Origin of the sequence: Flavobacterium gelatinilyticum (assembly GCF_027111295.1) — a bacterium.
In the GTDB taxonomy this organism is placed as follows: Bacteria; Bacteroidota; Bacteroidia; order Flavobacteriales; family Flavobacteriaceae; genus Flavobacterium; species Flavobacterium gelatinilyticum.
Window position 1 is genome coordinate 3,287,274 of the sequence record NZ_CP114287.1, and the last position, 57,671, is coordinate 3,344,944.

General features: G+C 36.2%; 48 protein-coding genes and 1 tRNA gene (2 of these 49 cut by a window edge). 15 read left to right on the top strand and 34 right to left on the bottom strand.

Annotated elements, in window-relative coordinates; genetic code table 11:
• Both OZP11_RS13935 and OZP11_RS13940 read left to right on the top strand, forming a co-directional pair.
• A protein-coding gene (locus OZP11_RS13935; RefSeq protein WP_281231160.1) for an AraC family transcriptional regulator crosses the window boundary here: on the top strand, positions 1–593 show its 3' portion. 205 nt of this gene lie to the left of the window's left edge; only the last 593 of its 798 coding nucleotides appear in the window; its start codon lies off the left edge, out of view; its stop codon occupies positions 591–593.
• Between the two features lie 74 nt (positions 594–667).
• Complete coding sequence (locus OZP11_RS13940) at positions 668–1,525, top strand: CPBP family intramembrane glutamic endopeptidase (RefSeq protein ID WP_281231161.1); 858 nt, start codon at positions 668–670, stop codon at positions 1,523–1,525.
• 98 nt (positions 1,526–1,623) lie between these two features.
• On the opposite strand, the gene OZP11_RS13945 is transcribed toward OZP11_RS13940, so the two are convergent.
• From OZP11_RS13945 to OZP11_RS14005, 13 genes are all read right to left on the bottom strand, one after another.
• Positions 1,624–2,817, bottom strand: coding sequence for a BamA/TamA family outer membrane protein (locus OZP11_RS13945; RefSeq protein WP_281231162.1), 1,194 nt, complete (start codon positions 2,815–2,817; stop codon positions 1,624–1,626).
• 55 nt (positions 2,818–2,872) lie between these two features.
• On the bottom strand, positions 2,873–3,832 hold the full coding sequence (locus OZP11_RS13950; protein ID WP_281231163.1) for a SphA family protein: 960 nt from the start codon (positions 3,830–3,832) through the stop codon (positions 2,873–2,875).
• Between the two features lie 61 nt (positions 3,833–3,893).
• The gene (locus OZP11_RS13955; protein WP_281231164.1) at positions 3,894–5,045 is read right to left on the bottom strand and encodes a helix-turn-helix domain-containing protein; all 1,152 of its coding nucleotides are present in this window, start codon (positions 5,043–5,045) and stop codon (positions 3,894–3,896) included.
• 127 nt (positions 5,046–5,172) lie between these two features.
• Entirely contained in the window at positions 5,173–5,751 is a 579-nt protein-coding gene (locus OZP11_RS13960; RefSeq protein ID WP_281231165.1) for a DUF4136 domain-containing protein, read from the bottom strand.
• A gap of 279 nt (positions 5,752–6,030) precedes the next feature.
• Complete coding sequence (locus OZP11_RS13965) at positions 6,031–7,431, bottom strand: DUF2252 domain-containing protein (RefSeq protein WP_281231166.1); 1,401 nt, start codon at positions 7,429–7,431, stop codon at positions 6,031–6,033.
• 23 nt (positions 7,432–7,454) lie between these two features.
• Positions 7,455–8,276, bottom strand: coding sequence for a hypothetical protein (locus OZP11_RS13970; protein WP_281231167.1), 822 nt, complete (start codon positions 8,274–8,276; stop codon positions 7,455–7,457).
• Positions 8,277–8,346: 70 nt separating this feature from the next.
• Positions 8,347–9,363, bottom strand: coding sequence for an HAD family hydrolase (locus OZP11_RS13975; protein WP_281231168.1), 1,017 nt, complete (start codon positions 9,361–9,363; stop codon positions 8,347–8,349).
• Positions 9,364–9,424: 61 nt separating this feature from the next.
• Positions 9,425–11,104 carry an arylsulfatase gene (locus OZP11_RS13980; protein WP_281231169.1) on the bottom strand — a complete coding sequence of 560 codons (1,680 nt, stop codon included), beginning with the start codon at positions 11,102–11,104 and terminating at the stop codon, positions 9,425–9,427.
• A 506-nt stretch (positions 11,105–11,610) separates the two neighbouring features.
• Positions 11,611–13,044, bottom strand: coding sequence for a pyruvate kinase (gene pyk, locus OZP11_RS13985; RefSeq protein ID WP_281231170.1), 1,434 nt, complete (start codon positions 13,042–13,044; stop codon positions 11,611–11,613).
• Between the two features lie 5 nt (positions 13,045–13,049).
• Positions 13,050–13,538, bottom strand: coding sequence for an IPExxxVDY family protein (locus tag OZP11_RS13990; protein WP_281231171.1), 489 nt, complete (start codon positions 13,536–13,538; stop codon positions 13,050–13,052).
• A gap of 124 nt (positions 13,539–13,662) precedes the next feature.
• Complete coding sequence (rnc, locus tag OZP11_RS13995; protein ID WP_281231172.1) at positions 13,663–14,403, bottom strand: ribonuclease III; 741 nt, start codon at positions 14,401–14,403, stop codon at positions 13,663–13,665.
• A gap of 9 nt (positions 14,404–14,412) precedes the next feature.
• Entirely contained in the window at positions 14,413–15,666 is a 1,254-nt protein-coding gene (gene fabF / locus OZP11_RS14000; RefSeq protein WP_281231173.1) for a beta-ketoacyl-ACP synthase II, read from the bottom strand.
• A gap of 242 nt (positions 15,667–15,908) precedes the next feature.
• Positions 15,909–16,145 carry an acyl carrier protein gene (locus OZP11_RS14005; protein ID WP_007137004.1) on the bottom strand — a complete coding sequence of 79 codons (237 nt, stop codon included), beginning with the start codon at positions 16,143–16,145 and terminating at the stop codon, positions 15,909–15,911.
• Positions 16,146–16,320: 175 nt separating this feature from the next.
• Between OZP11_RS14005 and purN the strand changes: the two genes are divergently transcribed.
• Complete coding sequence (gene purN / locus OZP11_RS14010; RefSeq protein WP_281231174.1) at positions 16,321–16,896, top strand: phosphoribosylglycinamide formyltransferase; 576 nt, start codon at positions 16,321–16,323, stop codon at positions 16,894–16,896.
• A 70-nt stretch (positions 16,897–16,966) separates the two neighbouring features.
• A complete protein-coding gene (gene rnhA, locus OZP11_RS14015) occupies positions 16,967–17,446 on the top strand; it encodes a ribonuclease HI (RefSeq protein WP_281231175.1) in 480 nt (159 codons plus the stop codon).
• A 58-nt stretch (positions 17,447–17,504) separates the two neighbouring features.
• Here rnhA and OZP11_RS14020 read toward each other — a convergent pair whose 3' ends face one another.
• The gene (locus tag OZP11_RS14020) at positions 17,505–17,855 is read right to left on the bottom strand and encodes a DUF6249 domain-containing protein (protein WP_281231176.1); all 351 of its coding nucleotides are present in this window, start codon (positions 17,853–17,855) and stop codon (positions 17,505–17,507) included.
• Positions 17,856–18,093: 238 nt separating this feature from the next.
• Between OZP11_RS14020 and OZP11_RS14025 the strand changes: the two genes are divergently transcribed.
• From OZP11_RS14025 to OZP11_RS14040, 4 genes are all read left to right on the top strand, one after another.
• Positions 18,094–18,681, top strand: a complete 588-nt coding sequence (locus OZP11_RS14025; protein WP_281231177.1) for an RNA polymerase sigma factor — start codon at positions 18,094–18,096, stop codon at positions 18,679–18,681.
• Positions 18,665–19,060: a hypothetical protein gene (locus OZP11_RS14030; protein ID WP_281231178.1), complete on the top strand. Its 396-nt coding sequence runs from the start codon at positions 18,665–18,667 to the stop codon at positions 19,058–19,060. Before OZP11_RS14025 ends, OZP11_RS14030 begins: the two co-directional genes overlap by 17 nt.
• 421 nt (positions 19,061–19,481) lie before the next feature.
• The gene (locus OZP11_RS14035) at positions 19,482–20,405 is read left to right on the top strand and encodes a PfkB family carbohydrate kinase (protein ID WP_281231180.1); all 924 of its coding nucleotides are present in this window, start codon (positions 19,482–19,484) and stop codon (positions 20,403–20,405) included.
• 82 nt (positions 20,406–20,487) lie between these two features.
• Positions 20,488–22,386 carry an amidophosphoribosyltransferase gene (locus OZP11_RS14040; RefSeq protein WP_281231181.1) on the top strand — a complete coding sequence of 633 codons (1,899 nt, stop codon included), beginning with the start codon at positions 20,488–20,490 and terminating at the stop codon, positions 22,384–22,386.
• A 463-nt stretch (positions 22,387–22,849) separates the two neighbouring features.
• On the opposite strand, the gene OZP11_RS14045 is transcribed toward OZP11_RS14040, so the two are convergent.
• The 4 genes from OZP11_RS14045 to OZP11_RS14060 all read right to left on the bottom strand — a co-directional run bounded on the left by OZP11_RS14045 (position 22,850) and on the right by OZP11_RS14060 (position 26,300).
• Positions 22,850–23,461, bottom strand: a complete 612-nt coding sequence (locus OZP11_RS14045) for a superoxide dismutase (protein ID WP_281231182.1) — start codon at positions 23,459–23,461, stop codon at positions 22,850–22,852.
• 139 nt (positions 23,462–23,600) lie between these two features.
• Complete coding sequence (pth, locus tag OZP11_RS14050) at positions 23,601–24,275, bottom strand: aminoacyl-tRNA hydrolase (protein ID WP_281231183.1); 675 nt, start codon at positions 24,273–24,275, stop codon at positions 23,601–23,603.
• 348 nt (positions 24,276–24,623) lie between these two features.
• On the bottom strand, positions 24,624–25,235 hold the full coding sequence (locus tag OZP11_RS14055; RefSeq protein WP_281231184.1) for a 50S ribosomal protein L25/general stress protein Ctc: 612 nt from the start codon (positions 25,233–25,235) through the stop codon (positions 24,624–24,626).
• Positions 25,236–25,358: 123 nt separating this feature from the next.
• On the bottom strand, positions 25,359–26,300 hold the full coding sequence (locus OZP11_RS14060; protein WP_281231185.1) for a ribose-phosphate pyrophosphokinase: 942 nt from the start codon (positions 26,298–26,300) through the stop codon (positions 25,359–25,361).
• Between the two features lie 284 nt (positions 26,301–26,584).
• Here OZP11_RS14060 and OZP11_RS14065 point away from each other — a divergent pair.
• A tRNA-Leu gene (locus tag OZP11_RS14065) sits at positions 26,585–26,664 on the top strand.
• Between the two features lie 116 nt (positions 26,665–26,780).
• On the opposite strand, the gene OZP11_RS14070 is transcribed toward OZP11_RS14065, so the two are convergent.
• The 15 genes from OZP11_RS14070 to OZP11_RS14140 form a co-directional block, all read right to left on the bottom strand.
• A complete protein-coding gene (locus tag OZP11_RS14070; RefSeq protein WP_281231186.1) occupies positions 26,781–27,251 on the bottom strand; it encodes an OsmC family protein in 471 nt (156 codons plus the stop codon).
• 19 nt (positions 27,252–27,270) lie between these two features.
• Entirely contained in the window at positions 27,271–28,149 is an 879-nt protein-coding gene (locus OZP11_RS14075; RefSeq protein ID WP_281231187.1) for a leucine-rich repeat domain-containing protein, read from the bottom strand.
• 132 nt (positions 28,150–28,281) lie between these two features.
• Positions 28,282–29,466 (bottom strand): aldose epimerase family protein, encoded by a 1,185-nt coding sequence (locus tag OZP11_RS14080; RefSeq protein ID WP_281231188.1) that lies wholly within the window; start codon positions 29,464–29,466, stop codon positions 28,282–28,284.
• Positions 29,467–29,575: 109 nt separating this feature from the next.
• Complete coding sequence (gene araA / locus OZP11_RS14085; RefSeq protein WP_281231189.1) at positions 29,576–31,084, bottom strand: L-arabinose isomerase; 1,509 nt, start codon at positions 31,082–31,084, stop codon at positions 29,576–29,578.
• A 163-nt stretch (positions 31,085–31,247) separates the two neighbouring features.
• A complete protein-coding gene (locus OZP11_RS14090; RefSeq protein ID WP_184158607.1) occupies positions 31,248–31,949 on the bottom strand; it encodes an L-ribulose-5-phosphate 4-epimerase in 702 nt (233 codons plus the stop codon).
• Positions 31,933–33,624: a ribulokinase gene (locus OZP11_RS14095; protein ID WP_281231190.1), complete on the bottom strand. Its 1,692-nt coding sequence runs from the start codon at positions 33,622–33,624 to the stop codon at positions 31,933–31,935. Before OZP11_RS14095 ends, OZP11_RS14090 begins: the two co-directional genes overlap by 17 nt.
• 167 nt (positions 33,625–33,791) lie before the next feature.
• Entirely contained in the window at positions 33,792–35,777 is a 1,986-nt protein-coding gene (locus OZP11_RS14100) for an alpha-L-arabinofuranosidase C-terminal domain-containing protein (RefSeq protein WP_281231191.1), read from the bottom strand.
• 346 nt (positions 35,778–36,123) lie between these two features.
• Positions 36,124–38,106 (bottom strand): glycoside hydrolase family 127 protein, encoded by a 1,983-nt coding sequence (locus OZP11_RS14105; RefSeq protein ID WP_281231192.1) that lies wholly within the window; start codon positions 38,104–38,106, stop codon positions 36,124–36,126.
• A gap of 15 nt (positions 38,107–38,121) precedes the next feature.
• A complete protein-coding gene (locus OZP11_RS14110) occupies positions 38,122–39,102 on the bottom strand; it encodes an arabinan endo-1,5-alpha-L-arabinosidase (RefSeq protein WP_281231193.1) in 981 nt (326 codons plus the stop codon).
• A gap of 94 nt (positions 39,103–39,196) precedes the next feature.
• The gene (locus OZP11_RS14115) at positions 39,197–40,138 is read right to left on the bottom strand and encodes a glycoside hydrolase family 43 protein (RefSeq protein WP_281231194.1); all 942 of its coding nucleotides are present in this window, start codon (positions 40,136–40,138) and stop codon (positions 39,197–39,199) included.
• 198 nt (positions 40,139–40,336) lie between these two features.
• Positions 40,337–41,959, bottom strand: coding sequence for an arabinan endo-1,5-alpha-L-arabinosidase (locus tag OZP11_RS14120; protein ID WP_281231195.1), 1,623 nt, complete (start codon positions 41,957–41,959; stop codon positions 40,337–40,339).
• Positions 41,960–41,967: 8 nt separating this feature from the next.
• The gene (locus tag OZP11_RS14125) at positions 41,968–43,506 is read right to left on the bottom strand and encodes an alpha-N-arabinofuranosidase (protein WP_281231196.1); all 1,539 of its coding nucleotides are present in this window, start codon (positions 43,504–43,506) and stop codon (positions 41,968–41,970) included.
• 54 nt (positions 43,507–43,560) lie between these two features.
• Positions 43,561–44,565 (bottom strand): arabinan endo-1,5-alpha-L-arabinosidase, encoded by a 1,005-nt coding sequence (locus tag OZP11_RS14130; RefSeq protein WP_281231197.1) that lies wholly within the window; start codon positions 44,563–44,565, stop codon positions 43,561–43,563.
• 127 nt (positions 44,566–44,692) lie between these two features.
• The gene (locus OZP11_RS14135) at positions 44,693–46,252 is read right to left on the bottom strand and encodes a RagB/SusD family nutrient uptake outer membrane protein (RefSeq protein ID WP_281231198.1); all 1,560 of its coding nucleotides are present in this window, start codon (positions 46,250–46,252) and stop codon (positions 44,693–44,695) included.
• A 31-nt stretch (positions 46,253–46,283) separates the two neighbouring features.
• Complete coding sequence (locus OZP11_RS14140; protein ID WP_281231199.1) at positions 46,284–49,337, bottom strand: SusC/RagA family TonB-linked outer membrane protein; 3,054 nt, start codon at positions 49,335–49,337, stop codon at positions 46,284–46,286.
• 575 nt (positions 49,338–49,912) lie between these two features.
• On the opposite strand from OZP11_RS14140, the gene OZP11_RS14145 reads away from it, so the two are divergent.
• On the top strand, positions 49,913–50,602 hold the full coding sequence (locus OZP11_RS14145; RefSeq protein ID WP_281231201.1) for an NUDIX hydrolase: 690 nt from the start codon (positions 49,913–49,915) through the stop codon (positions 50,600–50,602).
• 298 nt (positions 50,603–50,900) lie between these two features.
• On the opposite strand, the gene OZP11_RS14150 is transcribed toward OZP11_RS14145, so the two are convergent.
• Positions 50,901–51,899: a GntR family transcriptional regulator gene (locus OZP11_RS14150; RefSeq protein WP_281231202.1), complete on the bottom strand. Its 999-nt coding sequence runs from the start codon at positions 51,897–51,899 to the stop codon at positions 50,901–50,903.
• A gap of 102 nt (positions 51,900–52,001) precedes the next feature.
• On the opposite strand from OZP11_RS14150, the gene OZP11_RS14155 reads away from it, so the two are divergent.
• The 5 genes from OZP11_RS14155 to OZP11_RS14175 form a co-directional block, all read left to right on the top strand.
• Positions 52,002–53,057 carry an aldose epimerase family protein gene (locus OZP11_RS14155; protein ID WP_281231203.1) on the top strand — a complete coding sequence of 352 codons (1,056 nt, stop codon included), beginning with the start codon at positions 52,002–52,004 and terminating at the stop codon, positions 53,055–53,057.
• 31 nt (positions 53,058–53,088) lie between these two features.
• Positions 53,089–54,249: a galactokinase gene (galK, locus tag OZP11_RS14160; protein WP_281231204.1), complete on the top strand. Its 1,161-nt coding sequence runs from the start codon at positions 53,089–53,091 to the stop codon at positions 54,247–54,249.
• 14 nt (positions 54,250–54,263) lie between these two features.
• The gene (locus tag OZP11_RS14165) at positions 54,264–55,325 is read left to right on the top strand and encodes a UDP-glucose--hexose-1-phosphate uridylyltransferase (protein ID WP_281231205.1); all 1,062 of its coding nucleotides are present in this window, start codon (positions 54,264–54,266) and stop codon (positions 55,323–55,325) included.
• 248 nt (positions 55,326–55,573) lie between these two features.
• Positions 55,574–57,259: a sodium/sugar symporter gene (locus OZP11_RS14170; RefSeq protein WP_281231206.1), complete on the top strand. Its 1,686-nt coding sequence runs from the start codon at positions 55,574–55,576 to the stop codon at positions 57,257–57,259.
• A gap of 207 nt (positions 57,260–57,466) precedes the next feature.
• A protein-coding gene (locus OZP11_RS14175; RefSeq protein WP_281231207.1) for a hypothetical protein crosses the window boundary here: on the top strand, positions 57,467–57,671 show its 5' portion. The gene runs 1,418 nt beyond the window's last position; the window shows 205 of its 1,623 coding nt (coding positions 1–205); it begins with the start codon at positions 57,467–57,469; the stop codon falls past the right edge of the window.

Genomic DNA, 57,671 nt, shown 5'->3' on the forward strand with positions numbered 1-57,671 from the left:
CTTTACTGTTTTATCACAGCGATGAACTGCACCTAAACCAGAACACACTTTTTCCATCCCGAAATATCAATATTGAAATTGAAGACAATCTTTTAAAAGAACTAAGGATTGATGAAGCTGCAATCGAAAAATCAGTTCAAAACAGTGCGCTTGCCAAGTTTTTGATTTTGAAAATATTTAAGGAAACACAGAGAGCCGATACTTTTTCTAACGATACAATTAAAATGCTGTTTTTGCAATTGTCAAACCCGGCTTCGCATTTGGAACGATTTGACAAGAGTCCGTTTTGGGTAAAAAGCATCAATGAGTTATTAAACGACTGTTGGAATGAAAACCCGAATTTAAAAGATTTAGCGCAGGTTTTAAACCTGAATCCGGTGACGATTTCTAAACATTTTCCGAAGTATTTTGGCTGTACGCTGGGCGAATATATGCGTCGTATCAAGATTAATCGTTCGCTTTCGATGATTCAGTCCACAGAATGCAATTTAACCGAAATTGGCCTCGAATGCGGTTTTGCGGATCAGAGTCATTTTACGAGAACTTTTAAAGATCAGACGGGATTTTTACCTAAACAGTTTCAGAAATTATAAAGAAGGCAAATTTCATTCTATTTTTTTATTTGGGGGCGCTGTAGATTTGCTTCAAATTAAAACCAAATTTAAAAATGGAAACACTTACCACAAAACAAAAAATATTCAATTCGCCTGTTACCACCATTATCCTTGCCCTGCTTGTTTTTATGGCAGTTGTAATTGCCGGACAGCAGATTACATCAAAATTACTGGCTTTAACGCCTTTAGACAAAGATTACAGGAGTCTTTTAAAAGGACTTTTAGTTTCGGCCATGTGTGTGTACAGTTATATTCTTTTCTTTAAAAAATATGAAAAGAGAGAAGTTACCGAATTTGCTTCGAAAGAATTTATCAAGAATATCCTCTTAGGAATTTTTGTTGGTTTCACACTTCAGGCTCTTACTATCCTGGTAATTTATCTTAACGGAAGTTATAGCGTTATAGCCGTAAATCCGGTTTCGTTTATCCTGATTCCGCTTGCGCTTATGTTTACGGTTGCCATTATTGAGGAAATTCTGGTGCGTGGTATTTTATTTAGAATTGTCGAAGAAAAACTGGGCAGTTATATTTCTCTTCTTATTTCGGGCGTAACGTTCTGGATACTGCATCTTATCAATCCGCACAGCACTTTTCTTTCGGGATTATGTATTACGGCTGCAGGTTTTTTATTCGGCGCAGCTTATATGTACAAGCGTAATTTGTGGTTTCCTATTGCAATTCATTTTGCATGGAATTTTACTCAATCAGGAATTTTTGGGGCTATTACTTCCGGAAACGAAAAAACAAATAGTCTGCTGGAGGCCAAAATACAGGGCTCTGAATTTATTACAGGAGGCGCATTTGGACCGGAAGGTTCTATTCAGGCTGTTGTTTTTTGTTTTGTGGGCACCTTTATTTTATTGGCTTTGTGCCATAGAGAAAATAAAATTGTGAAGCCTTATTGGAGATAAATCTTTGATGCTGCGAATGGACACGAAATATAACTTAAATCCCGAAACTATCGTTTCGGGATTTTTTTTTATAAAGGGAAAAAATTGTCAAAATGCATTTATCGCAGCCAGTTACTTCCAAAAACAATGTAATATGCCCAGTCTTCGGGGCCCCGGGCTACATCGACACCCATGCGGAGTTTGAATTTTCGGGCAATTAAATAGCGAAATCCGGTTCCGTAACTGTATACAACAGGTTTTGCAAAAGCCTGATCCCAGTCGTTAAAAGCGCTAGCCAGACCGCCGTAACCCATTACGCTCCAGCGTTTGTAAACGTCCCATCGTAATTCGGCTTCTGTTACGATACTGGTTTTACCCTGATATCTTGCTGCAGGAATTCCTCTCAGGTTAATTCCCGGCAGTAAATAAAAAGGCGGACTCCCAAACGCCTGCTCCCCTTCTAACCTGAGCCCGCCAATTAATTTTTTTGATAACGGATAAAATCCTATTGCCGAAAAATTTACGCGCCAGGCATCATAATCGCTTCCTATCGCATCATCTGACCAGAAAAAGTCGGACTGAAGACGTATTCCTTTATCTGGCGTAAATATATTATCGCGTCCGTCAAACTGAACGGCGAGTCCCACCTGACTTATTGTACTTTTAATATCTTTTGGATCTACAAAAGGAGGCGGTAAATTTAAATCAGGCAGGTTTATTTTTGAGTTTAAAAATAAATACTGCGGCCCTGCACTCCATTTTGGATTATTAAACTGTTTTAACCATTGTGTATAAAAAATAGTAGACCGGAAGTTAAGTTTAAATTCCTGATCGCTTAAATTAGGCAGATTGTTGGCATAAAACGATAAGTTCATATCGCCGTACCCTGCCATCGCGCGATATAAAATTCGGGATTTTATAAGTGTTCCAGACCGGAATGCGCCTGCCATCCAGCTTTTATTTCCGGTATACATACCAATTCCTCCCGTAATATCCGGATTTATAAATCTTTTTTTGCCGTTTTCATCTACAACCGGTGCATGTTTTTTCAGAAAAACAGGCACAATGGCGCCTCCAATTCCGCCCAAAGCCGGTTCTGTAATTATCGTCGGCACTACAATAAAACCGTGTGCATAAATAATATAATCGCTTAAATCGAAAGCACCGTCAAGGGAATCTTTTGTACTTATATGAGGATGTTGTTTCTGCGCAATTGCAGTCTGAAATGAAAAAAGGCAGATAACAAATGTGAAAACTGTTTTTTGAAAAAGCTTTCTGTTTTTTATAGAACAATCTGAATAAGTATTTCTCATTTAAATCAATTTAAAATTTTCGCATTCAATTAAAAAACATCTGCTTTAAGCTGTTTTATCCTTTTTTTTCTTCTGCCAGACTAAATACGTGCGCCAGCGTTAAGAAAAAGGTATTTCCCTGAAAACGGCTCTGGGCACCCAGCTCAGAAACCCAGCGAAGTCCCGCCGAAGTTTTACTGCCAATATGAAAGTAATTTACTTCGGCACCCAAAGCCCCTATACGATCTTTGTCTGGTTCAAGGATTATATTTCCTACCGGAATTTTATCGTTTGAGACTTTGTACTGCAGATAATAAATAAGTCCCGCATTCAGGATTCCTTTTGGTGCAGTTTTTTCGGCATTGAGCATATAAAAGGTTTTTCCCAAACCGCCTTCGATGCTTAAAATATCTCCGGTTTTTATATCGGTATCTTTCTTTTTTCCGTTGATTTCATAAGAAACCAGAGCCGAAAAATGAAAGGTCTTTTTATCGTTAAAAAACAAAGTTGTTCCAGCCGAAATTTCATTCATAAACATTCCGAGTCCGGCATTATCCGAGGCTCCTGCATTGAATTTTCCGGTTGGAATATACATTTGATAACTAAAAACAAAATCGGCTCTTTTATTATGCCAGCCCAATTGTAAAGGCTGAATGTACATATCTGTAAAAGCCAGTGAATTTCTGGTATCGATAAAATTTCCCTGAATGGTATTCGAAGCAAAAGCTACTAAAATAGTGGCGCCGTAATTGGCTCCCAGAATTTTAAAATCGCTTACATATGCTGCTCCGACTCCTGTTAAAAACATGGTAAGGTCAGGATTGGCAACCTTGTCTCCGTCAGCGTTTCGAAGCGTTCCGGCATCATACAGATAAGCGGGTACATATACACTCAGAGTATTCGCAGGCGTTTGCGTTCCGGACTGCAGTCCCATTGCACCCAGTATATGACCGCCTTTCAGCTGTGCCTGAGTTACGGCACTTACAGCAAAAAACAAAACAGAAAATAGTAATTGCAGTATTGATTTTGATTTCATGGTTTCTTTGTATTAATTAGTCATCATGATTTTGTAATCATCGAAAAAGTCTGCCGTAATGCTACGGATTTACTCTGATTACTCTGAAATATTCTGAAGGAGATTTTCCTGTATGCTTTATAAAAGCCCTGAAACAGGTTGTTCTGGACTTAAAACCGGATGCCCACGCCATACCTTCGAGCGATAGTCCTTTCCAGTCTGAATCGTTTATTTTTTCTTTAAAATATTCAATTCGTTTGAGGTTTATATAATCCTGAAAATGCAGATTGAATTCGGAATTTATTAAATTGGAGAGATTATTTACCGTTATTCCGGTTTCTTCGGCAATATCACGAATTACCAGATCTTTTTTCAGAAACAGTTTTTTTGAGGCAAAAGTGCTTTCAAGCAGTGCCAGATAAATTTGTTTTTTCTCGGGCGTTAATTCTTTTACGACCGGCATTACCGCCTGGGCTTCTTTGATGATGATTACATTATCATTTCCAAAATCAATTACTTCAATTTGACCTTCTTCGGTTTCGTCGTAAAATATATGCGGCTTAAAATACAGCCATCCTACTGTAAAAACCAATACGGCCGAAATCAGTATATAACACGATAAATTATCGGCTTTATTAATCAAAAAGAAGTGTACAAAAAGTGTCGAAAACAAGAACAAGGTCATAAGATTGTACACTCTGATCCATCCTAATATTTTCATTTTCTGAAGCTGATTTTCTTTGAACTTTTTCAGATCATAATTTAAAATCATCATCGTCTGGCAGAAAGCATAAACAAGCCAGATGCTAAGGCTGAGCATAGAAAACGGACTGTTTATTTTTACCGAAAGATAATTGATAAAGTAGATTTGAGTAAAATTCCCGATCCATACCCCAATAGTCAATAAAAAATACACGATAAACGGAAAAAAATGCAGCCAGTCGTATTTTTTAAAGGAGGAATCTGAAAACAACACACTTCGCACATACAAAAAAGCGCATGGAGCTACCAGAAATATGAATGATTTTGTAATCATAAACAAATCCGGAAACTTCTTGAAAACATTTGCCGATAAATAGAAATTATAAATGCTTACAACGGCCAGACTGAACAAAAACAGTCCCAGAAAAAAACTTCTTGAGTAGTTTTTCTTTGAAAAAAGAACCATAAACGAGGTCGCAAAACCCACGATTGTAGCAATAAAAAAGAAGAGTGAAAGTAAAATATCGATCATTTTTTAAGTTTATTTGTTTGTTGTATTCTTAAAAAAGAGTTTTCGAGCGGGGACCTTCATTTTATAAACAAATGTGCTTGTTTAAGACTGATAGACTAAGCACATTTGCTTTTTATACTGTTTCGGTTTATTTTTTAACCGAACCCGGAGGGAAATCCGCCAGTATTTTTTTGATAGAACTATTGATAAATTCTTCCGGATTATCCGGCTTGCTGTCGATTTCTGCATTCCCGATTCCCTGCCACAGCAGTTTTTGGTTTTTGGCAGATACTATATCGATTACAAGAGAGCCGTCAACATAGTCGTAGGTGTTAAAGGTCGTATTGGCACCGCCCATCATGGCACCGCCGCCCCAGTATCCGTAAGGTCTGTACATACCTCCGTATCCGTAAAAATCTGTATTGGCACTAACTGAAGTTCTGTTTTTTAAGATAGAAACCGCATTTACCTTTAAATCCGGGTTAGATGATTCTGTAAATCCTTTGGCAATCATTTCGTTTCGGATTGCTTTTGTCACTCGATCTACATTCAATTGATTTACTTGTCCTTCCTGCGCTCTTAAATCATAAACCGCAAAGGTTTTGTACTCACTGAAGTTGGCAGAATGATCGTAATCTGTTGTTACTTTTACTGTTGGCGAACAGCTGTAAAATAATCCCAAAAATAATACGGGAATTAGGCGAAGATTTGTTCTTTTAATATTCATGATGTCTTATTTAAAAAATTAATTATAAATGTGTTAAACTCGATGTATTAAAATCTTAAAAATCCTGAATGAACGAAAAATAGCACTTTTATATGTTAAAATACTACTAACCAATAAATTACTATACACTCAAAGATAGATTTTTTTCTGTAATCTCCACAATGAATCGCAAAAATTCTTACTTAATTGAAAAATTATCATTCATAAAAACTTTAAAAAATCTTTTATGAATCTACTTACCTTATACGACTACATAATGCAGCCATCTTTTGAAATCGTTCAGGTCTCTGCTGCAATTGGCAGTCGTCCTTGTTTAATTGCTTCTAACATTTTATTATAATCTGATTCATTTTGATTGGCATACAGAATCGAAAATTCTGAAACTGCATTGGCAAATTCGTCCGAATCTCCTATATAACCAGACAGCACCGACGGATCTCCTGATCGTGCATGTGCCCTTGCAAGCGCCCATCCGCAGGCTTTTGCATATTCGCACAGGTTTTTGGGTTTCATAATTTCAAGAACAGGTTTCACCTTTGCATCCCGGAGCTGCCGGAGGTAGAAAAAACGGTTTTTATTGTCGTTTGTCCAGCCCAGAAACAAATCAGAGGCAGACTGCATCAGTTTTTGTCCCATTACGATTCTTTCGCCCTGATGACTGTATTTTCCTTTATTCTTAACGTAAGGTTCCAATACACTTTTTCGGGCTTCTTTAAACTGTAAAAAAATCGGTTCTCCTGTTGCCGACATCAGCAGGCTAATCCCACAGAGTGTTCCCACACTGCCTACGCCTACCACCTTTACAGCTGCATCATGCAGGGCATATCGGCTGAGTAAGACCTGTTTGTCATCTGAAAGTGATTCGATATATCGTTTATGAATGATATTGGCTTCTTTTAATATTTCTGATTGTTCGTTTCCGGAGGGATGAAATATTAGCGGAGGCTCATCTTTAATTCTTGCTCTTACACCATCGAGAGAGGTCATCTTGGCAAATTCCTTTTCATGGGCTGTATATTCTGACGCTTTCTTAATTCGTTTATGATGAAATTCCCTTATCTCTTTATCATGTCCCATATCGATCAGTTCAGCCAGATCAATATCGGCATACCAGATCTGCAATGCTGATAATCTGCTGTATTCGATCATGTGTCTTTTGTAGCTGTCAGCCGCATTCCATGCAAATTCTTTACAATTTTTACCGGAAAACTTCAGCCATCTGCCTGCAATGACAAAACTGGCTGCTAATCGTTTTACATCCCATTCCCAGGGACCTGGAAAAGTTTCATCAAAATCATTAATATCAAAAACCAATTTCCGCTCCGGTGTGGCAAAACCGCCAAAATTCATTAAATGACAGTCTCCGCACAACTGGAGACTAATTCCGGAAATTGGCGTATGAGCCAGATCTGCTGCCATAATAGCTGCTGCACCTCTAAAAAAGGAAAATGGTGACTCCATCATTCTGCTGTAGCGGATAGGGAGTAAACTTTCTACCCTTCCAACACCTGTTTCAATTAAAATATCAACAGGATTTTTTCTGTTTTTAAAAGAGTTCCATTCTTTATGCCGCAAAAGAGGTGTCGTTTTCCTTATCGATACGCCTTTGGCATAACGTTCTGCTTTTGAGGCAGCCGGATCAAATACACTTTTATTATTTTCTCTAAATCCATCAGTCATAATTTTTGATATTAAAAAAATAGTTAAGAACCCGGAAACACAAAAGCAATAACAGCTCTTAATCCCCAATCCGGTCTGATGGATTGATGCCCGACAATTGGAATTAAAGGCTGTACGGAAAACTGAACAACCTGACTGCCAAATTTAGTAATGCCTCCCAATGAAGGGTTCAGAGAAATCAGGGTAGTATTGCCTTCCCAGTTTTGCGTAATTTCAGCATTGACTCCCCAGCTTGCACCGCTTTTATAACTATGAGATAAAAATATCTGTGTGTAAAAACTATTGAAATCTGCACGATCAGATGCTCCGGCAACGGACCAAATCTGATTGGCAATAAATCCTACAGACAGTCCTTTGCCCTGATGCATGAGCAGTACACTTGGTCCAACTCCAAATTTTTCTGTCCCTAAAACTTTTTCAGTAGCTGAAGGCACTAAAAATGCAGGCCCGGCTCCAAAGATTATTTTTTTTGTTTTAGGAGCAAAAAAAGCCGTCACAGTTGCATCACTTAAACCAAATTCGTGCGTATTAAATCCTGTTATATTTCTTTGATCTACAACCGGAAGTATATAACGTGTAATTAAATTGAGATTATCCGATAATTTAAACGGAACAACCGGCTGTATATTGATTGTATACTTTACACCATTATACTGACCAATTCCGTAATTTAAATTGTTTTGAAGCGGTACACTGATTAGACTTGCCACCGGATTTGCTAATTTGTCTGCCAGCTCCTGTGCACTGTTCCCTGGTTTTGGTTCTTCCTGCGCAAATACTGCAAAATGCAAAAGAAGAATAACAATCGTGCTTCTTAATCTTGTAAAATATTTTGCTTGTTTCATATTTATAGGGTGTAATAGTTTATTTGTAATAAAAAACAATACAATAAATTCTGAGACAAAATATATTTAGTTATTTTCCAGTAAAAATATTTTTCCAGTCGTCTTTCATACTTATCACATGCCATTTATTTTTGGCCGCTGCATTTAAGGAAGCATTATCCTTTTCCTGATAACCGTATTCTCTAACAGAATCATTGTGGTTTACCAGTAATTGAAAAGAAGGGTATTTATTTCCCTGCGAATATTCAAGCATAGCAATATCTCCGCCCCCCCCTTCGTTACCACAGGCAAAAACCGGACGCTGCCCAATATGAAGCTGTATACCTGCAGGTTTTTCTTCTTTGTCATTAAAATGATTTAAAGCCGGTTCCCGCTGTATGGCATTTTTTGCCGGATCATATTTGTATTTAAAAGAAGTTCCCACAACCTGATTTTTCGGAACTCCATAAAAATCCTGTGATATTCCTCTCACCACTTCTATCGTTCCTCCGGTTACTATATAGGTTTTGAATCCGTTGGCACGCAGATAATTCAAGAGTTCTAATTGCGGCTGATATCGTATTTGTTTTACAGGAACATTTTTACCGGGATATTTAGCATTTTTATAAAACTCTGCCACCGAAGCTTCAAACTCATCTTCAGTCATACCGGTATGAGTAGCCGCCACGAGTTCTATAAGCGCCTTATCGCCGCCTTTTTCAAAGTACGACTTATCTTTTTCTACTACTGCTTTGAATGGCTGTTTCTTTGCCAGTTCAGGTTTGGCTTCGACCATTTTCTGTACACGATAAAAAGCAAATAGTTCCTGCACATAGGGTTTTTCTGCCCATAGCGTACCGTCATTATCAAATGTGGCAATACGATCCTCTATCGGGATAAAATCCGGGCTGCCTTTTTTGGTTACTTTTTCTACATATGCAATAATATCACTCTTAAGGGCGCCTTTGTTCCAGCTTGGCAGCGGATCGCCAATTATCCCCGTTTCAGATTGTGCAGTATCTGAAGACGGTGCAATTAAAGCATCTGATTTTTTACACGATACGAACAGAAATAAAGTAACCAGTAAAAAAAATATTTTTTTAATCATATCATTTTTTATTAACCAAAAGATCTAAACTTAAGCGCTTAAATCTTTTGGTGATTTATTTTTACTTTTTCTTTTTTGCAGCAGCGGCCGCTTCTTCTTCTTTTATTACCCTAGGCAGGATATTTTTCTCAACATACTTCTCGGTTTTAATACTCTGTAATGTCTGATTAAGAATAGTCGTTGGATTGAAACTTGGAGGGAATGAACGCGGTGGATATTCTTTAAATGATTCAGCAAAGACAAATACATTATTCATTGCCCCGTAAACTCCTCCTACATGATCTATCAACCAATCCCAATATGTATTGGAAGTAAAATCAGCACGCTCGTAAGGATCCTGATACAAGTTGAATATTTTTTGAAGACGAAGTTCTGTAAATGGTTCTGCCCACACCCCCATTGTTCCTGCCAGACGCTGTTCTGCAAATACATACTTGTAATCGCCCTGACGCAGCCCCACGAGTAATCCATCATCATCAGAATAGAAGAATTTATCTCTTACACTTTTTCCTCCTTTTAGTAATTGTGTCTGGTCAAATCCGTCTAAATGCACTTTATATGTTTTACCATTTGCATTGTAACCGCTCAAAAGTTTTTTTGTAATATTTGGTTCACCAGCAATCGATGCAAAGGTTGGAATCCAGTCATTATGACTCATCAATTCAGTGGTAATGGTTCCCGGTTTAATGTTACCCGGCCAGCGAACAATACAAGGAACGCGGAAGGCACCTTCCCAGTTTGTATTTTTTTCTGAACGGAAAGAGGTCATGGCACCATCAGGCCAGGTATTCATATGAGGCCCATTATCTGTTGAATATACTACGATTGTGTTTTCGGTAATTCCTAAATCATCGAGTACTTTTAAAATACTGCCAATAGTTTCATCATGTTCTATCATACCATCGATATACTCGCTGTCTCCGTGTGTATATCGTCCTCTGTGTTCTGCTCTTACGTGGGTACGAAGGTGCATACGAGTCGCATTAAACCAGCAGAAAAATGGTTTCCCTGCACTGTTTTGTCTTTTAATAAAATCAATAGCAGCTGCAGATGTTTCGTCATCTACGGTTTCCATCCTTTTTTTGGTAAGTGCTCCGGTATCTTCAATTTTTTGTTTTCCTACTCTTCCAAAACGAGGATCTGTTGTGGCATCATCTACATTTGTTGCGGTACATTTCAGGACTCCTCTTGGTCCAAATTTCTTAACATATTCAGGATCTTTAGGATAATCCGGTAATTCAGGTTCTTCTTCTGCATTTAGGTGATAGAGGTTACCAAAAAATTCATCGAAACCATTTACTGTAGGCAGACTTTCATTACGGTCTCCTACGTGGTTTTTACCAAATTGTCCCGTTGCATATCCCAAACTTTTCATTATTCCTCCTATAGAAGGATCTAACTGGCTCATTCCCATTGGAGCTCCGGGAAAACCTACTTTGGTAAGTCCGGTGCGTATACCATGCTGTCCGGTTAAAAAAGCGGCACGACCGGCTGTACAGCTCTGCTCTCCATAATAATGTAAAAATCGAAGTCCTTCATTTGCCAAACGGTCAATGTTGGGTGTTGTATACCCCATAAGACCATCACTGTAAGCACTAATATTTGTAATTCCAATATCATCGCCCCAAAGTACCAGTATATTAGGCTGTTTTTTACTTTGAGCTGATGATGCTGTAACACATAGTACTGCTATTAAAGCAATTGCATTATTAAACCTGCATTTTAATTTGAGTTGTTTCATGATAAAAAAAATTCGTTAGTAATTCTTGTTATATATGAGGAGGTATTCAAATAAAAAACACGGAAAAACGGGTAGACTCAAAAATTATAAAAGTCCATTCATTTGATGCATTTTATCATCATTGTTTCATATTCATTCTATCATCGAATCTGCAACAAATCTTTTTTTAACTTTTTTTTAGCTTCTCAAAATTAAATAATCTAAATCCTAATATTTGAATTTATAAGGCATGAGATGGTTTCATTTTATAACTTGAAACATAAAAAGTATTTTATTTTGCTCCATAACGTTTCATTTTACATCCTGAAACACAATAAATTATGTTTTGTTTCACATTTTTACAAAAATTATCAAACAAAAAGTTGCTTTTTCTGAAGCAAAGATTTTGACAGTCATGAAGAAAAAGGCATAAAAAGACTGTAAACCGTCAGGAGGTAGTTTTATTCCATAAAAAAAGCCATCTAAAAAGATGGCTTTTAACGTAATATATAGTTTTTTTATAAAACTTAATCTATTTCAGAAACTCTCATGGTGTTCACCATTCCTTTATCTTTAATTGGCATTGCAGCAAGGTTGATAAGGTAATCTCCTTTTGAAGCATATCCCTTATCGACAGCAATTTTGTTTACATCTGTAACCGTATCGTCTGTACTTACTTCATTATCGTAGTAGAATGATTTAACTCCCCATAGTAAATTCAATTGAGTTAAGATTCTTCTGTTTGAAGTAAATACTAAAATATGAGCCGTTGATGGTCTCCATGCTGAAATCTGGAAAGCTGTATAACCGCTGTTTGTTAAAGTACAAATAGCTTTAGCTTCAATTTCGTTTGCTAATAATGCTGCCTGATGACAAACTGTTTTAGTAACGAAACGTTTTGTTTTAATTTGAGGTGTATTTTGAGGCACCTGAATAAGCGGAGAATTTTCTACCGCTTCACAAATTTGCGCCATTCTCTGAATTACCTGTACAGGATAGTTTCCTGTTGCAGTTTCTCCTGATAACATTACTGCATCGGCACCGTCCATTACTGAGTTAGCAACGTCGTTTACCTCTGCTCTTGTTGGAGTTAAACTTGTAATCATTGTTTCCATCATTTGTGTAGCAACGATAACAGGGATTCTGGCTGTTTTAGCTCTTCTGATCAAATCTTTTTGTACCAATGGCACTTCGTGAGCAGGAAGCTCAACACCAAGGTCACCACGAGCCACCATTAAACCATCGCAGTACGCTACAATTTTATCCATGTTCTCAAGAGCTTCCGGCATTTCAATTTTAGCAACGATTGGAATTTTGTATTCAGAATGTTTCGCGATTAATTCTTGTAAATCCTGTAAATCGCGAGGTGTTTTCACGAATGAAAGTGCGATCCAGTCTACTTTTTGCTCAATTGCAAAAATTGCATCAGCGATATCTTTTTCAGTTAAAGCCGGTAAAGAAATTTTTGTGTTTGGAAGATTAACTCCTTTTTTAGATTTTAATTCCCCACCCTGAATAACTCTGGCAACAACTTCTGTTTTTTTATCTGTTGAAACAATTTCAAAAATAAGTTTACCATCGTCAAGCAAAATACGCTCTCCAGGATTAACATCATTTGGGAAATTTTGATATTTCATGAACACTCTTTTTGATGTTCCTATAATATCTTCGGCAGTTGTAAAAGTGATTTCATCACCATCGTGCACAACTGTTCCTTCTTCCATTACACCTACTCTAAGTTTTGGTCCCTGCAAATCTCCAAGGATTGCTGTTGTGTAACCAAACTCTTCGTTAAGGCCTCTAATGATATCGATTTTCTCTTTTACTCCTTCGTAATCTGCATGCGAAAAATTGATTCTAAACACATTAACCCCTGCATCGATCATATCTTTGATAATCTCTCTTGTACTACATGCAGGACCAAGTGTAGCAACAATTTTGGTTTTCTTGTTTGTTAACATTTTTTTTAAAAAATTAGATTGTTTTTTGATTTTATTTTATTGGTATCTACAGCATAAATTGCAGCTATACTTTCAATTGAATTTAATTTTTGTTGAATTTCTGAAAAATTGACAGTCTCCTCGCTGTTATCAATTTTCAGGAAAAAATCTACCTTTTTGAATTCAGGAAGTAAATGAATTGTTGTAGAAACCTCACTTGTTTCATTAGAAAACAAATTCTGGAAATCATTTGTACTCACAGAAATGATCTCATTTTTATTCTGAATCAAATTCCACGAAACCGCTTTTTCAGAATCATAATAATAAAATCTCGAAAAATTTGCCTCACCTTCTTTAGTCTGAGCATGAATCTCGTTTTTGCTCTTACTTAAGTTTATCGGAAGGTTTTGATTGATAAAATAGGCCAGTCTGTAATCTTCTAATGAAGTATGAATCGCCATTAAATAATAATCAATTTCGTCAAATTCGTCTAAATCCAATCTATGAATAGCCATGTCATGAAAAATCAGTTGTAAATATACTATTTCTTACGGAGCATCAATAGTTATTAGCAGTTTGTTTTTGTCAATTTATAAACGAAAACGTTTTAGCGTTAAGATAATTACGTGTATTTTGTAGTTATTTCTTGTCAATTTTTTCCTGAAATGCAAAATATGCCCTTTGCGAAGCTTTTTCCTCTGCTTTCTTTTTTGAAGTCGCCCTTGCTCTTGCAACTACTTTATCATCGATACTTAATTTAACACCAAACAGGCGTTGTCCGTCAATACCATTATCTTCAAAAATATCATAATGAAAAACTCTTTTTTCTTTCTGACACCATTCGATAACCAAACTCTTGTAACTTATTACTTTTCCTTCAAGTCTTGCAATATCAACATAAGGTGTAATTACTCTTTTCTGAATAAACCTTTCGCAATACGAATACCCTTTATCTAAATAAATAGCACCTACCAGCGACTCAAAAATATTACCATGAATATTTTCTCCAAAATGCTGTACAGGAACCTTGCTCTCAACAAACTTTACTAAATTTAAGTCTTTGCCAAGTTCATTTAAATGTTCGCGGCTGACAATTTTTGAGCGCATTTTTGTTAAATAACCTTCGTCTCCGTTTGGAGCTTTATTAAACAGATGTGCAGCAATTACGGCACTTAACATAGCGTCTCCTAAAAATTCAAGTCGTTCGTAATTTATAGGATGTCCGTTTTCATCTAGTTTATTTGATGACCTATGTGTGAATGCTCTTCGATAAAATTCAATATTAACGGGCTGAAAACCAAGAATTTTCTGAATAGTGTCAAAAAAAATCCCGTCTTCTAGAGAACGGGATTTAGAAAATATTTTTTTGATAATATTCATATACGAAAATTAGTCAGCCAATTTTTTAAACAATACACAAGCATTGTGTCCGCCAAAACCAAAAGTGTTACTCATAGCAACATTTACTTCTCTTTTCTGCGCTTTATTTAAAGTTAAATTAAGCGATGGATCAATATTCTCGTCTACTACAGTATGGTTAATCGTTGGAGGAACAATACCATGTTTCATTGCCAGGATAGAAGCAATTGCTTCGATAGCTCCGGCAGCACCAAGTAAGTGTCCTGTCATTGATTTTGTAGAGTTGATATTAATTGTTTTAGCATGATCTCCAAAAACAGCGCTGATCGCTTTTAACTCGGCAACGTCTCCAAGCGGAGTAGAAGTTCCGTGTGTATTAATATGATCAACATCTTCCGGATTCATACCAGCATCTCTTAAAGTATTTTCCATTACGGCAATAACTCCAATTCCTTCCGGATGCGGTGCTGTTAAGTGGTAAGCATCAGATGACATTCCGCCTCCGCCAATTTCGCAGTAGATTTTTGCACCTCTTGCTTTAGCGTGTTCGTAATCTTCAAGAACCAAAGCTCCTGCTCCTTCCCCTAAAACGAAACCATCTCTGGTTGCGTCAAACGGTCTTGAAGCTGTTTCTGGACTTTCGTTTCTTGTAGACAATGCGTGCATCGAGCTGAAACCTCCCATACCGGCAATGGTAACAGCTGCTTCAGAACCACCTGAAACAATAACATCGCACATTCCTAAGCGGATGTAGTTAAAAGCATCGATTAATGCATTTGCAGAAGATGCACATGCAGAAACAGTCGTGTAGTTTGGCCCCATATAACCGTTACGCATCGAAATGTGTGCCGGTGCTATATCAGCGATCATTTTAGGAATGAAAAACGGATTAAACTTTGGAGTTCCGTCTCCTTTTGCATAATACATTACTTCATCCTGAAAAGTCTCTAAACCTCCAATTCCTGCTCCCCAGATAACACCAACTCTTTGTTTGTTAACGTTATCATTTGTAATTCCTGCATCTTTAATAGCTTCATCACTGGCAGCAATTGCATATTGAGCAAATTTATCAAGTCTGCGGGATTCCTTGCGATCCATGTAATCTTCAATATTGAAGTTTTTCACTTCGCACGCAAATTTCGTTTTATGCTTCTCTGTATCATAATATGTGATAGGAGCGGCTCCGCTTACTCCATTCACAAGTGCATCCCAATATTCCTGGATATTATTCCCTATAGGAGTAAGTGCACCTAATCCTGTTACAACAACTCGCCTTAATGCCATAAAATATGTGTTTTGTGTCTTTAAACAAATAAAACCCATGCTTTCTTAACTGTATTGCTACTTAAGAGCCATGGGTATTACAATATAAGTATATCTTTTTGATTGAAAATCAATCGAATTTTAAATTTTAAAAAAATAATAACACCCGATCCTTAAAAATTTCAAATTTCAAAAAACAAATTCCAAAATTGGAGTCTGGAATTTCAAAAAATTGGGATTTTTAGAAATCGGGTGTGGTATTATTATTTTTTTGCTTCCTCGATATAAGAAATAGCTTGACCTACAGTAGCAATGTTTTCTGCTTGATCGTCTGGAATTTGAATATCAAATTCTTTTTCGAATTCCATAATAAGCTCAACAGTGTCTAATGAGTCAGCTCCTAAATCATTAGTGAAGCTTGCTTCTGTTACAACTTCGTTTTCGTCAACACCTAATTTGTCTACGATAATCGCTTTTACTCTTGATGCAATGTCTGACATAATCTTTAATTTTAGAATTTAATTTGTTGGCAAAAATAAAAAACTTTATTTTAAAACAACTATTTAGTTTATAAATGTGACACTAATTTATAAAATTAATTTCAAGAAAGGCCTTTTAAAGCTATTTATTTTCGATTTTTATTCCGTTTTTTGCATTCTAAAAATAACTTAAATCATGAAAAAAATTATCGTTTTTGCCTCAGGATCAGGATCTAATGCAGAAAACATTATAAAATATTTTTCAAAGACCGAATTCGCCGGGGTCGTTTCTGTTTTTACAAATAACGCTTCGGCAAAAGTGATTGAAAGAGCAAAAAATCATCAAATTCCTGTTGAAATCTTCTCAAAAAACGAACTTTTAGAAGGAAATGTACTACAAAAAATACAAGAAATCGACCCGGATTTGATAGTTCTGGCCGGTTTTTTACTGAAATTTCCAGAGAACATAATTGAGCACTATCCAAACAGCATAATAAACATTCATCCGGCACTTTTACCTAACTATGGAGGCAAAGGAATGTACGGAATGCACATTCACAGAGCAATCATTAATAATAAGGAGAAAGAAACCGGAATTTCTATTCATTATGTCAATGAACATTATGACGAAGGCGGGATTATTTTTCAGACAAACGTTGCTTTAACCAATGAGGACACGCCGGAAACAGTGGCAGAGAAGATTCACGAACTGGAACAAAAGCATTTCCCTGAGATTATTCATAAAATCCTTCTGGATAATTCTAAAATATAAATTCTAAGAATCTAAAATAATTGCAAACCAAAGCAATCTAAAATCTAAAATCTCCAATCTAAAATAAATAATGACTCACGAAGTACATATATATACTGACGGCGCTGCTAAAGGAAATCCCGGAAACGGCGGCTACGGAGTGGTGATGGAATTGGTGGGGACACCACATAAAAAAGAATTCTACGAAGGCTTCCGCCTTACAACAAATAACAGAATGGAACTTCTGGCTGTAATTGTAGGTCTTGAAAAACTCAAAAAACCGAATATGAAAGTGCTTGTAGTTTCGGATTCTAAATATGTTGTGGATTCTGTTGAAAAAAAATGGGTTCTGGGCTGGGAGAAAAAAAAGTTCGCCGGCAGAAAAAACTCTGATCTATGGAAACGCTTTCTAATTGCATACCGCAAACATCAAGTTGACTTTAAATGGATAAAAGGTCACAATAACCATCCTCAAAACGAACGCTGCGATCAATTGGCTGTTATGGCATCTATGCAGCCCAATCTTTCTATTGATTCTTTTTATGAAACAACCGATTCTAAATTGATATAAAAAAATAACGTATCGAAAACCAAGGTTCACGATACGTTATTAGCACTAACTTAAATTTTTATTCCTCTTTGTCCAGATCTTTTGCCGTTTTAAATCCGGTTAAAAGTCCTATACCTGCCATTATAAATATAATCGAAGGATAAACCGCACCATCATTAAGAGTTGTGTAGGTCGTAATTAATAAAGCAATAAAAATTCCGATACCGCTTCCTATTAATAAGAAAGCCAGATTTACAACAAAGATTTTCCATGCAGCAACGCCTTTTCCTGTTCCTTTTAAAAATATACTCGCATCTACTCCTTTTTCTATAAGTGCCAGACGTTCTCTGTTCCTTGTTGAATAAATAAGATATACAATTCCGAAGATCATTGCGAAAAGGCTGACTGGTACTAAAATTTGTGGTCCCATAATTTTATATTTTTTTTAATTGATTGATACTCCATATGACGACAGCTTTTAAATTGAGGTTACAACTAAAATGAAAAAAAATCATTTTTTTTTCATTCCCAATTACAAAACTCTATGAATTTTAAATTCAACCTGAACTGTACAGTTTAATTACTTTAAATTTGATTTATTAAAGCTTTGGAATTTATTTTTTCAAAATTCTTGTAACCTAAACAAACATCTTGTCGTCCTATATAATATGAGTACATTACATGATCAACATTATATCGACAAAATCCTGCAGGGCGAAACCAATGCTTTTGCAGTACTCGTTGATCGTTATAAGGATATGATCTTTTCTTTGTCTCTGAAAATGATGAAAAATAAGGAAGAAGCCGAAGAGGCGGCACAGGATACTTTTATAAAAACATTCAATTCCCTAAGCAAATTTAAAGGCGATTCTAAATTTTCAACATGGATTTATAAAATATCTTATAATACATGCCTGGATCGTTTAAAGAAAAACAAAAAAGAAGAAAACAACATTTCAATTGATGAATTTTCTTCTCATTTAATTAAAACAATGGACAATGCTTTATCGGCATTAGAAGATAAAGAAAAAAGGCAGACCATTCAAAATTGTTTAAATCTGCTTCCCCGAGAAGAAAATTTCCTGCTGACTTTGTTTTATTTTGAAGAACAGAATTTAGAGGAAATTGGAAAAATAATGAATATAAACGCTAATAATGTCAAAGTAAAATTATTTAGGAGCCGACAAAAATTAGCCGTAATTTTGAAAAAGCAGTTAGAACCGGAAATAATAGAGTGTTATGAAAGAGAGCGATAAAAACTTAGAAAATCTTATTGATAAAATGATGGCAGAAGAAACCCTTCAATCACCATCTGCCAACTTTACTTCAAATATAATGTCTCAGATTCTGGTTTCTGAAAAAGCAAAAGCAAAACCATACAAGCCATTGATTTCGAACTTAGTATGGATTTTCATTGGAGTTGTTTTATTGTTTTTAGCCGGATATTATACCTTTTTTACGGGTACTGAGAATAATCTTGAAACAGGAAAATCATATTCGGATAAAATTGCTGCTGTCTTCTCCGGAATTCATTTTTCGCAAACCATATTCTATGCAGTTTTAATTGTATCTTTTATGACTCTGGTTCAGGTTGGGGTTTTAAAAAATTATTTTGATAAGAAGTACGAGTTGTAATTCCATTTTTAAAAGAAATGAAAAATAAACCGGCGTTTTTTAAAAGCATTCCAGGAGCAAAAAGAATGTACGCGTATTTCCTTTTAATGCTTTTGTTTTTTCTTACTGGTAATGCGTCTGCAATCCCGCGTTTTCCGACTCTAAAGAACCTATGAAAGATGCAATCAATTGGATAAAAAATATTAATTAATAAAGAGCATTTTTAAGAAGCTGTAAAATAATCGCATTTTTTTTCAAAAAAGTTGCAGCTTAACTCTAAAAAACCTATTTTAAACTCAGAAAAAATCAATTTTAACCAATTCATTTACAATAGTTTTACTTCGAAAACGTTGTCATTTTTTTAAGAAAATTTTGCGAACCTAAACCGTTGCAAGATTGTAACTTATGAAGTATCTTTGCACCCTAATTCGAAATTCATAAAATGAATAAACTATTGATTGTTGGAACAGTTGCTTTCGACGCGATTGAAACTCCTTTCGGAAAAACAGATAAAATTTTAGGTGGTGCTGCAACCTACATCGGATTATCAGCGTCATTTTTTAACTTGCAATCGGCCATTGTTTCTGTAGTTGGCGACGATTTTCCTCAAGAACATTTAGATTTATTGACTTCAAAAAATATCGATATCTCCGGTATCGAAATTGTAAAAGGAGGAAAAACCTTTTTCTGGAGCGGTTTGTACCACAACGATTTAAATTCAAGAGATACTTTAGTTACTGAATTGAACGTTTTAGCTGATTTTCAGCCAAAAGTTCCTCAAAACTACAAAGATGCTGACGTTGTAATGTTAGGAAACTTACACCCATTAGTACAAAGCAGTGTTTTAGATCAATTAGAAAAAAAACCAAAATTAGTTGTTTTAGACACAATGAACTTTTGGATGGACTGCGCTCTTCCGGAATTATTAGACGTTATTAAACGTGTAGATGTTATTACAATCAATGACGAAGAAGCAAGACAGCTTTCCGGTGAATATTCATTAGTAAAAGCGGCTGCGAAAATCCAGGATATGGGACCAAAATATGTGGTGATCAAAAAAGGAGAACACGGAGCACTTTTATTCCACAACAGAGAGGTATTCTTTGCACCAGCTTTACCACTAGAAGAGGTTTTCGATCCTACAGGAGCCGGAGACACTTTTGCAGGCGGTTTTTCAGGATTTATTGCACAAAGCGAAAACATTTCATTTGGCAACATGAAAAACGCAATTATTTACGGTTCAAATTTAGCCTCGTTCTGCGTAGAAAAATTTGGAACCGAAAGGATGGAAACATTAAGCAAAGCCGAAGTAGCGATTCGATTACAGCAATTTAAGTCGTTAACTCAGTTTGACATAGAAATATAATGCCCAAGAGCCTCGATAAAACGGGGCTTTTTTTATTACGTTAATACACACAACTTACAACAACACACAAAATAAAAAAACAATGAGCGACGCTTTAAAACACGAATGTGGTATAGCCTTAGTCAGACTTCTTAAACCGCTTGAATATTATAAAGAAAAATACGGAACTGCTTTCTACGGAATCCAGAAGATGTATTTAATGATGGAAAAACAACACAACCGCGGACAAGACGGAGCGGGATTTGCCAGCATTAAATTTGATGTTGATCCGGGACAGCGATATATCAGCAGAGTGCGTTCTAACCACTCGCAGCCTATTCAGGACGTTTTTAAACAAATTAATGAGCGCATCAGTGAAGAATTAAAAGCCAATCCGGAACTAGGAGATGATATTAAGGAGCTAAAAGCAAATATTCCATACATTGGAGAATTGTTTTTAGGCCACGTTCGTTACGGAACTTTTGGAAAAAACAGCATCGAAAGCGTTCACCCCTTTTTACGTCAGAGCAACTGGATGCATCGTAATTTAATTTTGGCAGGAAACTTTAATATGACAAATGTTAAAGAACTTTTCCAAAATCTGGTTGAACTTGGACAGCATCCTAAAGAAATGGCTGACACCGTTACGGTAATGGAAAAAATTGGTCACTTCTTAGACAAAGAAGTTATGCAATTGTATCAAGACTGTAAAGCCGAAGGTTATTCTAAAAAAGATGCTTCTCCGGTAATTGCAGAACGTCTGGATATTGCCAAAATATTAGCCCGTTCAGCTAAAAACTTAGACGGAGGTTACGCTATGGCCGGTTTATTAGGTCATGGAGACGCTTTTGTTTTTAGAGATCCTGCAGGAATTCGTCCAGCTTACTTTTATCAGGATGATGAAGTTGTTGTTGTAGCTTCAGAAAGACCGGTTATTCAGACTGTATTTAACGTCCCTTTTGACAGTGTTCAGGAAATCGATCCGGGGAATGCCTTGATTATCAAAAAAAACGGAACCGTTACCATGAATCAAATCCTGGAACCAACCGTAAAAAAAGCGTGTTCATTCGAAAGAATTTATTTCTCAAGAGGAAGTGATGCCGAAATCTATCAGGAGCGTAAAGATTTAGGTAAATTGATTTTACCGGCAGTTCTTAAGGCAATTGACAGCGATACAGACAACACTGTTTTCTCTTATATACCAAATACAGCCGAAACTTCATTTTACGGTTTAGTAGAAGCTGCACAGGATTTCTTAAACCAAAGAAAGAACAATTACATTCTTGAAAACAGAAACACACTTACTGCAGAAACCCTTCAGGAACTTTTATCTGTAAAAATACGCACAGAGAAAGTAGCAATTAAAGATGCTAAACTTAGAACTTTTATCACCGAAGACAGCAGTCGAGACGACTTGGTTGCACACGTTTATGACGTTACATACGGCGTTATTAAGCCAGAAGACAACTTAGTTATAATTGACGACAGTATTGTGCGCGGTACGACGCTAAAAATGAGCATTATTAAGATGATGGATCGTTTAAATCCAAAACGTATTGTTATCGTTTCATCTGCTCCTCAAATTCGTTATCCGGATTGTTACGGAATCGATATGGCAAAACTAGAAGGACTTGTTGCTTTTAGAGCAGCTTTAACTTTATTAAAAGAGAGAAACTTATATCATATTGTCGATGAAGTATATGCAAAATGTAAAGCACAAGAAAACTTCGCCGATAAAGACGTTGTAAACTATGTAACTGAAATTTACAATCAGTTTACACAAGAAGAAATATCAGATAAAATCGCGGAAATGTTAAGTTCTCCGGAAATTAACGCCGAAGTAAAAATTATTTTCCAAACCGTGGAAGATCTTCATAAAGCCTGTCCTAAAAATTTAGGCGACTGGTATTTTACAGGTGACTACCCAACCCCGGGCGGAAATCGTGTTGTGAACCGTGCCTTTATGAATTTTTACGAAGGAAAAGACGCGCGAGCTTATTAAAAAAGTATTAAAAAAAGGTTAATTTGTGCATTTCATCGGTTTTTTTTGCCGTTCATCCTGTTTCTTTGGTAAAAATGAAATGCTGCAATACTTTTGAGATACCATAACATTAGTAGGTTAAGTTTATGGTAGATTTGGGGCAAAAAGGGTGGAAGAAATTCCACCTTTTTTATTTTATACTACTCACAAGTATTTCTAAAATAACCTATTACTATCACTTTATCGGAAATATTTACCTTTCGTCTGAAAAGTTTCTTTACTACATACAACTCACATACCTTTACTATACCATAAAATTTAGTAGGTAAGTTTATGGTAGATTTGGGGCAAAAAAGGTGGAAGATATTCCGCCTTTTTTATTTTCCAAAATAACCAAATTAAGAAAATGTAAAATGTAGATAAAAAAAATAGACGAACAATCTTTTGCGATCATCCGTCTATTAATATGTCTTTACTTTATTTCTTATTTATCTAAAGCAAATCTTCTTGCAACTTCTGTCCAGTTAATTACACTGAAGAAAGCTTCAATATAGTCTGGTCTTCTGTTTTGGTAGTTTAAATAGTAAGCGTGTTCCCAAACGTCCATTCCTAAGATTGGCGTTCCACCATTACCAGCAACTTCCGGCATTAATGGATTATCCTGATTTGGAGTTCCTACAACTTCTAATTTACCGCCTTTTTGAACAACTAACCAAGCCCATCCTGAACCGAATTGAGTTGCTCCAGCTTTAGCAAATTTTGCTTTAAACTCTTCAAATGATCCAAAAGAAGACTCAATAGCAGCTAATAAATCGCCTGTTGGCAATCCTCCTCCGTTTGGAGACATTACAGTCCAGAATAAATTGTGGTTGTAGAAACCACCGCCATTGTTACGAACTGCTGCGTTTGATTTATCTAAATTAATTAAGATGTTTTCAATCGTTTTTCCTTCTAAATCTGTTCCTGCAATTGCTGCATTTAGATTAGTAGTATAAGCATTGTGGTGCTTTGTATGATGGATTTCCATTGTACGCGCATCAATATGTGGTTCTAATGCATCGTATGCATAAGGTAATTGTGGTAATTCAAAAGCCATGGTATTAGGATTTTTATGGTTTATACTAATTTATTCCAAATTTAAACATTTAACTTTGGAATTGAAAATACTATTTCGTTATAATTCAATTTAATTAATTGATAAATCGACATTTTACAACATAATTTGTTGTAAATCTTTATTTTCCGTTGAAAGTTGTCATAGTATTTTCTAATCCGGCAGTTCCAAAAGTTTTTATTATTTCGGCTGAAGTTTCTAAACGTTCCGGCAGTTTTGCCTCTTCTTCGGCATTCCACTCTCCTAAAACATAATCGATCTGCTGGCCTTTTTTAAATTGATCGCTGATACCAAATCTATAACGGGTATAGTTTTGTGTATTCAGCACCAGATTAATATTTTTAAGTCCGTTGTGACCACCGTCGCTTCCTTTCGGCTTAATTCTTATAGTTCCGAAAGAAAGATTTAAATCGTCTGTAATTACAAAAATATTTTCTAAAGGTATATTTTCTTTGTCCATCCAGTATTTTACAGCCTTTCCGCTTAAATTCATATAGGTATTTGGCTTTAGAAGAAAAAAAGTTCTTCCCTTAAATTTATATTCTGCCATTGAACCTAATTTCACCGTTTCAAACGAAATCCCTTCTTTTTTAGCTAAAAAATCAAGAACCTTAAACCCAATGTTATGTCTGGTATTAACGTATTCTGCACCTATATTTCCTAATCCTACGATTAAATATTTTTTACTCACGCTTTTTATGTTGTTTTTGGGGTGTTCGTGAACCTCCGGTTTTATATTGTCTATGTTCTCTTCGTTTTGTGTTGATGAAAACAGTTTTGTTATCCATTTTATCATTTGGCAAAAGTAAGGTTAATTAGGGAATTAGAAAATGTGTCAATTAGATAATTTCCTGCTGGTCGTGGTTTGTTTAACCGCAAAGCACGCTAAGATTTACGCAGAGAGCGCGAAGATATTAAAAACTATCTTAGATGTAGACATTCAAAAAGTTCGCAAAGCTTGATTTGGACATAGCTTTGCGAACTTAAAATTTAAATATTGTTTACGCTCCAATTAAAACACCTTAGGGTACTTTGCGGTTAAAAAACACTTAGAATCTCAGAAAATTAGCATCTTAGCCACTTAGCACCTCAAAAAAAAGCCCCAATCGTAAGATTGAGGCTTTTTGTATTGAGTGAAAAAAAATTATTTTTTCTTTCCTTTTGCAGGTGCTTTTGCAGCTTTTGCAGCCTCTTGAGCAGCTTTCATAGCAGCACGAGAGATTCTCACTTGACAAACAACTGTGTTGTCTGGGTGCATAATTTTGTACTCTGGTTTTCCAACTTTAGTAACGTATAATTTGTTACCCATTTCAAGTGGAGTGATGTCAGCTTCAACAAAATCAGGAAGATTTGATGGTAAAGCTTTTACTTTTAATTTACGTTGGTTTAAACGTAAAACACCTCCGGCAAGAACACCTTTAGATGTACCAACGATTTTCACAGGAACTTCCATTGTGATTTCTTTATCATCAAATAATTGGAAGAAGTCAATGTGTAAAATTTTGTCAGATACTGGGTGAACCTGGATGTCCTGTAAAATTGCATTGAATGATTTTCCTTTTCCAAGTTCGATCACAACTGTGTGAGCGTTTGGAGTGTAAACCAAGTTTTTGAATGCAGTAACGTCTGCTGAGAAGTGTACTGCCTGGTTTCCTCCGTATAAAACGCAAGGTACCTGTCCAGCATTACGTAAGGCTTTAGTTGACACTTTACCCACGCTTTCTCTTTCTGATCCTTTAATTGTAATCGATTTCATTGTAAAAAAAATATAGTTATTAATAAAAAATATTCTGTTTTGCTGTAAGCCTTAAGCAATTAGCTTTAGGCTTTTTATGCAAGGTAAACAAGCTTACGGCCTAAAGCCTAAAGCGTATTACTTTTACATAATAAATTTTCCACTAATGGAATTGTTGTGGTGCACCATGTGCATAACTTCGGCAAAAAGAGGTGCACAACTCACTACTCTGATTTTATCTGACTGCCTTTTTAACGGAATTGAATCGGTTACGATTAATTCTGTCAATTTCGAATTTTCAATTTTATCATACGCCCCGCCAGATAATATAGCGTGTGTACAAATTGCTCTTACGCTTAGTGCTCCTTTTTCGATCATAAGGTCGGCAGCTTTTGCTAACGTTCCTCCTGTATCAATCATGTCGTCTACTAAAATTACGTTACGGCCTTTTACTTCACCAATCAGCTCCATAGTATCGATAACGTTGGCTGCTTTTCTTTGTTTGTAACAGATTACTACATCTGATTCTAAAAACTTAGAGTAAGCATATGCTCTTTTTGAACCTCCCATATCCGGAGATGCAATGGTTAAATTTTCTAAATTTAAACTTTGCACGTAAGGCAAAAAGATTGTAGATGCAAATAAATGATCTACTGGTTTTTCAAAGAATCCCTGAATCTGATCTGCATGCAGGTCCATTGTCATGATTCTTGTTGCTCCTGCAGCAGTTAATAGGTTTGCTACTAACTTAGCTCCAATCGGCACTCTTGGCTTGTCTTTTCTATCCTGTCTTGCCCAGCCAAAATAAGGCATAACAGCTGTAATATGTCTTGCCGATGCGCGTTTTGCCGCATCAATCATTAACAACAATTCCATCAGATTATCTGCACTTGGAAAAGTTGAACACACGATGAAAACGCGTAAACCTCTTATTGATTCTTCGTAAGACGGCTGAAATTCTCCGTCACTATACGTTGACATCGTTACTTTTCCTAACGGAATCCCGTAGTCTTTTGCAATCTTTTCTGCAAGATAAACACTTTGTGAACAAGCAAAAATTTTAGCTTCTGGTTCTAGGTGCGACATTATAATGTGTTGTTTTATCCGCTGCAATGCATCAAATCGACTATTTCGTTTGTCGTAGCCAGATCAATGTATTTGCCTCGGGTGTAGTTAGTTGTGTGTGCGTCGTTTTAACGAGCTGCAAATTTATAAAATTTATTGAACACTGAAAGCAAATATTTAAGTATTTTTAGTAGAATTTTTAATTTTATTTTTTACATTTGCACCGTGTTAAAGGAATGGGCACATTATTGATCTCATTCTATTGCGTTAAAATAATCGCTTTTGATTATTATTTCGTCTGCTAAGCCCGGATGGCGGAATTGGTAGACGCGCTGGTCTCAAACACCTGTGGGAAACCGTGCCGGTTCGACTCCGGCTCCGGGTACAAAAAACCTCTTCTTAGCGGAAGAGGTTTTTTTATGTCTTTTTTAAACCATATAAGCCATATAAGAAAATATAACTGAACGCTTAAAGCTCTATATTTAAATAAACTTATATCACTTATATGGTGGAAACCTCACAACTCGCATTATGCAAAACCGGAAAATTGCATGAATTAGCAATAAAACACAATTGATTGGCTTTAAAATGAAGCTCATTAGCCAGTTCTATCTTGTTTTTGTTTACAATTGTAACATTTGGGTTTAAACGAACCTCAACGAAACGACCGCTTCCGTCGGGATTTACTTCGAGTGTTGCTTCTGCATTGTCTGAATAACTAATCACTTCTATTCCGTTTTGAGAGCAGACATATAAATAGGACATCATGTGACACGAAACCAAACTACTTAGCAATAAATCTTCCGGATTATATAATTCCGGATCACCTTTGAAAGCTTTGGCTGCTGAAACTTCTAAAATTGGTTTCCCTTCAATTTGAATTTGATGGGTTTTACTGTAGAATTTCTTTGATACTTCAGCTGAGCTCTGTTTGAAAATCCAGTTTAATTGTGCTTTGAATAAATGTTTCATTTAGATAATATCATTTTCTTTAATAAATAAAAGCTGTTCCTGTCATTTTAGTTTCAAACTTTGAAATTATTGTTTTATCAATTTTATTGCCATCAAGAGTAATCGATTTTAATCCTTTCATTTCAAGCAAGTTGTCTGGAAGATTTGTTAATTCATTTTCATACAAATTCAGTTCTTCCAAATTATTAAGTAATGAGATTTCTCTTGGAAGTTCCTTAATATGATTAACACTTAAATGAATTGTTTTAAGTTTTTTGCATTTAGAAAGTCCTAAAATGACATTTTTAACATCAATTTTATCTTGTCTAATATATCCAAAGGTTTCAAGATTAATTAATTTTTCGAATTGAATATTCAAATTCTTAATTTGATTATTTCCTAGGTTCAGTTCTTTGAGATTTTTAAATCTATGAATTTTTGATAAATTAGCTGAAAAATCAAACTCGAACATACTTGTCATATCAAGTTCTTCAATTTCATCGTTGTTTTGGTAAAATGATTCTGGAAATGTTTTAATATCATTCCACCAAATATCTAATACTTTTAAATTTTTAAGAGTTGTTACCTCATTCGGCAATATTTTAAAATCATTCATTCCGATATTTAAAATTTGCAGCTTTTTTAATTTGTCAATACCATTTAAATCAGATAAATAATTTTCCGAAACATTTAGTTCTTGAAGATTTGAAAGTTCAAATACAACTTCAGGAAGTTTTTTTAAACCTTTTTTTGACAGGTCAAGACGATAAACCTTGTCTAAATCTTTTGGCAAACTATCTAAGTTATTGTAACTTTTTAAGTCGTTAATTTTATCTAATGAGAATTGTTTTAATTCTTGTTTCTTTGAACAAGATAATAAAGTGAAAAGTAGAAAGATTGAAACATAATAATTTCTCATATGAAAGCTTTTAGTTCTTTACAACTAATCAAATGTAAAAAAATTAACAGTTAGTTTTCAAAATAAAAAACCTCGAAAGCTTATCACTTTCGAGGTTTCTTAGAGAACTAAATTAATAAACAAAAGCTAAAACTATTTCTTTACAGAAAATTTAAAAGTCGTTTTAGTTTTATAATTTTCTCCCGGGTTTAAAACCGTGGTTGGGAAATTTTTCTGGTTTGGAGAATCCGGATAATGTTCTGTTTCCAGACATAATCCTGTTCTGTGTGCAAAAGTTCCTCCGTTTGGCATTGGCAATGTTCCGTCAAGGAAGTTTCCAGAATAGAACTGAATTCCAGGTTCGTCTGTTGTCATTTCCATAACTCTTCCGCTTGCTGCGTGGTATACTTTTGCAATGATTGTTTTTCCTTTTTCAGGATTGTTCAATACCCAGCAGTGGTCGTAACCTTTTCCTCTTTCTAACTGCTCGTTTTTAACATTGATATCTTTTCCAATTAATTTTGGCGTTCTGAAATCGAAAGGAGTACCCGCTACATCATCTAATTTTCCTGTTGGAATCAAAGTCGCGTCAACCGGAACTAATTTATCTGCATTTAAAGTCAATTCGTGATCTAAGATTGTTTTTGTAAAATCTCCGGATAAATTGAAGTATGAATGTTGTGTCAGGTTAACAACGGTAGTTTTGTCTGTTGTTGCTTCGTAAAGCACTTCCAACTGATTGTCATTTGTCAATGTATATGTTACAATAACTTTCAGGTTTCCCGGATAACCTTCTTCCATATCTTTACTTAAATACGATAATTTTAAAGAAGCTGTATCGCCGGATTTAACCTCATCAGCTTTCCAAACTACATTAAAAAATCCTTGCGGACCTCCGTGTAAAGCATTTGGAGCGTTGTTAATTGCCAATTGATATTCTTTTCCATCAAGCGAAAATTTACCTTTTGCAATTCGGTTTCCGTATCTTCCGATTAAAGCTCCAAAAAATGGATTTTCTTTTTCGTATTGCGCCAAATTACTGAATCCGATTACTACATTTTCAGAAACACCTTCTTTATTTGGCACTTTCAAATCTGTAATTCTTCCTCCAAAAGTGATGATGTCAACCTCCATCCCATTTTGGTTTTTCAGTTTATAGCTCTCTACTTTTTCGCCTTTGGCAGTAGTTCCATACTCTGATTTATCGATTGTAACTAATGCTTTTTCATCAGTGGCAACTTTTTCTGTATCGGCTTTTTTATCGCCTTTACACTGAATTGAAACTGCAGCCAAACTTAAAAGGCTTAGACCGAAAACACAACGTTTTAATGCATTCATAAATGATAGTTTTTTTAAGTTAGTAAAGTCTTAAAGTCGAAAGTCTTAAAGTCTTTTCCTCAAAGTAACTAAAACTTTCCGACTTTATGACATTAGACTTTTGACTAAATTAAAGTCCGTGTTGAAACAAATGGAAATAGGCTTCGTTGGCATTGATTTTATCTTTAAACTCTCTTACAGTTGTTTTTTCATCAATTACCAATAATTCGATTCCTGCAATGTCTGCGAAATCTTCCATATATTCTGTTGTGATAGATTGGCTGTAAACCGTATGGTGCGCTCCTCCAGCTAAAATCCAAGCCGTTGCTGCCACTTCTAAATTTGGTTTACAATCCCAAAGAACGCGTGCAACTGGAAGTTTTGGTAATTCTGCCATTGGTTTAACAGCTTCAACTTCGTTCACGATTAAACGGAAACGAGTTCCCATATCCACCAAAGAAACGTTAATTGCATCACCTGCAGGAGAATTGAACACCAAACGAGCTGGATCTTCTTTTCCTCCAATTCCTAATGGATGCACTTCGCAAGAAGGTTTTCCGTCAGCGATTGATGGACAGATTTCTAACATGTGAGAACCTAAAACGTATGATTTTTGTGGTGTAAAGTGATAAGTGTAATCTTCCATGAAAGAAGTTCCGCCTTCAAGACCAACACACATTACCTTTAAAGCTCTAACCATTGCAGCTGTTTTCCAGTCTCCTTCGCCGCCAAAACCATAACCATCGGCCATTAATCTTTGCGTTGCGATTCCCGGTAATTGTTTCCAAACTCCAAGGTTTTCAAATGTATCTGTAAAAGCGCCGAATCCTCCTTCTTCAAGGAAAGCTCTTAATCCTAATTCGATTTTTGCTGCTTCAACTAATGAACTTCTTTGTGCGCCGCCTTCTTTTAAAGAATCGGTTAAGTTATAAGAAGACTCATAAACTGCTAATAAATCAGCTAGTTGTTTGTCTGTTACTTTTTCGATATGTTTTGTAACGTCTGAAGAATCGTATCCGTTTACCGACATTCCGAAACGAATTTGCGCCTCAACTTTGTCACCTTCAGTAACGGCAACTTCACGCATATTGTCTCCAATACGAGCTACTTTTAAGTTTTGAAGTTCGTCCCATCCAAGAACGACTCTTGACCAGATTCCTAATTGTTTTTGAACTCTTTGGTCTTCCCAATGTCCTACAACAACTTTACGTTTTTTACGTAAACGAGACATCATGAAACCAAATTCACGATCTCCGTGAGCCGATTGGTTCAGGTTCATGAAATCCATATCAATGCTTCCCCATGGAATTTCAGCGTTGTATTGTGTATGTAAATGGCATAATGGTTTTTTAAGGATGTTTAAACCGCCAATCCACATTTTTGCTGGAGAGAAAGTGTGCATCCAGGCAATAATTCCGATACAGTTTTTAGCTGAATTCGCCGCCAAACATACATCTAAAATTTGCGATGGAGATTTTACCACATCTTTATAAACCACTTTTACCGGAATTGAAGATGAAGCATCTAATCCTTTTGCAATAATCTGAGAATGTTCTGCTACTTTTCTAAGTGTTTCTTCACCATATAATTCCTGGCTTCCTACTACAAACCATACTTCTTTTTGAGAAATGTCTATCATTGTTTTTTATTTTTGTTTCAAGTTTTCTTTGTTTCAAGTTTCAAGTTGAAATGCGGAAAATCTTTGTTATATATTGTTTTTGTTATTTTGTTTCAAGTTCCAGGTTTCAGGTTACGTTCCAACAACTTGAAACAAAAAAAACCTGAAACCTGAAACAAAATCATTACTGTCCGTAGTACGAATCTTTTCCGTGTTTACGGTTGTAATGTTTCTTTATTAATGAATCTTTTAATCTTGGTGCGTTTGGATTTATTTGTAAAGTCAGGTACGCCATTTCTGCCACAACTTCTAAAACTTTACTGTTGTAAACTGCTTTTGCCGCATTTTTCCCCCATGCAAACGGACCGTGATTTCCAATCAAAATCATTTCTACTTCTTCATAAGAAAGATTTTTTTCTTTGAAACAATCCAAAATCTGAATTCCGGTATTGTGTTCGTAGTTTCCTTCAATTAAATGATCTGCCATCGGGGGCGCACACGGAATATCAGCCGTTAAGTGATCAGCATGCGTAGTTCCAAAAATTGGAATATCCTGCTGCGATTGTGCCCAAGCTACAGAATATGTTGCGTGCGTATGCGCCACTCCGCCAATATTTGGCCAGTGTTTGTACAAATAAGCATGTGTTTTTGTGTCTGAAGACGGACGCAAATTTCCTTCGATAACATTGTTGTCGAAATCGACAATAACGATATCTTCAGGCTTTAAATCTTCGTAAGGAACACCGCTTGGTTTAATGGCAAAAACACCATTTTTTCTGTCCACGGCGCTTACGTTTCCGAAAGTATAGACAACCAAATTCAATGCATTCAACTGCATGTTGGCTTCGTAACATTCTTGTTTTAAATCTTTATAAAGAGAACTCATTTTGAGAAATTTTAATAGTTGGATCTGCAAAAGCACTTAATTGTTCGTAAGCAATCAGCAATTTATTATAAGCAGCTACTTTATCTAATTGAGGGAAATATTCTCCGTCAAAATCACTTCCGATTTTTTGGCTTGCTTCGATTACGTTTGGATAAATTCCAGCTGCAACGGCTGCATAAATTGCCGCTCCTAAAGCAGGAGTCTGGTCTGAAGCTGCCACTTTAATTGGCTTGTTTAAAACGTTAGCCAAAGTCTGCATAATGAAAGGCGATTTACGAGCAACACCACCGATCCCGATAACGCTGTCGATTTTTACACCTTCTTCTTCAAAACGGTCTACAATTTTCTTCGCTCCAAAACAAATTGCGTTTACTAAAGCTTTAAAAATATGCGGTGCTTTTGTTCCTAAAGATAAATTCGAAATAGCACTTTTTACTTCCTGATTTGCATCTGGAGTTCTTCGTCCGTTAATCCAGTCTAGAGCAATTGGAAGACTTTCTGAAACTGGAATTTTCTCTGCTTCTTTCGTTAATTCAACAATTAATTTATCGCTGAATTCTTCTCTTAATTGTTCTTTTTGAGCATCATTTAAAGTTGATGAAGAAGCTAATAAATGTTCTGTAGGCCACATTAATAATTCTTTGTACCAAGCCAATAAATCGCCAAAAGCAGATTGTCCTGCTTCCAGACCAATAAATCCCGGAATTACAGATCCATCAACCTGACCGCAGATTCCGCGAACGGTTTTTGTCCCAACTTCGTCATAAGAACCAACAAGGATATCACAAGTTGAAGTTCCCATAACACGAACTAATGTATTTTCTTCGATTTTAGCTCCAACTGCTCCTGAATGTGCGTCGAAAGTTCCAACAGCCACAACTGTTTCTGTAGAAAGCCCTAAACGGTCTGCCCATTCTTGGCTTAATTTTCCAGCTACTAAATCTGAAGTATAGGTTTCATCGTATAAATTGCCGCGTAAAGCCGCTAAATATGGATGCAATTTTTCTAAGAATTCAACTGGCGGTAATCCGTTCCAGTCTGCGTGCCACATGGCTTTGTGACCTGCCGCACAACGGCTTCTTTTGAAGGTTTTTAAATCTTTATCTTCAATCAATAAATACGTCATTAAATCGCAGTGTTCCATCCAGGTGTGTGCTGCATTTCTAACCGCTTCGTCTTGTCTAGCAATGTGAAGGATTTTTGCCCAAAACCATTCAGAAGAATAAATTCCTCCAACGTATTTTGTCACGTCTTCTCCGCCCCAGCTTACTGCCAGTTCGTTGATTTCGTTTGCTTCATTTATAGCAGTGTGATCTTTCCATAAAACCATCATCGCATTCGGGTTTTCTTCAAAACCTTTTGTCAATGCCAATGGCGTTCCGTCTTTTGTAACCGGAACCGGAGAAGATCCTGTTGTATCAATACAAATTCCGCGAACCAATGCTGGATCAACTTTACTTTCTTTTACAACATTTTGAATTGTAGTTTCCAATCCTTCGATATGATCCAAAGGATGCTGGCGGAATTGATTTATAGAGGCGTCACAATATTGTTTGTTTTTCCATCTTTTGTAATGAGAAACATTCGATGCCAGCTCCTGCCCATTTTCTGTGTCAATAAGCACCGCGCGAACAGAATCTGTTCCGTAGTCCAATCCTATTACATAATTTTTCATTCGTATTTATTTTAAAATATTGACAAATATACTTATAAATAATTTATAAGTGTACAAAAAACACTTAATAAAATTTTACTCACTAATTTTTACAAAAAATGCATCAAAACAAAGATTTAAGCTCAAAACAAAAAATAAATGTCAATGTTACATTTATTATGCTGCGATTATTTCATCTTAATCTTCAAAACAGTCACAGAATAAGCAGGAAAATCGTATTGAACTTTGTTGCCGCTTACCTTAAACTGACTTTCTTTAGGGCTGATTTTTGTTGGAGATGCAAATGAATTTTCATCTTTTAAACCATCGCCTTTCAAAGTAACCGCTGTTCCTTTTGAATCCAGTTTTGCTCCTTTTAAATCAATAGAAGCATTTTGAGATGATGCCGATGTGTTTACGATTTTTAAAATCACTTCTTTCGAATTGACATCTTTTACTGCCGAAGCAAATAAATCGTTTTGTCCTGTAATCGCTTTTCCGTCTTTTGTAATACTGATTAAATCTGTTCCTTTATTGTTTGAAAACAGTTTTTGAACGTAGTAATTTGGTGTTCCAAATGATTGTAAATTATTGAACCAAATCATATCCGGTGTCCATTGCCAGCCTTCTTCATGAGCCAATAATGGCGCATAAGATGTTAAATGAACCACCTCAGCGTTACGTTCCATTCCGGTCATAAAAGCCGCTTCAGAGAAAGCACATTCCCAGTTATTTTTGTTGTCCGGACTTGCAATACCTACACTTTGTGCAGCATATTCTCCTGCAAAAATCTTTGGTCCTTTTCTGTCATAATTGTCATAACGTGTTGCATTCTGGCGGAACCATTCCGGGTTTTTATAATAATGTTCGTCTACTATTTCTGCGTTTAGTTTTTTCAGTTCTTTCATTCCGTATTCGAAGAAATCGCCGTCAGGGAAAGGTCCTGTTCCTGAAACAATGGTGATGTTTGGATATTTACTTTTGATGGCTTTTTCGAATACTTTAAAACGTTCAATATAATCTGGTCCCCATTGCTCATTTCCAACTCCTATAAATTTTAAATTGAATGGTTTTGGATGTCCCATATCGGCTCTCACTTTTCCCCAGGCTGTTTCTGTTCCGCCATTTGCGAATTCAATTAAATCTAAAGCATCTTGTACATACGGATCGATCTGATCCATCGGAACAAGTTCTCCTGTGTTGAACTGACAAGCCATTCCACAGCTTAAAATTGGGAGCGGCGAAGCACCGATATCTTCTGAAAGCTGGAAATATTCAAAAAATCCCAATCCGAAACTCTGAAAATAATCTGGTGCAGGTCTGTGTCCGAATTCCATATTCCAGCGGTTTACAGCAGTTTCCCTATCTTCAACTTTTCCTATAGATTTTTTCCATTGGTAACGTTCTGCCAAAGTTCTTCCTTCGACAATACACCCTCCCGGGAAACGTAAAAATCCTGGTTTTAAATCGTATAACAATTGCACTAAATCTTTACGAAGTCCGTTTTTTCTTCCTGCCCAGGTATCTTCAGGAAATAATGAAATATTATCTAAATCAATTACCCCGTTTCCTTCAAAAGTGATTTTTAATTTCGCTTTAGCTTCTGTTCCTGTCGAAGTTAGTTGAGCCGAATAATTTGACCAGTCTTTTGAATTTGGAACAACCGAAGTTTCTCCCAAAACTTTATTGTCTTTATCAATAAATTGGAATTTAATTTTAGAAATATTACCTGATATTTTAGCTGCTTTTAAGGTCAGATTGTATTTCAAATCTTTCTTGATTCCCATTCCTCTGAAACCTTCATTTACCAATTGATAGCCGTTTGCATCATTAATCGTAACGCGGCAGTAATTATGATTGGTTCCTTTTTGCGAATACTGAATAACATTGGCAATTCCGGACTGCTGGTTTAATTTATGACGGTCGCTGTTTGGTTCCTGCCATCCCATCATTGGAAACAAGAATTCAAACGATCTGTTTTTGATCATTTCGGCGTACAATCCTCCGTCGGCAGCAAAATTGATGTCTTCAAAAAACACTCCGTACATGGTAGGCTGAATTTTGGTAATCGATTTGGCTGCTTCTACTTCAAAGTTGTTTTTTTGTGCCGATGTGTACATGCTCGTCAGCAGTGCGCCGCAAAGGGTGATTTTGGTAATAAAATTGGTATTCATGTTTATTTATTTAAATGTGTTTTATAACACGCGATAACACTGACTCACTAAAGTGAAAACGCAGGTTAAAAAACGGATTTTACTTTTTTTGTTTCACGCAGATCTAACAGATTCTGGCAGATTTATTTTTCTAATCTTTTTAATCATTTAATCTGCGGCTTTATTTTCTTAACACATAGAATCATCGTGTTTGTTTGTGTATAGAAGGTATTTCATTCTTTTAAACAAACATCAGCTATGTGTTTACTTTTTTGTTTCTCGCTAATTTTGCAGATTGAGCAGCTTTAAAAAGATAAAATTCAAATCTTGCTGCTTTTCTATATTCTTAATACTTAATTCTCGCTGCTTAATTCCCTTTATAATCCAGCCAAACCTTCATTTTTCCTACTCCTCTGTTTGACCATGAATAATACGGAATGGCCTTGAATTTTGAATTTTCGATTACATTTACGCCTTGCAATAAATTGGCTTCTTTTCTCACTTTGAATGTATCTGAAGCTGAAATATCAATCTTGTCAAAATTGTTTTTGTTGTCAATTTCTTCAACCGCATACACTAACGGACCGTATTCTAAAGAGACTTTGTTTTTATTGGTTTCAACTTTAGAATTTGTTTCTACTTCCTGAACTTCCATTGGGAAATTAAGCGCGATTTTGTCTCCTTTTTTCCAATTTCTGGTTACGTTGAAATAACCGTTTTCAGGCTGAATTGTTAGTGTTTCTCCGTTTACTGTAATAGTTGGTTTTTGAGTCGAAGCTTTTTTATACGTATATAAATCTCCTGGCAAAACTTCATTTCTAGCCCAGCCCGGAACGCGAAGTTTAATCGTGAACTGGCTTTCTTTTTTAGGATTAACCGAGATTCCGACTTTTCCGTTCCAAGGATACGAAGTTTGTTGTGAAATCTGTAAATCGGTTTTTCCTAATGTAAACGAAGCATCGTTTGAAGCATATAAATTGACATATAAATCATTCTTTGTTTTAGAATAAATCAATCCCGGAATCGACGGAATAAAACGAATTAAGTTGGTTGGACAGCAAGAACAGTCAAACCATGCCTGACGTGTGCACGAACCTCGGTTTGATTTGTAAACACCATCGGCTTCTAAGGCATTTGGGTAGAAAAATTGTTTTCCGTCAAGCGAAATACCTGAAATTAATCCGTTATACATCGTTCTTTCGATCACATCAAAATATTGTGATTTTCCGTATAAATTATGCAATCTGTGGTTCCAGTATACATCGCCGATTGCAGCACAGGTTTCGTTGTAAGCGGTTAAGTTTGGCAGTTCGTAATTTACACCAAAAGCTTCGCCGTCATGTCTGGACCCGATTCCGCCCGTGATATACATTTTTTTGTTTACCATGTTATTCCATAAATTATTTACGGCATTTTCATAGGCTTTATCTTTGGTTAAAGCTACAATATCAGTCATTCCCGCATACATGTAAACCGCTCTTACGGCATGTCCTACGACTTCATTCTGTTGTGTAACCGGTATATGATCCTGAGCGTATTCTCCATATAATTTATGGTTGTTTGGATTCCCGCGATTATCCAGATAGTATTTTGCCAGTTTCAGATAGTCTTTGTTTCCGGTAATCTGATACAATTTCAGTAATCCGGTTTCAACAATCTGATGTCCAGGAACGCCTTTTACCTGTCCCGGATTATCTCCAAAAGTTCGCACCAGCATATCGGCCGCTTTTATGGCAATGTCCAGAAAATTGGTTTTTCCTGTTGCTTCGTAATGCACGATTGCAGCTTCAATCAAATGCCCCGGATTATATAATTCGTGGCTGATCTGTAATGATTCCCAACGTTTTCCTTCGATCACCGGAACCCAGGGTGCCGGCGGTTTAGCCGGATTTATAGTTCGCCAGGTGGTAATATATCCGTCTGGTTCCTGACCGATTTTTACGATGGCAATCATCGAATCCAGAACCCTTTCGAGTTTAGGATTTGGAGCACTGATTAACGTATTTGAGGCACCTTCGATTATTTTATAAACATCGGTGTCATCAAAGGGCATATCGCCTCTGGTTGTTCCTGTTTTTTGTTTTCCTGCGATTAAGAAATTTTCGAAACGGCCTTCTTCATTACATTTTTGGATGGCATATTCGATTGTAATTTCCTGTACTCTTTTGATAATTGGCAACCAAAAAGAATCTGTTAGTTTTACATTTTGAATGTTTACTGGCTCAATTTCATAACCTGCATTTTTAGCAGAAGTTTTACTCTTCAATTCATTGTTTTTGGTTTCTTTACAGGAAACAAAAACAAGAAGCGATAGAAAAAGTGTAATTGTAGGGAGGGTATATTTCTTCATTGTAAATTGATTATGCTATTTTAAAATCGGCCAGAAATCTGCGTCCCATTGTATTTCTCTGACTATTAATTTTGGTGTTCCGTTGCTTTTCTTTTCGTATGCGTGATAAAACATATAATCTTTTCCGTCGAAAGTATACGTGCTGTTATGTCCTTCTCCAAAATAATTTTCATCGCCCTGCACGACTAAACTTCCTCCTCCTTCATTTAATGATTTTCCATCTTTATCCAAATACGGTCCGGTTACATTTTTTGATCTCCCAACAACAACTTTATAGGTGCTTTTTTCGCCTCGGCAGCACAAATCCCATGAAAGAAATTGGTAATAATAACCGTTTTTCTTAAAGATAAAAGGAGCCTCAAGTGCACCATCTCCAGGGTCAGAATCAGGTAATTCGAAGGTTCTTTTACGTTTTGCAATCGTGTGCCATTCCTGAGGCTGTGCAATCGATTTTAAATCGGGATTTAATTTTACCAGTTTTAATCCTTCCCAAAAAGAACCAAACGAAAGCCAGGGCGTATTGTTTTCATCAAAAACCAAATTCGGATCGATGGCATTCCACATATCTCTGTTGGGCTCTGACTGAATCACAATTCCCTGATCGACCCATTTGTAATTTTTGTCTTTTGGATCTAAAGTAGTATTGGTCGCAACGCCAATCGCCGATGTATTTTTGGCGAAAGCCGAAACTGAATAATACAGGTAATAAGTATTGTTATGGAATGAAATATCCGGTGCCCAGATGTGGTTTTTAAAATCGGCTGCAACGCCATCTGCCCAAACGGGTTTGTCTTTGAAAACCTGAGGTTCTTTGTTCCATTTTTTTAAATCTTTCGAACTAAAAACACTGATTCCGTTACCCGTACAGTACAAATAATAGGTGTCTTTTTGTTTAATAACAACCGGATCATGCACCACAATTTCCTGAGCAGTAACCACTGAAGCAGTAAGCATCAGAAAAACCGAAATTGCATATTTTATGTTTTTGTAAACCATATAAGTGATATAAGTAAATTTAAGTTTTGGTTACTGGAAACCTTAGCAGAACAGTTACTGCAGCAAAATTGAAAACTGCGACTGCGACTGAACACTATTGTATTCCTTCGGAAGTCATTACAACACGCTTCATAGTTCCGTCTTTGTTATAGAATAATTTATCGACGCAGACAGATCTTCTGAAACTTCCGCCATGCGGAATTGAAGCTCCGTTGTGATAAATGAAATACGATTGTCCTTTAAAATCAATTATAGATTGATGGTTTGTGTTGCTGTTTCCGGCAATTTCGTTCAGGATTCCTTTATATTCCCACGGTCCTGTAATGGATTTGCTCATGGCGTAGGCAATTTTTTCAGGAAATTCGTAAGCATATGATAAATAATACCATTCTTTATGCTTATGAATCCAAGGTGCTTCGGTAAAATTAGGCAGTTTTATGTGATGAATTTCTCCATCAATTTCCGTCATGTTTTCTTTTAATTTAGCATAATGGCAGGCGGTATTTCCCCAAAACAAATACGCTTGTCCGTCATTATCGATATAAACCGTCGGATCGATATCGTCCCAGCTTATATCGGTAAATTTGGTCATATCGTTGGTGATTAACGCTTTTCCTAATGCATCTTTAAAAGGTCCAAGCGGATTGTCTGCTACGGCAACTCCAATAGATTTTCCGTGCACCGAGCCATGTTCAACGGTTACATACCAGTAAAATTTTCCGTTTCTTTCGATTACCTGCGAAGCCCATGCATCACTTTTTGCCCATTTAAAATCAGTTACTTTTAACGGTACCGGATGTGATTCCCATTTTTTCATATCAGAAGATGAATACACGAGCCATTCATTCATTTTATAGAAATGAAAATCGTTTGGTGCTTCGTCATGACCGGCATACAGATACACTTTGTCTTTGTACACCAGTGCGGCAGGATCTCCTGTGTATTTATCGGTAATAATAGGATTGTTGAATTTTACCGATTGGGCGCTTGCTATCGATAAGAACAAAATGGACAGGCTTGTAAATAGTTTTTTCATTATTGGTATTATTTGTTATTTCATTTTGCCGCAGATTAAATGATTTTTTTAATCTGTGTCTTTAATTTTAACATATAGAAACATAGTCTTCCTTTGTATATATAGGCATTAAATCAGATAGTTATATGTTTTTTCATTCTAATAAAATGCTTTTTTTACATTATTAAATTCTATGTTCCTACATGTCTAAATATTGATTTAATTTATTTTTTTACCCCAAACCGATAATCCTGCGCTGTTGATTCCGGTATAGGTTAAAGTTACTTTTCTTGTTGCCGATTCCCAGTCCCAGGCATCTACTACATTGCATTTCACTCCGTTTATTGTAGCGATTTTTTTAGCTGCATCGTATGACCAGGTTCCGTTTATGTCACCGCTTATTTTTTTATCTGCGGTTAAGTGAATCGTAACCGATTTCTGCATGGTTTTGTATTGGTAATTCATTGTGATCTGTTCCCATGTTCCTACGAGACTTACATCTGCGATTGTAGTTGTTGGTACTCCTGCATAACGTTCCGGTTCTACGACAGGCCAGCCGTCTTCTGTCCATTGAATACCGTGAATATGTCCCATCATAACCGCATTTGAAACATTGATTCCTCCAACTCCTTCGGGCAGACGTGCCTGCGAAGCGTAAAACCATTGTTTTGAAGTTGGATTTTGAAAAACAGCACAATGCGCAAAACCAACCCAGCCTGTGTGATTTTTAAATTGGTACGGATGTGTTATAATTGGAAAACATTCGGCACCGGTTGTAATGCTGATTCCGGTATTGGTTACATAAGGTCCAAGAATGCTTTTGGAACGGGCAACACGTGTATTATAAGCCACCGATAATTCATCATAAGCCAAAAACAAATAATAGTACTGCGTTTCCGGATTGTAGATAATTTCAGGTCCTTCAAGTGCCTGCCAGCGATTTGAATTTACATTTCCGCGTCCTGCAATTCTAACTCCGTAATCGTCGATTGTTTTTAATTTATCAGGTTTTCCTGTTGCCGGGTTTAGTTTTAAAGCCGCGATTCCGGAATGCCATGAACCGTAAATTAAATATTGTTCCCCTTCCGGAGTTTCAATAAAACTCGGATCGATGGCGTTGAATTTAAAATAGGCATCCCAGTCGTTTCCGCCGTTTCGAACATAACTTTTTACGCCGTCAGGTTCAGAGCAGACTACCATTCCTTTGTCAACCCAGTTATTAGATGCCAAATCTGTCGTTTCGGCCAGACCTATAAAAGCCCGTTCTGTCCACGAAGTATTGGTATCTGTTCCTGTAATTGGATTAGTTACGACAATGCTGTAATACATTCTGAAAACATTCCCCACTTTTCGAACGCATGGCGCCCAATATCCGTAATTTGGATTTTCGATTGGCGGAAGTGCCGGAGTCATTCTGGCTCTTTTATTATTTAAAGAATCTTTTACCCAAGCCGGAGCCTGGGCCATTGAAGAGCCCATAAATTCCCAATTGATTAAATCTTTGGATCTTCTGTAGAAAAAATGTCCGTTGCCGTCGTGTGCATTTCCGTATGAAGCATCGGTTTGGTACATATAATAGTATTCTCCCGATTTTTCGACTGACGGATCATGTACATTGGCTAAATTCCATTGTGTACGGCTTCCCCAGCTTGCAATTGCGGTATAATTATCAGGATAAGAAGGTCCCGGAAATGCCGGAGTAACCACAGGCGGATCAACGACTACCGGTGGATTTGGTTCTTCCAGCGCCGGATCGTCTTTGGAACAGCTGACTAGTAAAATCGCTGCTGCAAAAAATCCAATGCAGGAAATGTTTTTTAATATGAAGTTTTGGTTTTTCATGTTCTGTTTTATTTTCCTTCTAAAACAACTACTGAGAAAGGAGGAATTGTGATTTCAAGTTTTCCTTTTTTGTTTTCGAAACCTTTAAAAACTGTCGGAACAATTTTGTTTGGGCTCTCAAATGAATTGTAATCTTGTAATTTAGCCGATGTTATAACCGTTCCTGTGAAGTTTTTCAAATTCAGATCTTTTACATCAATTTCGATTTTGTTCTTATTTTTTGCATCAACATTGACCAATGAAATATGAACAGACCCGCTTTTATCTTTTGATGCCGATACTGAAACTGCAGGAAGTGTTTCTCCGTTAAAAGTATATAATGGCGACTGAAAGCTTACCGGCAATAATTTTGCGTCCTGATGCACGCTGTACATTTTCATTACATGATAGGTTGGTGTTGTAATCATTTTGGCTTTATCGGTAAGGATTACGGCTTGTAAAACATTAACACATTGTGCCAAATTTGCCATACGAACACGGTCTGCGTGGTTATTGAAAATGTTTAAGGTCGCTCCGGCCAGAACAGCATCACGCATTGTATTCTGCTGGTATAAAAACCCAGGATTGGTTCCTTTTTCTACTTCGTACCAGCCTCCCCATTCGTCAACAATCATGGCTACTTTTTTCTCAGGATCGTATTTGTCCATAATAGCCGAATGTTTGGTCACAAGTTCTTCCATTTTTAAGGCTGACTGCATGGTTTTGAAATAGCCTTCTTCTGTAAATTCTCTGTCGCTTCCTTTTTTGCCCCAGTCAATTACAGCATAATGATGAACACCTACACCGCCTAACATATTTAACGGAATACCTTTCATTAAGACTTCTGTCCAGTTGTAATCGGCGCTGTTTGATCCTGACGCAATTCTTGTAATGCCTCCTGTATTTTCCCAGTCTGACATAAAAGTAGCATATTTACGGTATTCGCCTGCGTAATATTCTGCGGTCATGTTGCCGCCGCATCCCCAGGCTTCATTTCCAATTCCCCAGTATTTTACTTTCCAAGGTTCTTTTCTTCCATTTTTCGCACGTAAATCACTCATCGGACTTTTACCGCTGAAATTCGTGTACTGAACCCAGTCGGCCAGTTCCTGAACCGTTCCGCTTCCTACGTTTCCGGATAAATACGGTTCTGCTCCAAGAAGTTCACACATATTCAGGAAATCGTGTGTTCCAAAACTGTTGTCTTCGGTTACGCCACCCCACCATTTGTTTACAATAGTTGGTCTTTGTTCTTTTGGTCCAATTCCGTCTTTCCAGTGATAGGTATCGGCAAAACAGCCGCCCGGCCATCTCAGGTTTGGAATTTTTAAATCTTTTAAAGCCTTTACAATATCATTTCTTACTCCGTTTGTATTTGGAATTTTCGAAGTGTCTCCCACAAAGAAACCTCCGTAAATACAACGGCCTAAATGCTCCGCAAAGTGACCGTAAATGTTTTTGTCGATTGTTGGCGCATCAGCCGTATTTTTAATGGTTACTGCTGTTTGTGCAAAACTAAACTGATTGCAAAACGTAATAAGAAATGTGATTAAAAGTGCTTTTTTCATAGTGATATTGGGTTGTAGAGGAAAGTCCAAAAACTTTCCTCTGAATTTTATTTTTTAATAAGAAAGTGCTGGCCATCCTGACGCCCATGTAAAATATACGATTTCGAGTTTTGGATTTCCGTTATCGGCTTTGTCATAATAATGAACAGCTCCTTTTTGAGTTCCTGTGATTCTGGACAAATGTCCCGGACCAATATAATTTCCCTGAGAAGCCAGGACGGTTGTACCGCCGCCATTTTTTAGAGAAACTCCGTTTTTATCTACAAAAGGTCCAAACGGACTTGCAGAGCGGCCTACAACAATGTAATATGTACTGTTTACGCCATTGCAGCAAGTACCTCTATTAACAAACATATAATAATAGCTTCCTTCTTTAATTAGGCACGGAGCTTCCCAAGAAGCACTGTTTCCGCCGGCAACAATGGTTCTGCTTCCTGTGGCTTTTCCTGTTGATGGATTAATCTGAATCACGCCAATTCCGGCATGCCACGAACCATACGCCATGTAAACGTTGTTTCCATCAACTAAAATAGAAGGATCGATTGCATTTACATCTGATGCTGATGAAGAAGAAACTACAACACCTCGGTCTGTCCAGTTTGTTCCTGCACTCTGTGAAATAGCCGGAGTTGTTACAAGTCCGATTGCCGAAGTTGCGGCACCAAAAGTAGAACAGGAATAATACAAGTTCCATCTGTTATTAAACCAGGCAACATCCGGTGCCCAGAAAGTCTTAACAAATCCCGGAACATAACCCGAAATCCATCCGGGCGTAGAGGAGAAAACCGATGTTCCCCATGCCCAGCTTGTTAAGTTTGTTGAATATGTTACCGGTATATTATCTCCGGTTGTAAATACATAATAATTAACCCCGCTTTTTACAATGGTGCTTGGATCGTGCGAAGGCACATTTCCGGCGACTGTTTTGGCAGTTACATTTTTAACCTGTGAATCCTGAGCGTCTGCAGCTGCAACAGCTGTCTCTGTTGGGACAATATCTTCATTCTGGCAACCTAATACTAATACTGCTAATAAAACCAAACTTATAATTGTTTTCATTGTGATATAATTTTAGTTACTGATAAAAATTGTTACTCGTGTATTCCAAATTCTAAGGCATAATATCATGTGAAGATTTTTACGCCTTCACATGATATCAGGTATTTAAACTAACTCAAACTAAATATTAATAACTGTCATTTTGAACGGTTCCGGGATTGTTATCCATTTCTAACTGCGGAATCGGGTAGTATTCTCTTCCTTTTGTATAGGAATTAAACTCGGCATCCCTTGCTTTTAACCAGTTTAGTTTTTCCAGATTATCGAGCCATCCCCAACGGCGGATATCATCAAAACGATGTCCTTCAAGAGGGAATTCAAGGAATCTTTCGTGGCCAATCTGCTCTCTCATCTGCTCCTGACTCATTCCTGGTTTTGCCACAGATAAATCCGGCAGGTTTACACGGTTTCTTACCATTTGAATGTAAGTATAAGCTCCTGGTGTGTCGCCTGTTTCGTTTAAACATTCGGCGTACATTAAAAGGATATCGGCGTAGCGTAACAATCGCTCGTTTATACCGGAACGCCAGTCGTATTCGTCTGCAAATTCTCCATCAGAGTTTTGGTATTTTCTACAGAATAAATCGTTTAGATCGCCTGGACTTGCAGCGTAGAAAGTGGCAAAATCTTTTCCATATAATTTTGTTCCCGGTTTATTATAGAAGATAGTAGCATCTAAACGAGGATCATCTTCTCCTGTTTTTGTTTTTTCCTGTTTAAATTCATTAAACAATGCCCAGGTTGGCTGCACATCCGTCCATCCGAATGCTCTAGGTGCATACGTAATAGCTCTGGCCGATGTTTTTCCCCAGCCGGAAGCAGGTGCACCTCCCCAGCCTAAATCTACTCCTCCGGCATCTCTGCTGAATTGTACTTCAAAAAGAGACTCAGAATTGTTTTCATTTGCGGTTGTAAAATTATCCCTGTAATTGGCTACTAAAGAATAAACTCCTAAATCTATTACCTGCTTAAAAGTAGTTCTTGCGTTGGTAAAATCTTTGGTAAATAAATAGGCTTTTCCTAAATATCCTAATGCTGCCCCTTTTGTTGCACGTCCTTTTTGTCCGGCATCCAGTCCAGAAATTCCGTCATACGATGTTGGCAGTAATTCGGCTGCTGCTTTGAAATCGGCTATAACCTGCGCCCAGCCGTCTGCCTGGCTTTTTTGAGGATAATAAACGGCTAATTCTGTTGGCAGCGGTACATTTTTAAACAAGTTTACAGCGTGAAAAAAATACAATCCTCTTAAAAAATAAGCCTGTCCTAAGATTCGGTTTTTAAGGGCTGCATCTGCAAATTCAATGTCCGGAACTTTAGTCAGAACCTGATTGGCTCTGTAAATCCCCTGATAATAGGTTTCGAAAGCCCATCCATAAATTGAAGCATCGGCTACATTCGAGTTAAAGTGCCCTGCATTGTACATAGAACCCCAAGGGCTGTTGGTACGGGCATCATCGGCTCTGGCATCAAGAAGTAATGGTGTACTTCTCATATAGGTTCCATCTGTTAATAAGCTTCCGTAAGCGGCATTTACGCCCAAAATTGCATCTTCATCTGTCTGCCAGAATGTATCGACAGCATCATTATTTGGGTCAAGCTGGATCAAATCTTCATCTTCAACACAGCTTGTCGTTACTACAGCCAGTGAAAAGAAAATTGCTATATAGTTAAATATTTTATATTTCATTTTAATACGTTTTTAATTGATTGAACCAAGTTTAGAAATTTACCTCAACACCCAAAGAAATAGTTCTTGGATTTGGGAAAGATCCCGCATCATATCCTCTTGAAAGCAAACCCTCGCTTGTAAAATCAGGATCATATCCTTTATACTTTGTGATCGTTAGTAAATTCTGTCCATTAATATAAACCTTCGCTTTTTGAATAAATTTGTCTTTTAAAGGAATATTATAGCCAATTTCCATTGTTTGTAGTCGCAGATAGTTACCACTTTCAATAAAGCGGTCCGAATCTCTTGCGTTCCCGTTTGGATCACCAATAACCGGAGCCGGTATATTCGTATTTGTATTTGTAGGTGTCCAGTAATTCAATTCGTCTTTATGGTGATTGGTGTATTGTCCAATCATTAAATTGCGGTACATGGCATTAAATATTTTGTTTCCGCCTGCTCCCTGCCAGAACATAGAGAAATCAAAATTTGCATAAGAAGCACTAAAGTTCATTCCGAAACTATATTTAGGAATGGTTGTACCCTGAAAAGTTCTGTCGGCATCTGTAATGATTCCGTCACCATTTACATCTCTAAACTTAACATCTCCGGGAGCAGCACCTGTTTGTTTTGGTGAAGAAGCTACCTCAGCCGCGCTCTGGAAAATACCAATCGCTTCCCATGCATAAAGTTCTCCAACAGATCGTCCTACTTCTGTTTTTGCAACCACTCCGTAAAGTGGATTTCCGTTTACCCCTATTTTGGTAACTTCATTTTTTAACGTACCGAAATTAGCCGAAATATCATATTTAAATTTATGATGGTGATTGCTGTAAGAAGCTGTAAATTCCAATCCTTTATTTTGCATATCTGCGGCATTGGTGAAAATACTGGCTGGAAAAGCACCTGTAGAATATGGCAGCGGCACTGTTACTAAAATATCTGTAACTTTCTTTTTAAAATATTCTGCCGTAAACTGCAGGTCATTATCAAAAAAGCCCAATTCTAAAGCAATATTACTGCTGGCTGTTTTTTCCCATTTTACATTAGGGTCAAGTGAACTTACTACAGTAGTACCGGGAGCTAGTTCGTTGTTAAAATCATAACTTGCAAAACTATTTACTGTAGAAGCAAAAAAGTATTGTGTAATCGTATTATTTCCTAATGTACCATAACCTCCTCTAAGCTTTATATTGCTTACCCATGATGGCAGTTTAATGAATTTTTCGTTGCTGATTTTCCATCCTCCTGAAAAAGAGTAAAAATTTGCAGAATTGTTAATCGCACTAAAAAGAGACGTTTTATCCTGTCTGAAATTTGCCTGAAGCAAATAACGATCATCAAAAGCATAATTCAGCCTGCTGATATACGATATACCTGTAATGGTAAATTTATATTCGCCGCCGTCTCTCGAATCAGCGTATTGAAGCATACTAATTTCGCCCGGTTTGTATCCTACGCCTCTTGACCAGTGGTTATAGTTATCTCTTCTTTCCTGAATCCATCCTGCTAAGGCATCCAGTTTATGTCTTCCTAGCGTAATTTCGTAAGTCAATAAATTGTTCATGAACGTTCTTAGTTCATTTCCGTTCGAAATATCCAAAGAAGCTTCATCATTTGTGGTAATATAATACCATCCTAAATCACTTGGCGGCATGAATTTGCGGTTCTGCCAGTCGGTTCTGTCGTAACTTACATCCAGTTTATATTTTAAACCCGGTAAGATTTCAAGTTCTCCCCATATATCCCCAAGGAAACGATTTCTTTTTCCATTATTTTCAATCAGGTTATTAAACCCAATCGGGTTCATTGAAATAGCTCTTTGTGTCAGGTTATCGGTTCCTCCATAGCCTCCCAGTCTATTTGGATCATAAACCGGCATTGTTGGAACAGCTCCTAATATATCGCTGATAACAGTCTGACCGGCATTGTACTCATTAAAAATTTCTTTGTCAGATTGTGTATATGCTATTTTAGCCCCGTATTTAAATTTTCCTTTTTTACCATTTAAATTTAAATTTGTTGACAATCTCTCATATTCCTGAGGTGTTCTGATATAACTGGAGTTTTTAAAGTAATCAACATTAAAGCTGTAAGCCATGCTTTCTGCACCTCCGTTAAGAGTAAGTGCCTGATTTTGTACCACTCCGGTCTGAAAAGATTCTTTCTGCCAGTCTGTGTTTACATTTGTAATATACGATGGGCTGCTTGGGTCATTTCCGGGTGCAATATTCACGGCAACTCCTGCTCTTAAGTCTCTGTTGCGTTCTGCTTCGCTGGTAATTCTCTGATATTCTGCACGATCTGTTACGTCCCATTTCTTTGTTACATTCTGAAGCCCCACAATGGATTTAAATTTAACATCCATTCTTCCCGTTTTGCCCTTTTTAGTTGTAATAATTATAACTCCATTGGCACCGCGAACTCCATAAATAGAAGCAGAAGAAGCATCTTTTAAAACCTGCATCGATTCGATTTCTCCAGGTGCAAAATCATAAGGAGCATCTACCATAATACCGTCAATTACGAAAAGCGGATTATTGTTTGTAAATGAAGTTATCCCTCGAATTTTTACATTTACAAAGCCGCCCGGTTCTCCAGAAGATTGTACCGTAACACCCGGCACCTGCCCCTGAAGCATTTTTGCAGCATCGTACGTAACTGTTTTTTTAGCTGATTCTAAGTTCACCACACTTACAGATCCCGTTAAATCTGATTTCTTTTGAGTTCCGTAACCAATTACGACTACCTCATTAAGCTTATTGGTGTCTTCTGTAAGCACAGCATTTACTTTGGTTTGAGATCCTACTGTGATTTCTTTGTTAATAAACCCTATAAATGAAAAAACTAAAACATCATTTGGCGATGCATTAATCGTGTACTCTCCGTCAAAACCGGATACGGCAACGGTTTTGGTTCCTTTAATTACAATGTTAACACCCGGCAGCGGTAAGTTGTCCTGACCCGATGTAACAACACCGCTAATCGTTTTGCCCTGAGCAGACATTTGATTAACAGCAAAAGCCAGCATTACAAATGCTAAAAGCCATTCTTTTTTTGGCAGCAATAAATTGCAGTAAAAAATTAATTTTTGGTTAGTCATAAGTGGTATTTTTATAAGTGGTTAGATAGTATGCAGAATATTAAGTGTTAATTCTACATTTGTAAATTTAACTAAAAAAAAAGCGCAATAACAAATTAAAACTGCAAAAAAAGCCTCAAAAAAAAATACATATCGCAAATTAAGTGTGTATATAACATTTAATTTTTCATGTATTTTTCAAAAATTACAACGTTTTCTTAAAGTTAATTGTGTAAAAAATACACTTTTTATTAAAAAGTAGTTTTTTAATCAAAAAACTGTAGTTTTAATAAAAATTACAAATAAGCTGTTTTTTAGTAATTTGAATGGAAAAAAAATGTATTTTTGAAAGAAAAATACTGTTTATTTTTAATGCTTTTTTATGAAACAATCTTATTTTTTATAAAAAACCATCCTTCTCTGTCCTGTTTTTGTCTTAAAAAAACCTTAAAAGAGAAAAATGAATGTTATTTTTATGTAAAAAGTCATTTTTTAAACTCTATTTTTGATGAGTTATTTATGCAAGTGTAAAATCTACATTAATAAATTATGAAACAAATCAGGAAGTTTATATATTTACACATAAATTATTGAATATGCTAAACACTTATAGCTCTGCCGATAAGGTCCTACTTGCGGTAGACTGCATCATTTTCGGATTCGACAATGAAGGCTTGAAAATACTTCTGATCAAAAGGGATTTTGAACCTGAAAAAGGAAAATGGTCTTTGATTGGAGGGTTCTTAAAAAAAGACGAAGTCCTGGATGATGCTGCCATGAGAATTCTAAATACCTACACCGGTTTACACGATATATATATGGAGCAGCTTTATGCTTACAGTGAAATTAATCGTGACCCGGTCGAAAGAACTATTTCGGTTTCTTACTACGCCCTGATCAATATTGAAAATCACAATGCTGAATTAATAAAAAATTACCATGCTGAATGGTTCCCTATTAATGATGCACCAACCCTGATTTTTGACCATAACGAAATGCTTCATAATGCTGTTAAGCGACTTCGTTATAAAACATCGATTAAGCCAATCGGGTTTGAACTGCTGCCGGAAAAATTCACTATGCGTCAGTTATTAGAATTATACGAGGCTATTTTGAGCAAGGAATTAGATAAGAGAAATTTTATCAGTAAAATAAATTCTTTGGAAATCCTGAACAAACTCGATGAAAAAGATATGCAGTCGTCCAGAAAAGGATCTTATTTGTATACTTTTAATAAAGAAAAATACGAGGAGAAACTGCTTAACGATTTCGTCCTGAACCTATAAAAAAACAAAACCCTGAAATCCACAACTTTCAGGGTTTTTTCTTCAATAAAACTACTATTAAAAAAAATAAACAAAATTATTATCTTTTAACCTTTGTGTAAAACGGTCATTATGAACACTAACCGTTTAATATAAAAATTAATAAGTGTGTATTTTACATTTGCAAATGAAGTAAAATAATTGGTTAAAAACAAGAAAAATTACGCCGTTATTCTTTTTATTAATTAACCGTTATTTTTTTGAACAAAAGAACGGTTATTTGTGACATAATCCAAGAAATTTCGACAAAATAGTTTCTTTATAGAGAATTTCGAATAATGAGTGATGACTTGTTTTCGATTTGTTCTTTTTTCCCTCTCAGCACCATCTGTGCCAAAATTTTTCCCATAGCTTCAAAATGAGTCGAAATTGTCGTGATGCCGCTGGCCACAATTTTCTTTAACGGTGTTTCATTGTACGATATAATTCCAAAATCAGTTCCGAGTTTTAAATTTTTATCTCTTGCATTCTCAATTACACGCACCAAATCCCGGTCATTGGGTATAATGTACAAATCTCCTGATGTAATTTCTCTGTTTGTAAACTCGGTAATAATTTCCGACTCAAAATGGTATTCTGCACAAAAATCTTCAAAACCCATTTTCATTCCCAGCGGTTCCCGAAATCCCGGAAAAATCAAAATCAGTTTTTTGTACTTGCTCAGTTTTTCTTTTCCTTTGCTCAACCCTTCAAAAATATCCTTCTGGTGATTTTGATAAATGGCAGGATACATTTTTAAATCCGGATTGGTCTGATCCAGTATGATAACATCCGCTACTGGTAGGGTTTTTATCGAAGCCACAATATTTTTCAGATTTGTAGGCATTAAAATGTATTTGGTATAATTTCCATTACTGTCATTTATCAGTTTTTGAAAAACTTCGCTGTTAAAATGATGGAAGAAAATTTCGACCTGAACATTTTTTCCAATATTATTCAAAAACGAATTATAAATGTCTTCTTTAAAACTGTTCAATTCATCAAATAATAAAAAAATCTTCTGTTTTATAGTGATTTCAACGCTTTTAACATAATATCCCTTGCCAGGAATGGCATAAATTATCCCTCTTTTTTTCAGGTCGTCATAGGCTAATAAAACGGTATCCCGCGACAACGAAAACGCAAGACAAACTTTATTTACTGAAGGCAGCCGGTCGCCTTTTGCCAGTTTTTCTTCTTCAATTCCTTTTTCAATTGAAAGAATAATCTGCTTATATTTTGGAAGTCCAATATTATTCTGAATGGATATGATATTCATAAAAGAAATATTTTAGCAGCAAATATACAAAACTGGTAGGTACTGGTATGTAAAATTAAAAGTTGTTTTTATTTTTGAATTTCAACTATTAGTAAAAATACTATGGAAATAAAACATAAATCACATTTTCAGGATACATCTTTTTTTAAATCTTTTGGTTTAATGCCGGATGGCAGCGAAATTTTTGTTTTTGAACTGCAAAACAAAAACGGAATGAAAGCTGAAATACTTAATTACGGAGCAGCTGTAAAATCGATACAAATTCCGGTCGATGGAAAACTGGTTGATGTTGTTTTAGGTTTCGATTCTCTCCAGTCGTATTTAGAATCCTATAATCTGCCAAGTGCCCCTTACTTTGGAACTACAGTTGGCCGATATGCCGGAAGAATTCACAACGGCGTTTTTTCTTTAAACGGAAAAACCTATGAACTGGCGAAAAACAATAATGGTAATTCGCTTCATGGCGGTAATTTGGGTTTCTGCAAAAAGGCATGGATTGTAAGCAATCAGACTTCGGGAGAAAATCCATCAGTCACTTTTACGCTTGTAAGTGAAGACGGAGACGAAAATTATCCGGGCGAACTTACAGTGGATTTAACCTATACCCTAACAGAAGAAAATGAATTGAAACTGGAATACAAAGCGGTTTCTACAGAAGATACGGTTATAAATTTAACGCATCACAGTTATTTTAATCTTGACGGTCATGACGGAAATGTTCTTAACCAAAAGGTTTTTGTTGAGTCTGAAAAAATACTGGAAACAGATTCAGATAATATTCCAACCGGAAATTTTACGGATCTTAACAATCATAAATTCGATTTCAGATCGCCGCAGCAATGTCCGGAATCTATCGACAATTCGTTTGTAGTAGAAAAAACAAATCATGCTGCTGCTGCTGTCTTATACAGCTCTAAAAACAACCTGAAAATGGATGTTTACACAGATCAGCCAAGTGTACATATATATGTAGGCGGTAATTGTTTTGATATTTTAAAAGGAAAAAACAATACTACATACCACAAAACAAGCGGTATTTGCTTTGAAACTCAAAACTTTCCAGATGCACCTAACCAAAAGCATTTCCCAAATTCTGTTTTGAAAAAAGGCGAAGAATACACACAGAAAACCATTTACAAGTTCGAAAATATAAGCTAAAAGCTAACTACCAATTACCAATACAAAAAAAATGAATGAAATTTTAATACAAAACACCACTGCTTTTTTTGAAAAGTCTTTTGGGTCTGCTCCTCAAAAAGTAGTTCTTTCTCCTGGAAGAATTAATATCATTGGAGAACATATTGATTATAATGACGGTTACGTACTGCCTGCCGCTATTGATAAAGTAATTTGTTTTGCTTTCGAAAAAAACAATACAAAGACATCAAAAATCATTGCAATCGACTTAAATGAAGAGTTTGAAATCGATTTGACTGCCAAAGTTGAGCTTAATGATGTGGTTTGGACCAATTATATCCGTGGTGTAATTAAGCAATTACAGGATAACGGATTTTCTTTTGAAGGATTTAACTGCGTTTTCAGCAGTAACATTCCGGTTGGTTCAGGATTGTCATCTTCGGCTGCTTTAGAGTGCGGGATGATCTTCGGCATTAAATCTCTTTTTGATTTAAAAATTGAAAAAGTCGATATAGCATTATTAGGACAAAAAGCAGAACACTGGGTAGGTATCAACTGCGGTATTATGGACCAGTTTTCCAGCGTACACGGTCTTGAAAATAAAGTAATAAAATTAGACTGCAATACACTGGATTTTGAATATCACAATGCTGATTTCAAAGATTATTCGCTTGTTTTGTTTGACAGTAATGTAAAACATTCTCTTTTTACATCTGAATACAACACCCGCAGAATCGAATGTGAAGAAGGTTTATCGATTATAAAAAGTAATTTTCCTGAAGTAAAAAGTTTTAGGGATGCTTCTGAAGAACAGGTTTTGAGTCTTAAAGATAAAATGAGCGCAAAAGTTTTCAGCCGTGTTCATTTTGTTGTAAAAGAAATCAACCGCGTTGTAAAAGCCTGCGAAGCCCTGGATCAGGGAAATATAGAACTATTAGGACAATTGCTGTTTGATACTCATTACGGATTATCTCAGGAATATGAGGTAAGCTGCGCTGAACTTGACATGCTTGTAGACACGGCAAAAGCCGATGATTCGATCATAGGATCGCGTCTTATGGGAGGCGGATTTGGAGGCTGCACCATAAATTTAATAAAAAAAGGTCACGAAAATGAGGTAAAAAGTAAGTTTTCAAATCTTTATTTAGATACATTTGGGATTGAATTAAAATTCTATGATGTAAAAATCTCAAATGGAACAACATTACTTTAATACAAGACAGCACAATGAAAAATTTTGACATTAACGAAGATCCGCACAGACGTTTTAATCCGCTAATCAACGAATGGGTTTTAGTATCACCTCATCGCGCAAAACGTCCGTGGCAGGGACAAAATGAAACTATTTCTACAGAATCACTTCCTAAATACGACGAGACATGTTATTTATGTCCGGGAAATGTTCGTGCAAATGGCGTAAGCAACCCTGCATATAAAAACAGTTTTGTTTTTGATAATGATTTTGCCGCAATGAAACAGGACGAAATTATTTTTGAAGAAGATATTAAACATACTTTTTTTAAAGCAAAACCGGAACAGGGAATTTCGAGAGTAGTTTGTTTTTCACCAAGACATGATCTTACGCTTCCTGAAATGGAAGTTGCCGATATCGAAAACATTGTAAGAACCTGGCAGAAAGAATATACAGATCTTGGAAGTATTAAATACATCAACCACGTTCAGATTTTTGAAAATAAAGGAAGTGTTATGGGATGCAGCAACCCGCACCCGCACGGACAAATCTGGGCACAGTCATCACTGCCTACTCAGGTTGAGAAAACGCACAACAGCTTAAAAGCCTATTACGATAAAAACCAAAGAACGCTTTTAGAAGATTACGTTCAGGCCGAATTAAGAGTAGGAACCCGAGTTGTACTCGAAAACGATCATTTCGTGGCATTGGTTCCGTTCTGGGCAATCTGGCCTTACGAAACAATGATTGTAAGTAAAAAAGCCATCAGTAAAATCACTGATTTTAATGCTGATGAAGTTAAGGCTTATGCTAAAATCTTAAAGCAATTAACGATTAAATACGATAATTTATTCAGCACCTCGTTCCCGTATTCATCAGGAATCCATCAGGCACCAACAGATGGTTTTGATCATCCGGAATGGCATTTCCACATGCATTTTTACCCGCCTTTGTTACGTTCGGCTACGGTAAAAAAATTCATGGTAGGGTACGAAATGATGGGAGAATCGCAAAGAGATATTACTCCTGAAAAAAGTGCCGAAATTTTAAGGCAGCAGGCTGAAATACATTATAAAGCAGCAGTAAAAATTGACTAAAAATAGTAATGTAACAGGCGCCGGATAAAAATTTAACAGAATATCCTGCAGATAAATGTAAATAATACATTTAAAATAACAGATTTATCAGTTTTTATTTTAAATTTGGCTCCTGTTCATGTTTTAATAAAAAAATAACACTATAAAAACACATATTACATTTTTAATCAAATTAAACCACACAAAAACCATTTTCAAACTTTAAACAAACAAATACCTTATACTAATTATCTAAAATACTATTAACAATGAACCAAAACCTCTCCTTCGCAGATTATGCGGTTTTTATTATCTATTTTATTGTAGTCTCTGTCTACGGCTACACCGTTTACCGCAAGCGTAAACAAGACGAGCAGGACGCTAAAGCATACTTTTTGGCCGAAGGTAACTTAACCTGGTGGGCTATTGGGGCTTCATTAATTGCTTCTAACATCTCAGCAGAACAATTCATCGGAATGAGCGGTGAAGGTTTCTTTTTAGGAATCGCTGTTGCAGCTTACGAATGGCTTGCAGCTGTTGCTCTTATTATTGTTGCCGTATGGTTCATTCCTGTATATCTTAAAAATAAGATTTACACTATGCCACAATTCTTAAAAACACGTTATAACGAGTCTACTGCACTTATTATGGCTGTTTTCTGGTTGTTTTTATACGTTTTCGTAAACTTAACTTCTATTTTATATTTAGGAGCTGTAGCCATCAACGGATTAGCGGGAGGTGAATATCTTCACGTAATTATGGTTGGTTTAGCAGTATTTGCTTTGTTCATTTCGTTAGGAGGAATGAAAGTGGTTGCTTATACTGACGTTATTCAGGTTGCCGTGTTAATCATTGGAGGTTTAGTAACTTCTTATATCGCTCTTACTACTGTTGGAGAATATTTTGGCGTGGGCCAGGATGCTATCGCAGGTTTCAAAGTCTTAATGAGAGAAGCCCCTGAGCATTTCAAAATGATTATTCCGGAACCAACTGCCACTTCATCTCAGGAAGAAATCAATAAATATTTAACTTTCCCTGGTTTAATGTCTTATGTTGCCGGTATCTGGATCATTAACTTAAACTATTGGGGATGTAACCAGTACATTACACAAAGAGCTCTTGGTGCAGATTTACAAACAGCCCGTACTGGAATTTTATTTGCCGGTATGTTAAAATTATTAATGCCGCTTATCGTAATGCTTCCGGGTATTGCTGCTTATGTTTTATATACAAACGGACATTTACCTCAATTAGTTGGAGGAAAAGACGGTGCTTACTCTGCTGTATTAACATTCCTTCCAACCGGATTAAAAGGACTTTCTGTTGCGGCTTTAACTGCTGCGATCGTAGCTTCATTAGCTGGAAAAGTAAACAGTATCTCTACTATCTATACTTTAGATATTCATAAAAAATACATCCAGAAAGAAGCCGGCGAAAAACAACAGGTAAACATTGGTAGAATTGCCGTTTTTGCTGCTATGCTTTTAGCAGTATTATTTACATGGAATGATATCTTAGGAATTGGCGGTGTCGGCGGATTCACTTATATCCAGAAATATACAGGATTCATCAGCCCTGGAGTATTTGCAATGTTCTTCCTTGGTATGTTCTGGAAAAGAACTACAGGAGCAGCTGCAATTGTGGGTGTAATTTTAGGATTTGTATTATCTGTTTTATTCAACGAATATGCTCCGGCTTTATTCGGAAACGAAACACTTTTATATACAGCTTATCCTAACGGAAAAGGCGCTTTCGAAATTCCATTCCATATTTGTATGGGATTATCATTCTTCATCACCATGTTAGTAATGATCTTAATGAGTTTCGCAGGACCAAAAGTTAACCCTAAAGCATTCGAGACTGAACCTGGAATGTTTAAAGTTAAACCACAAACAACGGTTTTAATTGTTATTACAATGTTGATTATCGTAGCATTATACGTTAAATTCTGGTAATAACTATCAATATAATTTTTAAGAAGGATCTCATTACTGAGATCCTTTTTTTATGGATTATCACCAAATAAAACACCTAAGCTATTGATAATGAATGTCTAAAAATTTTAACGAGAGAAATAATAATAAATACAGGTTTTAACGATCTCTTTTAACTACTTTCGTGCCTAAATTTTGACACCCATTTTCACTAAAAACAAGACCAATATGATTAAAAAACTACTCTTTATTTTACTCTTTTTCTGTGCTTTTTTTCAGGGGCATTCGCAGAAAGAATTATCAACTGACTACAAATACGATGTAAGCGCGCCTTACAAAGTTAGAGATGCCGAAGCCAAATATTATTTTGCACAAGGCAATGAAGTTGTTGCGATAAAATTTTACAAGAAAAAAATTTACATCCAGAAGTTTA

Bases quoted from the DNA above. Each gene is read 5' to 3' on its own strand.
- OZP11_RS13940 (WP_281231161.1), top strand. From the start codon at position 668: ATGGAAACACTTACCACAAAACAAAAAATATTCAATTCGCCTGTTACC.
- OZP11_RS13945 (WP_281231162.1), bottom strand. From the start codon at position 2,817: ATGAGAAATACTTATTCAGATTGTTCTATAAAAAACAGAAAGCTTTTT.
- OZP11_RS13950 (WP_281231163.1), bottom strand. From the start codon at position 3,832: ATGAAATCAAAATCAATACTGCAATTACTATTTTCTGTTTTGTTTTTT.
- OZP11_RS13955 (WP_281231164.1), bottom strand. From the start codon at position 5,045: ATGATCGATATTTTACTTTCACTCTTCTTTTTTATTGCTACAATCGTG.
- OZP11_RS13960 (WP_281231165.1), bottom strand. From the start codon at position 5,751: ATGAATATTAAAAGAACAAATCTTCGCCTAATTCCCGTATTATTTTTG.
- OZP11_RS13965 (WP_281231166.1), bottom strand. From the start codon at position 7,431: ATGACTGATGGATTTAGAGAAAATAATAAAAGTGTATTTGATCCGGCT.
- OZP11_RS13970 (WP_281231167.1), bottom strand. From the start codon at position 8,276: ATGAAACAAGCAAAATATTTTACAAGATTAAGAAGCACGATTGTTATT.
- OZP11_RS13975 (WP_281231168.1), bottom strand. From the start codon at position 9,363: ATGATTAAAAAAATATTTTTTTTACTGGTTACTTTATTTCTGTTCGTA.
- OZP11_RS13980 (WP_281231169.1), bottom strand. From the start codon at position 11,104: ATGAAACAACTCAAATTAAAATGCAGGTTTAATAATGCAATTGCTTTA.
- pyk (WP_281231170.1), bottom strand. From the start codon at position 13,044: ATGTTAACAAACAAGAAAACCAAAATTGTTGCTACACTTGGTCCTGCA.
- OZP11_RS13990 (WP_281231171.1), bottom strand. From the start codon at position 13,538: ATGGCTATTCATAGATTGGATTTAGACGAATTTGACGAAATTGATTAT.
- rnc (WP_281231172.1), bottom strand. From the start codon at position 14,403: ATGAATATTATCAAAAAAATATTTTCTAAATCCCGTTCTCTAGAAGAC.
- fabF (WP_281231173.1), bottom strand. From the start codon at position 15,666: ATGGCATTAAGGCGAGTTGTTGTAACAGGATTAGGTGCACTTACTCCT.
- OZP11_RS14005 (WP_007137004.1), bottom strand. From the start codon at position 16,145: ATGTCAGACATTGCATCAAGAGTAAAAGCGATTATCGTAGACAAATTA.
- purN (WP_281231174.1), top strand. From the start codon at position 16,321: ATGAAAAAAATTATCGTTTTTGCCTCAGGATCAGGATCTAATGCAGAA.
- rnhA (WP_281231175.1), top strand. From the start codon at position 16,967: ATGACTCACGAAGTACATATATATACTGACGGCGCTGCTAAAGGAAAT.
- OZP11_RS14020 (WP_281231176.1), bottom strand. From the start codon at position 17,855: ATGGGACCACAAATTTTAGTACCAGTCAGCCTTTTCGCAATGATCTTC.
- OZP11_RS14025 (WP_281231177.1), top strand. From the start codon at position 18,094: ATGAGTACATTACATGATCAACATTATATCGACAAAATCCTGCAGGGC.
- OZP11_RS14030 (WP_281231178.1), top strand. From the start codon at position 18,665: ATGAAAGAGAGCGATAAAAACTTAGAAAATCTTATTGATAAAATGATG.
- OZP11_RS14035 (WP_281231180.1), top strand. From the start codon at position 19,482: ATGAATAAACTATTGATTGTTGGAACAGTTGCTTTCGACGCGATTGAA.
- OZP11_RS14040 (WP_281231181.1), top strand. From the start codon at position 20,488: ATGAGCGACGCTTTAAAACACGAATGTGGTATAGCCTTAGTCAGACTT.
- OZP11_RS14045 (WP_281231182.1), bottom strand. From the start codon at position 23,461: ATGGCTTTTGAATTACCACAATTACCTTATGCATACGATGCATTAGAA.
- pth (WP_281231183.1), bottom strand. From the start codon at position 24,275: ATGATAAAATGGATAACAAAACTGTTTTCATCAACACAAAACGAAGAG.
- OZP11_RS14055 (WP_281231184.1), bottom strand. From the start codon at position 25,235: ATGAAATCGATTACAATTAAAGGATCAGAAAGAGAAAGCGTGGGTAAA.
- OZP11_RS14060 (WP_281231185.1), bottom strand. From the start codon at position 26,300: ATGTCGCACCTAGAACCAGAAGCTAAAATTTTTGCTTGTTCACAAAGT.
- OZP11_RS14070 (WP_281231186.1), bottom strand. From the start codon at position 27,251: ATGAAACATTTATTCAAAGCACAATTAAACTGGATTTTCAAACAGAGC.
- OZP11_RS14075 (WP_281231187.1), bottom strand. From the start codon at position 28,149: ATGAGAAATTATTATGTTTCAATCTTTCTACTTTTCACTTTATTATCT.
- OZP11_RS14080 (WP_281231188.1), bottom strand. From the start codon at position 29,466: ATGAATGCATTAAAACGTTGTGTTTTCGGTCTAAGCCTTTTAAGTTTG.
- araA (WP_281231189.1), bottom strand. From the start codon at position 31,084: ATGATAGACATTTCTCAAAAAGAAGTATGGTTTGTAGTAGGAAGCCAG.
- OZP11_RS14090 (WP_184158607.1), bottom strand. From the start codon at position 31,949: ATGAGTTCTCTTTATAAAGATTTAAAACAAGAATGTTACGAAGCCAAC.
- OZP11_RS14095 (WP_281231190.1), bottom strand. From the start codon at position 33,624: ATGAAAAATTATGTAATAGGATTGGACTACGGAACAGATTCTGTTCGC.
- OZP11_RS14100 (WP_281231191.1), bottom strand. From the start codon at position 35,777: ATGAATACCAATTTTATTACCAAAATCACCCTTTGCGGCGCACTGCTG.
- OZP11_RS14105 (WP_281231192.1), bottom strand. From the start codon at position 38,106: ATGAAGAAATATACCCTCCCTACAATTACACTTTTTCTATCGCTTCTT.
- OZP11_RS14110 (WP_281231193.1), bottom strand. From the start codon at position 39,102: ATGGTTTACAAAAACATAAAATATGCAATTTCGGTTTTTCTGATGCTT.
- OZP11_RS14115 (WP_281231194.1), bottom strand. From the start codon at position 40,138: ATGAAAAAACTATTTACAAGCCTGTCCATTTTGTTCTTATCGATAGCA.
- OZP11_RS14120 (WP_281231195.1), bottom strand. From the start codon at position 41,959: ATGAAAAACCAAAACTTCATATTAAAAAACATTTCCTGCATTGGATTT.
- OZP11_RS14125 (WP_281231196.1), bottom strand. From the start codon at position 43,506: ATGAAAAAAGCACTTTTAATCACATTTCTTATTACGTTTTGCAATCAG.
- OZP11_RS14130 (WP_281231197.1), bottom strand. From the start codon at position 44,565: ATGAAAACAATTATAAGTTTGGTTTTATTAGCAGTATTAGTATTAGGT.
- OZP11_RS14135 (WP_281231198.1), bottom strand. From the start codon at position 46,252: ATGAAATATAAAATATTTAACTATATAGCAATTTTCTTTTCACTGGCT.
- OZP11_RS14140 (WP_281231199.1), bottom strand. From the start codon at position 49,337: ATGACTAACCAAAAATTAATTTTTTACTGCAATTTATTGCTGCCAAAA.
- OZP11_RS14145 (WP_281231201.1), top strand. From the start codon at position 49,913: ATGCTAAACACTTATAGCTCTGCCGATAAGGTCCTACTTGCGGTAGAC.
- OZP11_RS14150 (WP_281231202.1), bottom strand. From the start codon at position 51,899: ATGAATATCATATCCATTCAGAATAATATTGGACTTCCAAAATATAAG.
- OZP11_RS14155 (WP_281231203.1), top strand. From the start codon at position 52,002: ATGGAAATAAAACATAAATCACATTTTCAGGATACATCTTTTTTTAAA.
- galK (WP_281231204.1), top strand. From the start codon at position 53,089: ATGAATGAAATTTTAATACAAAACACCACTGCTTTTTTTGAAAAGTCT.
- OZP11_RS14165 (WP_281231205.1), top strand. From the start codon at position 54,264: ATGAAAAATTTTGACATTAACGAAGATCCGCACAGACGTTTTAATCCG.
- OZP11_RS14170 (WP_281231206.1), top strand. From the start codon at position 55,574: ATGAACCAAAACCTCTCCTTCGCAGATTATGCGGTTTTTATTATCTAT.